Source organism: Streptomyces sp. AF1A (assembly GCF_047340315.1).
Classification (GTDB): Bacteria; Actinomycetota; Actinomycetes; order Streptomycetales; family Streptomycetaceae; genus Streptomyces.
On the sequence record NZ_JBLEBI010000023.1, the window covers coordinates 1 to 55,254 of the forward strand.

General features: G+C 72.3%; 52 protein-coding genes and 1 pseudogene (1 of these 53 only partly in view). 38 read left to right on the top strand and 15 right to left on the bottom strand.

Annotated features, from left to right (window positions below; genetic code table 11):
* The 6 genes from ACLU3S_RS10410 to ACLU3S_RS10435 form a co-directional block, all read left to right on the top strand.
* Nucleotides 1-509, top strand: a 509-nt coding sequence (locus ACLU3S_RS10410) for a nitroreductase family protein (protein WP_413951469.1), incomplete at its 5' end; no start/stop codon positions are given.
* Nucleotides 510-597: 88 nt separating this feature from the next.
* Nucleotides 598-3,384: a lantibiotic dehydratase gene (locus tag ACLU3S_RS10415; RefSeq protein ID WP_413951470.1), complete on the top strand. Its 2,787-nt coding sequence runs from the start codon at nt 598-600 to the stop codon at nt 3,382-3,384.
* Entirely contained in the window at nt 3,381-4,568 is a 1,188-nt protein-coding gene (locus ACLU3S_RS10420; protein WP_413951471.1) for a lantibiotic dehydratase C-terminal domain-containing protein, read from the top strand. The genes ACLU3S_RS10415 and ACLU3S_RS10420 overlap by 4 nt, the downstream gene beginning before the upstream one ends.
* A 1,367-nt stretch (nt 4,569-5,935) precedes the next feature.
* Nucleotides 5,936-6,892 (top strand): ABC transporter ATP-binding protein, encoded by a 957-nt coding sequence (locus tag ACLU3S_RS10425; protein ID WP_413951527.1) that lies wholly within the window; start codon nt 5,936-5,938, stop codon nt 6,890-6,892.
* Nucleotides 6,889-7,641 carry an ABC transporter permease gene (locus tag ACLU3S_RS10430; protein ID WP_413951472.1) on the top strand — a complete coding sequence of 251 codons (753 nt, stop codon included), beginning with the start codon at nt 6,889-6,891 and terminating at the stop codon, nt 7,639-7,641. Before ACLU3S_RS10425 ends, ACLU3S_RS10430 begins: the two co-directional genes overlap by 4 nt.
* Nucleotides 7,638-9,602: a TOMM precursor leader peptide-binding protein gene (locus tag ACLU3S_RS10435; RefSeq protein WP_413951473.1), complete on the top strand. Its 1,965-nt coding sequence runs from the start codon at nt 7,638-7,640 to the stop codon at nt 9,600-9,602. The genes ACLU3S_RS10430 and ACLU3S_RS10435 overlap by 4 nt, the downstream gene beginning before the upstream one ends.
* A 74-nt stretch (nt 9,603-9,676) precedes the next feature.
* Here the strand turns inward: ACLU3S_RS10435 and ACLU3S_RS10440 are convergent, their stop codons facing one another.
* Nucleotides 9,677-9,850: a thiazolylpeptide-type bacteriocin gene (locus ACLU3S_RS10440; RefSeq protein ID WP_413951474.1), complete on the bottom strand. Its 174-nt coding sequence runs from the start codon at nt 9,848-9,850 to the stop codon at nt 9,677-9,679.
* A 217-nt stretch (nt 9,851-10,067) separates the two neighbouring features.
* Here ACLU3S_RS10440 and ACLU3S_RS10445 point away from each other — a divergent pair, with 217 nt between their 5' ends.
* The 3 genes from ACLU3S_RS10445 (at nt 10,068) to ACLU3S_RS10455 (ending at nt 13,494) form a co-directional block, all read left to right on the top strand.
* Nucleotides 10,068-11,420: an amidohydrolase gene (locus ACLU3S_RS10445; RefSeq protein WP_413951475.1), complete on the top strand. Its 1,353-nt coding sequence runs from the start codon at nt 10,068-10,070 to the stop codon at nt 11,418-11,420.
* A 347-nt stretch (nt 11,421-11,767) separates the two neighbouring features.
* Nucleotides 11,768-12,829: an LLM class flavin-dependent oxidoreductase gene (locus tag ACLU3S_RS10450; RefSeq protein ID WP_413951476.1), complete on the top strand. Its 1,062-nt coding sequence runs from the start codon at nt 11,768-11,770 to the stop codon at nt 12,827-12,829.
* Nucleotides 12,826-13,494: an NAD(P)H-dependent oxidoreductase gene (locus ACLU3S_RS10455; protein ID WP_413951477.1), complete on the top strand. Its 669-nt coding sequence runs from the start codon at nt 12,826-12,828 to the stop codon at nt 13,492-13,494. Before ACLU3S_RS10450 ends, ACLU3S_RS10455 begins: the two co-directional genes overlap by 4 nt.
* Before the next feature lie 51 nt (nt 13,495-13,545).
* Here ACLU3S_RS10455 and ACLU3S_RS10460 read toward each other — a convergent pair whose 3' ends face one another.
* Nucleotides 13,546-14,010 (bottom strand): MarR family winged helix-turn-helix transcriptional regulator, encoded by a 465-nt coding sequence (locus ACLU3S_RS10460; RefSeq protein WP_413951478.1) that lies wholly within the window; start codon nt 14,008-14,010, stop codon nt 13,546-13,548.
* Nucleotides 14,011-14,174: 164 nt separating this feature from the next.
* Here ACLU3S_RS10460 and ACLU3S_RS10465 point away from each other — a divergent pair, with 164 nt between their 5' ends.
* The 4 genes from ACLU3S_RS10465 to ACLU3S_RS10480 all read left to right on the top strand — a co-directional run bounded on the left by ACLU3S_RS10465 (nt 14,175) and on the right by ACLU3S_RS10480 (nt 18,149).
* Nucleotides 14,175-14,531: a PadR family transcriptional regulator gene (locus ACLU3S_RS10465; RefSeq protein ID WP_413951479.1), complete on the top strand. Its 357-nt coding sequence runs from the start codon at nt 14,175-14,177 to the stop codon at nt 14,529-14,531.
* Nucleotides 14,532-14,571: 40 nt separating this feature from the next.
* The gene (locus tag ACLU3S_RS10470) at nt 14,572-15,135 is read left to right on the top strand and encodes an HAAS signaling domain-containing protein (RefSeq protein WP_413951480.1); all 564 of its coding nucleotides are present in this window, start codon (nt 14,572-14,574) and stop codon (nt 15,133-15,135) included.
* Between the two features lie 441 nt (nt 15,136-15,576).
* Complete coding sequence (locus ACLU3S_RS10475; protein WP_413951481.1) at nt 15,577-16,377, top strand: aminoglycoside phosphotransferase family protein; 801 nt, start codon at nt 15,577-15,579, stop codon at nt 16,375-16,377.
* Nucleotides 16,378-17,387: 1,010 nt separating this feature from the next.
* A complete protein-coding gene (locus ACLU3S_RS10480) occupies nt 17,388-18,149 on the top strand; it encodes a G1 family glutamic endopeptidase (protein WP_413951482.1) in 762 nt (253 codons plus the stop codon).
* A gap of 373 nt (nt 18,150-18,522) precedes the next feature.
* Here ACLU3S_RS10480 and ACLU3S_RS10485 read toward each other — a convergent pair whose 3' ends face one another.
* The 3 genes and pseudogenes from ACLU3S_RS10485 to ACLU3S_RS10495 all read right to left on the bottom strand — a co-directional run bounded on the left by ACLU3S_RS10485 (nt 18,523) and on the right by ACLU3S_RS10495 (nt 20,154).
* A complete protein-coding gene (locus ACLU3S_RS10485; protein WP_413951528.1) occupies nt 18,523-19,002 on the bottom strand; it encodes an HIT family protein in 480 nt (159 codons plus the stop codon).
* Nucleotides 19,003-19,159: 157 nt separating this feature from the next.
* A pseudogene (locus tag ACLU3S_RS10490) lies at nt 19,160-19,267 on the bottom strand (IS5/IS1182 family transposase); the annotation flags it as partial.
* Nucleotides 19,268-19,314: 47 nt separating this feature from the next.
* On the bottom strand, nt 19,315-20,154 hold the full coding sequence (locus ACLU3S_RS10495; RefSeq protein ID WP_413951483.1) for a patatin-like phospholipase family protein: 840 nt from the start codon (nt 20,152-20,154) through the stop codon (nt 19,315-19,317).
* Between the two features lie 139 nt (nt 20,155-20,293).
* Between ACLU3S_RS10495 and ACLU3S_RS10500 the strand changes: the two genes are divergently transcribed.
* The gene (locus tag ACLU3S_RS10500) at nt 20,294-20,950 is read left to right on the top strand and encodes a TetR/AcrR family transcriptional regulator (protein WP_413951529.1); all 657 of its coding nucleotides are present in this window, start codon (nt 20,294-20,296) and stop codon (nt 20,948-20,950) included.
* A 241-nt stretch (nt 20,951-21,191) separates the two neighbouring features.
* Nucleotides 21,192-21,839 (top strand): NUDIX hydrolase, encoded by a 648-nt coding sequence (locus ACLU3S_RS10505; RefSeq protein WP_413951484.1) that lies wholly within the window; start codon nt 21,192-21,194, stop codon nt 21,837-21,839.
* Between the two features lie 206 nt (nt 21,840-22,045).
* Here the strand turns inward: ACLU3S_RS10505 and ACLU3S_RS10510 are convergent, their stop codons facing one another.
* From ACLU3S_RS10510 to ACLU3S_RS10520, 3 genes are all read right to left on the bottom strand, one after another.
* Complete coding sequence (locus ACLU3S_RS10510) at nt 22,046-22,759, bottom strand: acyl-CoA thioester hydrolase/BAAT C-terminal domain-containing protein (RefSeq protein ID WP_413951485.1); 714 nt, start codon at nt 22,757-22,759, stop codon at nt 22,046-22,048.
* A 275-nt stretch (nt 22,760-23,034) separates the two neighbouring features.
* Nucleotides 23,035-23,511 carry a GNAT family N-acetyltransferase gene (locus ACLU3S_RS10515; protein WP_413951486.1) on the bottom strand — a complete coding sequence of 159 codons (477 nt, stop codon included), beginning with the start codon at nt 23,509-23,511 and terminating at the stop codon, nt 23,035-23,037.
* Nucleotides 23,512-23,694: 183 nt separating this feature from the next.
* The gene (locus tag ACLU3S_RS10520) at nt 23,695-24,225 is read right to left on the bottom strand and encodes a GNAT family N-acetyltransferase (RefSeq protein WP_413951487.1); all 531 of its coding nucleotides are present in this window, start codon (nt 24,223-24,225) and stop codon (nt 23,695-23,697) included.
* Nucleotides 24,226-24,594: 369 nt separating this feature from the next.
* On the opposite strand from ACLU3S_RS10520, the gene ACLU3S_RS10525 reads away from it, so the two are divergent.
* The 3 genes from ACLU3S_RS10525 (at nt 24,595) to ACLU3S_RS10535 (ending at nt 28,704) form a co-directional block, all read left to right on the top strand.
* A complete protein-coding gene (locus ACLU3S_RS10525; RefSeq protein WP_413951488.1) occupies nt 24,595-27,282 on the top strand; it encodes a GNAT family N-acetyltransferase in 2,688 nt (895 codons plus the stop codon).
* 268 nt (nt 27,283-27,550) lie between these two features.
* Entirely contained in the window at nt 27,551-28,009 is a 459-nt protein-coding gene (locus tag ACLU3S_RS10530; RefSeq protein WP_413951489.1) for a Crp/Fnr family transcriptional regulator, read from the top strand.
* Between the two features lie 41 nt (nt 28,010-28,050).
* Nucleotides 28,051-28,704 carry a CBS domain-containing protein gene (locus ACLU3S_RS10535; protein WP_413951490.1) on the top strand — a complete coding sequence of 218 codons (654 nt, stop codon included), beginning with the start codon at nt 28,051-28,053 and terminating at the stop codon, nt 28,702-28,704.
* A 213-nt stretch (nt 28,705-28,917) separates the two neighbouring features.
* Here the strand turns inward: ACLU3S_RS10535 and ACLU3S_RS10540 are convergent, their stop codons facing one another.
* Entirely contained in the window at nt 28,918-29,616 is a 699-nt protein-coding gene (locus ACLU3S_RS10540; protein WP_413951491.1) for a CBS domain-containing protein, read from the bottom strand.
* A 496-nt stretch (nt 29,617-30,112) separates the two neighbouring features.
* Between ACLU3S_RS10540 and ppdK the strand changes: the two genes are divergently transcribed.
* The 4 genes from ppdK (at nt 30,113) to ACLU3S_RS10560 (ending at nt 35,484) form a co-directional block, all read left to right on the top strand.
* Complete coding sequence (gene ppdK / locus ACLU3S_RS10545) at nt 30,113-32,800, top strand: pyruvate, phosphate dikinase (RefSeq protein ID WP_413951492.1); 2,688 nt, start codon at nt 30,113-30,115, stop codon at nt 32,798-32,800.
* Nucleotides 32,801-32,856: 56 nt separating this feature from the next.
* On the top strand, nt 32,857-33,315 hold the full coding sequence (locus ACLU3S_RS10550) for a pyridoxamine 5'-phosphate oxidase family protein (RefSeq protein WP_413951493.1): 459 nt from the start codon (nt 32,857-32,859) through the stop codon (nt 33,313-33,315).
* A gap of 237 nt (nt 33,316-33,552) precedes the next feature.
* Nucleotides 33,553-34,125 (top strand): hypothetical protein, encoded by a 573-nt coding sequence (locus tag ACLU3S_RS10555; protein WP_413951494.1) that lies wholly within the window; start codon nt 33,553-33,555, stop codon nt 34,123-34,125.
* 159 nt (nt 34,126-34,284) lie between these two features.
* Nucleotides 34,285-35,484 (top strand): site-2 protease family protein, encoded by a 1,200-nt coding sequence (locus ACLU3S_RS10560; RefSeq protein ID WP_413951495.1) that lies wholly within the window; start codon nt 34,285-34,287, stop codon nt 35,482-35,484.
* A gap of 132 nt (nt 35,485-35,616) precedes the next feature.
* Here ACLU3S_RS10560 and ACLU3S_RS10565 read toward each other — a convergent pair whose 3' ends face one another.
* Nucleotides 35,617-36,525 carry a universal stress protein gene (locus ACLU3S_RS10565; protein ID WP_413951496.1) on the bottom strand — a complete coding sequence of 303 codons (909 nt, stop codon included), beginning with the start codon at nt 36,523-36,525 and terminating at the stop codon, nt 35,617-35,619.
* Between the two features lie 22 nt (nt 36,526-36,547).
* Nucleotides 36,548-37,453, bottom strand: coding sequence for a universal stress protein (locus ACLU3S_RS10570; RefSeq protein ID WP_413951497.1), 906 nt, complete (start codon nt 37,451-37,453; stop codon nt 36,548-36,550).
* A gap of 217 nt (nt 37,454-37,670) precedes the next feature.
* Here ACLU3S_RS10570 and ACLU3S_RS10575 point away from each other — a divergent pair, with 217 nt between their 5' ends.
* Nucleotides 37,671-38,327, top strand: coding sequence for a CBS domain-containing protein (locus ACLU3S_RS10575; protein WP_413951498.1), 657 nt, complete (start codon nt 37,671-37,673; stop codon nt 38,325-38,327).
* A 273-nt stretch (nt 38,328-38,600) separates the two neighbouring features.
* Here the strand turns inward: ACLU3S_RS10575 and ACLU3S_RS10580 are convergent, their stop codons facing one another.
* Nucleotides 38,601-39,479, bottom strand: a complete 879-nt coding sequence (locus ACLU3S_RS10580) for a CBS domain-containing protein (protein WP_413951499.1) — start codon at nt 39,477-39,479, stop codon at nt 38,601-38,603.
* Nucleotides 39,480-39,646: 167 nt separating this feature from the next.
* On the opposite strand from ACLU3S_RS10580, the gene ACLU3S_RS10585 reads away from it, so the two are divergent.
* The 9 genes from ACLU3S_RS10585 to ACLU3S_RS10625 are packed head-to-tail and all read left to right on the top strand — an operon-like array spanning nt 39,647 to nt 47,368.
* Nucleotides 39,647-40,078, top strand: coding sequence for a hypothetical protein (locus ACLU3S_RS10585; RefSeq protein WP_413951500.1), 432 nt, complete (start codon nt 39,647-39,649; stop codon nt 40,076-40,078).
* A 23-nt stretch (nt 40,079-40,101) separates the two neighbouring features.
* On the top strand, nt 40,102-41,004 hold the full coding sequence (locus tag ACLU3S_RS10590; protein ID WP_413951501.1) for a hypothetical protein: 903 nt from the start codon (nt 40,102-40,104) through the stop codon (nt 41,002-41,004).
* Entirely contained in the window at nt 40,991-42,433 is a 1,443-nt protein-coding gene (locus ACLU3S_RS10595; RefSeq protein ID WP_413951502.1) for a V-type ATPase 116kDa subunit family protein, read from the top strand. The genes ACLU3S_RS10590 and ACLU3S_RS10595 overlap by 14 nt, the downstream gene beginning before the upstream one ends.
* Nucleotides 42,418-42,828 carry an ATP synthase subunit C gene (locus ACLU3S_RS10600; RefSeq protein WP_413951503.1) on the top strand — a complete coding sequence of 137 codons (411 nt, stop codon included), beginning with the start codon at nt 42,418-42,420 and terminating at the stop codon, nt 42,826-42,828. Before ACLU3S_RS10595 ends, ACLU3S_RS10600 begins: the two co-directional genes overlap by 16 nt.
* Entirely contained in the window at nt 42,825-43,058 is a 234-nt protein-coding gene (locus ACLU3S_RS10605; RefSeq protein ID WP_413951504.1) for a V-type ATP synthase subunit F, read from the top strand. Before ACLU3S_RS10600 ends, ACLU3S_RS10605 begins: the two co-directional genes overlap by 4 nt.
* On the top strand, nt 43,055-43,564 hold the full coding sequence (locus ACLU3S_RS10610) for a hypothetical protein (RefSeq protein ID WP_413951505.1): 510 nt from the start codon (nt 43,055-43,057) through the stop codon (nt 43,562-43,564). Before ACLU3S_RS10605 ends, ACLU3S_RS10610 begins: the two co-directional genes overlap by 4 nt.
* The gene (locus ACLU3S_RS10615; RefSeq protein WP_413951506.1) at nt 43,561-45,360 is read left to right on the top strand and encodes a V-type ATP synthase subunit A; all 1,800 of its coding nucleotides are present in this window, start codon (nt 43,561-43,563) and stop codon (nt 45,358-45,360) included. Before ACLU3S_RS10610 ends, ACLU3S_RS10615 begins: the two co-directional genes overlap by 4 nt.
* Entirely contained in the window at nt 45,357-46,751 is a 1,395-nt protein-coding gene (locus tag ACLU3S_RS10620) for a V-type ATP synthase subunit B (RefSeq protein ID WP_413951507.1), read from the top strand. Before ACLU3S_RS10615 ends, ACLU3S_RS10620 begins: the two co-directional genes overlap by 4 nt.
* Nucleotides 46,748-47,368, top strand: coding sequence for a V-type ATP synthase subunit D (locus tag ACLU3S_RS10625; RefSeq protein WP_413951508.1), 621 nt, complete (start codon nt 46,748-46,750; stop codon nt 47,366-47,368). Before ACLU3S_RS10620 ends, ACLU3S_RS10625 begins: the two co-directional genes overlap by 4 nt.
* Before the next feature lie 64 nt (nt 47,369-47,432).
* On the opposite strand, the gene ACLU3S_RS10630 is transcribed toward ACLU3S_RS10625, so the two are convergent.
* Nucleotides 47,433-47,855, bottom strand: a complete 423-nt coding sequence (locus ACLU3S_RS10630) for an Hsp20/alpha crystallin family protein (protein WP_413951509.1) — start codon at nt 47,853-47,855, stop codon at nt 47,433-47,435.
* 377 nt (nt 47,856-48,232) lie between these two features.
* On the opposite strand from ACLU3S_RS10630, the gene ACLU3S_RS10635 reads away from it, so the two are divergent.
* The 6 genes from ACLU3S_RS10635 to ACLU3S_RS10660 all read left to right on the top strand — a co-directional run bounded on the left by ACLU3S_RS10635 (nt 48,233) and on the right by ACLU3S_RS10660 (nt 54,154).
* Entirely contained in the window at nt 48,233-48,493 is a 261-nt protein-coding gene (locus tag ACLU3S_RS10635) for a DUF1918 domain-containing protein (RefSeq protein ID WP_413951510.1), read from the top strand.
* Entirely contained in the window at nt 48,490-49,368 is an 879-nt protein-coding gene (locus ACLU3S_RS10640; RefSeq protein WP_413951511.1) for a universal stress protein, read from the top strand. Before ACLU3S_RS10635 ends, ACLU3S_RS10640 begins: the two co-directional genes overlap by 4 nt.
* Nucleotides 49,369-49,547: 179 nt before the next feature.
* Nucleotides 49,548-50,006: a cyclic nucleotide-binding/CBS domain-containing protein gene (locus ACLU3S_RS10645; RefSeq protein ID WP_413951512.1), complete on the top strand. Its 459-nt coding sequence runs from the start codon at nt 49,548-49,550 to the stop codon at nt 50,004-50,006.
* Complete coding sequence (locus ACLU3S_RS10650) at nt 49,996-52,842, top strand: cation-translocating P-type ATPase (RefSeq protein ID WP_413951513.1); 2,847 nt, start codon at nt 49,996-49,998, stop codon at nt 52,840-52,842. Before ACLU3S_RS10645 ends, ACLU3S_RS10650 begins: the two co-directional genes overlap by 11 nt.
* Complete coding sequence (locus tag ACLU3S_RS10655; protein ID WP_413951514.1) at nt 52,842-53,501, top strand: potassium channel family protein; 660 nt, start codon at nt 52,842-52,844, stop codon at nt 53,499-53,501. The genes ACLU3S_RS10650 and ACLU3S_RS10655 overlap by 1 nt, the downstream gene beginning before the upstream one ends.
* A complete protein-coding gene (locus tag ACLU3S_RS10660; RefSeq protein WP_413951515.1) occupies nt 53,498-54,154 on the top strand; it encodes a potassium channel family protein in 657 nt (218 codons plus the stop codon). The genes ACLU3S_RS10655 and ACLU3S_RS10660 overlap by 4 nt, the downstream gene beginning before the upstream one ends.
* Nucleotides 54,155-54,183: 29 nt before the next feature.
* Here ACLU3S_RS10660 and ACLU3S_RS10665 read toward each other — a convergent pair whose 3' ends face one another.
* A complete protein-coding gene (locus tag ACLU3S_RS10665; RefSeq protein WP_413951516.1) occupies nt 54,184-54,627 on the bottom strand; it encodes a universal stress protein in 444 nt (147 codons plus the stop codon).
* 258 nt (nt 54,628-54,885) lie between these two features.
* Nucleotides 54,886-55,254: the 3' portion of a universal stress protein gene (locus tag ACLU3S_RS10670; RefSeq protein ID WP_413951517.1), read on the bottom strand. Its footprint extends 507 nt past the window's final position; the window shows 369 of its 876 coding nt (coding positions 508-876); its start codon lies off the right edge, out of view — the gene reads right to left on this strand; the stop codon is at nt 54,886-54,888.

Below are 55,254 nucleotides of genomic sequence, written 5' to 3' on the forward strand. Positions count from 1 at the left end.
TGCGGGCCGCCGTGGCCGCGGGCACGCTGGACAGCGACGCCGAGTCGCCCGGCGGTGCGCCGCTGACCCGGCTGTGCGTCTTCGTCAACCACGTCCGTCAGGTGCCCGCCGGCCTGTACGAGTACGACCGGGACACCGGCGATCTGGTGCTGATGAAGGCCGGTGACCACGGTGCCTTCCTCCAGGAGAACTACTTCCTCGCCAACTACAACGTGGAGCAGGCCGCGGCCGTCCTGGTGCCCGTGGCCCGTACCCACGCCGTGCTGGACGCCGTCGGCGACCGCGGCTACCGCCTGGTCAACGCCGTGGTCGGGGCCGCCGCCCAGGCCGTCTACACCGCCGCCGCCGCGGCCGGCACCGCCTGCGGGGTCGCCCTCGGCTTCGACAGCGTCTCCTTCGAGGAGGAACTCGGGCTGGCCGAGCGGGGCGAGATCCCGCTGCTGATCATGATGATCGGCCACGAACGCCCCCGCCCCGCCGACTACCGCTACGACATCGTCGCGCCGTGACGCCATGGCCCCGTCCCGCCCCGTGGCCGCCGGGTCACCCGGCGGCCCGCCGGCGCACGGCAGCACACCGACACGAAAGGGGGAGGGCATGAGCCCCACCGCCACCAGCCCGGCCCAGGACACCCCCACCCAGGAGTCCACGGCCCTGCACAGCCGGTTCCTGCTGCGCGTCGCGGGTCTGCCGGCATCCACCGCCGTCGCCCTGCGCGCCCCCGAGGCGGCCGACTGGGCCGCCCGGACCGCGGCCGAGGAGGACCGGCTCCGCGACCTCGGCGCCGCGCTGAGCGACCCGCTGTCCACCGTGGTCGGCGCCACCGCGGACCCCGCGCTGCGCCGCCGGCTGCTCGCGCTGCGCCGCAGCGTCTTCAACAACCGCCTGCCGGGCGACCTCGACGGGGCCCGGGCCCTGGCCGCCGGTATCGGCGGCAGCACCGGAGCCGACCTCGCGGCCTGGCTCGACGCCCGGGCCCGCTGGGCCGCACTGCTCGCGCAGGGTGACACCGTGCTGGCCACCGGGTTCGCCCGCACCCGCACCGCCCTGCGGGAACTCGCCCTGGACGACCGGCTGCGGCGGGGTCTGCTGCTCGCGTCGCCGACCCTGGAGGAGCGGCTCGACGCGTTCGCCGCCGACCCGGCGCCCGTACCCGGCAAACGGGCCCGCAAGATCGAGCGCTCACTGCTCTCCTACGTGTACCGCACCGCCTGCAAGACCAGCCCCTTCAGCACCCTCACCGGGGTCGCCCTCGGCGCGTTCGAGGCGGCCGGAGCGGACGGCTCACCGGCCGCCACCCACGTCGGCGACGACTGGATCGGGCACTGCCGGCTCAACGTCGTCGTCCTCGCCCGGCTCGCCGAACTGGTCGCCGCCGACCCGCGGCGCCGCGCCGATCTGCCGGTGGGCCTGGCCTCCGGATGGAAGCTGGACGACGACCGGGTCCGCTACGTCCAGCGGGCCGTCTCCACGGGCGACGACAGCGCGCCGGTGAGTTTCGACACCGCCCAGGACCGGCTCGTGTTCCTCCGCCGCCAGGGCACCCTGGACCAGATGCTCGCCCTGCTGCGGGACCACGAAGGCACTCTCCGCCACGGCGAGCTGGCCCGCTGGCTGGCCGATGCGACCGGCGCCGACGCCGAGACGGCCGGACACTATCTGGCCGCCCTGCTCGACCTCGGGATGCTCCAACTGCCCACCCTGGCCACCGGTGTGCACGACGGGGACCCGCTGCGCGCCTTCCAGCGCTCCCTGCGCGCGCTCGAACGGCCCTGGGCCGACGAGCTCGCCACGCGCCTGGACGGCACGGCCGACATTCTCGCCCGGTATCCGGAGGCTGACGTGCCCGGCCGCCGCGCGCTGCTCACCACGCTCCGCGCCGACCTGAGCGCTCTGCAGGCCGAACTCGGCGCCGAACGGCCCGTCCTGCCGCAAACCCTGGTGTACGAGGACGTGTCCGCGGGCACCGCCACCGCCGACCTCGCCGAGTGGACCGCGCTCGCCGCCGCCCCGCTCCGCTCCATCGAGCGAATGCTGCCCGCCTTCGACGTGGCACTGCCCCAGCGGCTCACCCTGAAGGGCTTCTTCCTCGCCCGCTTCGGACGCGGCGGGCGGTGCGAGGACCTGCTGCGGCTGGTCCACGACTTCCACGAGGACATCTTCCGGCAGTACCTCCAGTTCACCGCGGCCAAGGACGACCGCCTCCCGGACGGCAGCCACGCCCCGGAGGAGAACTGGCTCGGCATGCCGGAGATCACCGCCATCGACCGGGCGCGCGCGGCACTCACCGCCCGGATGCGCGCGATCTGGGCCGAACTGCCGCCGGATGCCGATGAGTTGGTCCTCGACGACGACGCCGTGAACGAGGTGGCCGAGGCGCTGGGCGCTGCCGCGCCCGCCTTCCAGCCGCACGCCCACTTCCTCCAGCTGGCCCGCCGGAAGAGGGACCCGCTGGTCGTGCTCAACGACTCCTTCGGCGGCCTGTGCTTCCCCTTCACCCGTTTCACGCACTGCTTCGACGGCGCGGACGGCACGGGTGGCACGAGCGGCCCCCGCCTTTCCGGCGCGCTGCGCGTGAAGTTGCGCGGTCTGCTGCCGCCCGGGGCGGTCTTCGCCGAAGTCACCGCCGGTGCCGCCACGACCAACCTGAATCTGCACGGCCGCCTCACCGACTACGAGATCGTCTGCCCGGGTGAGCACAGCACGGCCCCCGAGGAGGCCCGGCTGCACCTGGACGACCTCTACGCCGTGCACGATGCGGACAGCGACCGGCTGGTGCTGCGCTCTCGCCGCCTGGACCGCGAGATCGTCCCGCTCTACCTGGGCTATCTCGTCCCCATGGTGCTGCCCCAGATCCCCCGCACCCTGCTGCTGTTCTCGCCGACCGCCCGGTCCGTGCCGGACGTCTGGCGCGGGGTGCCGACGGGGCCCGAGGACGGGGGCGTCACCCGGCGGCCCCGGGTCCGCCACCACGCCCTGGTGCTGCGGCGGCGCTCCTGGACAGCGGCCGACGGCAGCCTCCCGGTGCGCGCACCCGGGGCCTCCGACGCCGACTGGTACCTCACCTGGCACCGCTGGCGCACCCGGCACGGCATGCCCGCACGGGTCTTCGCCACCGTCCACGAGGAGAGCGCCGACGGCGCAGGCGGCGGCTGGTTGGGCGGCTCCAAGCCGCAGTACGTGGACTTCGAGAGCCCGCTGTCCCTCATCGCGCTCGAATCCCTGCTGCCCGGCGGGCCCGCCCGCACGGTGTTCGAGGAGATGCTCCCCGAGGAGTGCGACCTCCACGTCACCTCACCACGCGGACGTCATGTCGCCGAACTCGCCGTAGAGTTGCTGCCCGGCCCGGCCGCCGGCCCGTCCGAAGGGGACCGCATCCGATGACCGCACCCACCGCATTCCCCGGCGCCCCGGACACGGATGCCGGTGACGCACCCGGCGGCTGGCTGGCCGTGCACGTCTTCTACGCGGCCAGTCCCCGCCCGCTGCTGCTGCAGTGCGTGAAACCGCTCGTGGACGAGCTCACCGAAGAGGGCCTGCTCGCCGGGTACTTCTTCATCAACTACTGGCTGGAGGGCCCGCATGTGCGGCTGCGGCTGCGGCCCCGGCGGGCCGCCGACGCGGGCCTCGTCCGGGAGCGGACGCACGCCGCCCTCGCCGCCTTCCTGCGCGAACGCCCCGCGCTGTACGAGGTGAAGGCCGGCTTCCTCGCCGAGCTGTACGAGACCCTGTTCACGCTGGAGTACACCGAGGAGCAGCGCGCCGAGTTCACCGGCCCGGACGGGCGGATGCTGCTGCGCCCCAACAACACCTTCGAGGACCGGCCCTACGAGCCCGAGTACGGCAAGTACGGCGGGCCCGCCGGTGTCGCGCTCGCCGAATGGCACTTCCAGCACTCCAGCGACCTGGTCATCGAAGCCGCGCGCAGCATGAACCTGCACCTGCGGACCGTGCTGCTCGGGCTCTCCGCCCAGCTGATGATGGTCATGTCCGGGACCTTCCACCGGGACGACGAGACCCTGCTCGCCTTCCTCGACCGCTATCACGCCTTCTGGAACAAGGCGTTCAGCGGGACGAACTACACCGCGGACCAGGGTTACGACCGCGCCTACTCCACGATGGGTGCGAGCCTGCCCGGGCGTTTCCGGCACATCCGGGACGCGGTGGCCCGGGCCGAGCCGGAGCGGCTCCCGGTGTTCCTGCGGGGCTGGGCCGCCCACTGCGCGGACCTGCGCGACCGCGCCGAGGCGCTGGCGGTAGGCGGCGAGCTGACGTTCCGCGCCTGGGACGACAGTCGCGACATCTACCCCACCGACCCCGGCCACGCCCTGTCCATGCTGCTCTCGCCGTATATGCACATGACCAACAACCGGCTGGGCATGACCATCCGCGACGAGGCGTTCCTCTCCTACGTCCTGGCCCGCGCCCTGCGCGACGGGGCGGCGGGAGACGCGGTTCCGGACAAGGACGGAGGTACGGCGGAAGGCGGCCGAGCGACGGAAGACGCGGCAGCGGCGAAGGACGCGGGTACGGCGGGAGGCGGCGGGGCGCCGGGAGACGAGCGGTGAGCGCGGAGGCGTTTCTCTCCGCCCGGCCGCGGATCCGGGGCGACGTCGTCCTCGGTCCCAGCCTGGTGCGCGGCACCACCCGCATTCACCTGTTGAAGGACGCGCGCACCGGGCGGCGCCTGGAGGTCGGTCCCAAGGAGCACTTCATCATCGTCCGCCTCGACGGCAGTCGCAGCCTCGGTGAGATCGGCGACGAGTACGCCGGTGCGTTCGGCGCCCGGCTCGGCGAGGCGCAGTGGGGGCAGATGCTCCGGCTGCTGCACGCCCGCGCCCTCCTCGACGGTGCCCCCGCACCCACCGCCGTACCGTCCGCGCCGCCCGCCACGGACGCGGCCGGTCACCGGCCGAACGGCATCCTCGCCGGGCGGACCCGGCTGGTGGCCGACGCGCCCGCGCTGATGGACCGGCTGCACCGGGCCACCGCTCCCGCCCGGCGGCCCGCCGTGCTGACCGTGCTCGTCGCGCTCGCCGTCGCGCTGCTCGCCGCCGTCGCCGCTCAGTCGGGCACGCTGTGGCGGCAGACCGAACAGACGGCCCGGCAGCCCGTGGTCCTGCTCGCCGTCGGCTGCCTCCTGTGGTGCAGTCTCGCCCTCCACGAGCTGGCCCACGGCCTGTTCGCACGCGTCTGGGGCGGCCGGGTCACCGAGATCGGGCTGCGCTGGGTGCTCGGCGCCACCTACCTCTACTGCACGGTGGAGGACGTCCAGTTCCTCGGCAGCCGCGGCCGCAAGGTCGCCACCGCCTGCGCCGGGGTCTTCGCCAACCTGCTGTTCCTGGTGCCCTTCTATCCCCTGTGGGCGCTGCTCCCCGCACACGCCCAGGCCCGCCCGGCGCTCGGCGCGCTGCTCCTCCTCGGGACGGGCTGCGGCCTGGCCAACCTGCTTCCGCTGCCGCCCCTCGACGGCTACCGGGCCCTCGGCCACGCTCTCGGCGTCGTCCAACTCGCCACCGCCAGCCGCGACTTCACGAAGCGCGCCGCCGGCGCCCTGGTCCGCCGCGGCCCCGGGCTGGCCGGGTACCCGCCGCGGCTGCGGCTCCTGTACGGCGGCTTCGCCCTGCTGACCGCCGTGCAGAGTGCCGCACTCCTCGCCCTGTGCGGGGCCGTGCTGCACACCGTACTGCCGGACACCCTGGGGACACTCGCCTGGTGGCTGCCTCCCGCCGTGCTCGCCGCCGTACTGCTGCTGTGGGCCCTGGGCGCGGCCGGCCGCGCCCGGCGCGCCGGACCCGCCGCGACCGGTTCCACAGGGAAGGGCCCCGGCCCCGCCGCACCCCCCACTCCTCCGCCCGGGCACCCCGCCCCGGCGCGGGGCACCGGACGGCCCCCGGGCGTCCCGGCCCCACGGAACCAACCGAGGAAAGACGAGATGAGCGCACCCGACAGCAAGACCGAGACGGTCCAGGGCAAGACCGCCGCCGAGACGGTCGTCGCCCTGGACGGCGTCACCAAGCGGTACGGGGAGGTGACGGCCCTGGACGGTGTCTGCCTCGACGTACGCAAGGGCGAGTTCTTCGGCATCCTCGGGCCCAACGGCGCGGGCAAGACCACGCTGGTGGAGATCGTCGAGGGCATGCGCGAGGCCGACTCCGGCAGCGTGACCGTCTTCGGGCAGAGCCCCTGGCCGCGCGACACGGCGCTGCTGGCCCGGATCGGCGTGCAGACACAGGCGTCGGCGTTCTTCGCCCGCCTCACCGCAGGCGAGCACCTGCGCACGGTCGCCGCGCTCTACGGCATGGACCCGGCCACCGCTGCCACCGCGCTGGAACGGGTCGGGCTCACCGAGAAGGAGAACGCCCGCGTCGACCACCTCTCCGGCGGGCAGCGCCAGCGCCTCGCCATCGCCACCGCGCTGCTCCACGAACCCGAGCTGATCTTCCTGGACGAACCGACGGCCGCTCTCGACCCGGAGGCCCGGCGCGAACTGTGGCACGTCCTGCGCTCGTTGCGCGCGGAAGGCCGCACGATCATCTGCACCACCCACTACCTGGAGGAGGCCGAGGCGCTCTGCGACCGGGTGGCGATCATCGCCGGCGGCCGTCTCGTCGCCCTCGACACGCCCCGCAGCCTCATCCGCTCCCTCGCCGCCCCCACCCGGCTGCTGGTCCCCGCCGCCCGGCTCTCCGCCGACGCGGCGCTCGCCCTGGACGGCGTGGACCGGGCCACCGTCGAGGGTGACGACCTGGTCCTCGAGACGACCGTCCCCAACCGCGTCCTCACCGTCCTCGGCGACCTCGTGGACATCGACACGGTCACCGTCCGCACCCCCACCCTCGAAGACGCCTACCTGACGCTGACCGGCACCGGATCGGAGCACCACCGTTGAGCGCCTACGCCGCACTGACCCGGGCCACCTACGTCGCGAGCGTGCGCGACAAGACGACCCTCTTCTTCACGTTCGCCTTCCCGCTCGCCTTCCTGATCCTCTTCGGCCTCATCTTCCAGGGCCAGCAGGTGAAGGGCGGGCTGTCGTCCATCAACTACATCGCGCCGGGCGTGCTCTCCTGGGGCGTGGGCAACGCGGCCGTGTTCTCCGTCGGCTTCGCCCTGATGCAGTGGCGCAGAGACGACCTGCTCCGCCTCATCTGGCGCACCCCCACCCCGCTGCGCGTCCTGCTCGCCTCCCGCTGGACCGTGGCACTGGCCGTCGCCCTCGCGCAGACGGTGCTGTTCACCGCCGTCGCCCTGCTGCCGTTCTTCGGCCTGCGGCTGAACGGACCCTGGTGGGCGGCGATCCCGCTGCTGGTGCTGGGCGTCACGGCGTTCCTCGCCATGGGCCTGGTCGTCGGCAGTGTGGCTGACACCCCGGAGGCGGTCGCGGCCATCGCCAACATCGTGATGGTGCCCATGGCGTTCCTGTCGGGTTCGTTCTTTCCCGACGACCTCATGCCCGGCTGGCTGCGCACCGTCGCCAGGGTCCTGCCGCTGCACTACCTCAACGACGGGCTCACCGACGCCATGGGCGGGCGCGGAGACCTCGGCGACATCGCCGTGGACTGCCTGGGACTCGTCGTGTTCACCGTGATCTTCGGGCTGATCGCGATCCGGATCTTCCGCTGGAGCAATCGGACATGACCACCGCCACCGCACCCGCACCCGTCGCGCCGGCCCTGGAGGCCGCGCGCGCGGACCTCCAGGCCCGCCTGGCGGTCCGCGCCGCGGCGGCCGGACTGCCCGCGCCCTCCGTCTCCCGCATCGGCGACACCAACGTCCTCGGCGAGACACCCGGCCGGCCCGCTCCCGTTCCCCCGAGCACGGCCGCCGTCCATGTCACCGCCCAGGCCGTGCTGCTCGGCCCCTGGGGCGGTGCACCCGGTACGGACCCTGCCTGCGGCACCTGTCTGGCCATGCGCCGGCAACGGCTGCGCACCCGTACCGAACGCGAGGCACTGGAGACCGGAACGGAGACCACCGCCGCCGGACGGTGGCCCGTCCTGCCGGACCACGTGGTGGACGCGGTGTGGTCCCTGCACCGTCTGATCGCGACCGGCACGGCCCGGCACACCTTCGAGGGCGCCGACGCCGCACTCCCCCGGGTCACCGAACTCGACCTGGAGACGCTGCGGGTGCGCACCTTCCCGCTGGTGCCGGAGCCGATGTGCCCGCACTGCCGTCCGCTCACCGAGGAGGCCGAGCGGCGGGCCGCCGCCGACGCGGCCCCGCCGCCGCTCGCCCCCTGTCCCAAGCCGCACCCGGACGCCTACCGGCTGCGCCGCCCCGCCGACCACCCGCTGCCGGTGAAGGGCCTGGCCAACCCGGTGTGCGGGGTGCTCGGCGGCGGCACCTGGATCGACGTCACCTCGCCCACGACCGCGCCGGTCGCCGGGAGCGTCTTCATGCGGGGCTACGCCGGGCTCACCGACGTCACCTGGAGCGGCCAGGCCAACTCCTTCACGGGCAGCCGCGACCTGGCGTTCCTGGAAGGACTGGAACGGTACGCGGGCACCCACCGCCGCCACCGGGCCCCGGTCGTCACCGCCTCCCTCGACGAGCTGGGCGACCGTGCCGTCGACCCACGCGTGTGCGGACTCTACGCGCCCCGCACCTACGCCGAGGACCCGATGGTCGAGCCCTTCGACCCGGCCCGGCCCCTGCCCTGGGTCACCGGCTGGTCGCTGCGCGACGCGCGCGAGGTGCTCGTACCGGCCCGGCTCGTCTACTACAGCGCCGGCACCCGCGAGGACAACTTCGTCTTCGAGTGCTCCAACGGCTGTGCCACCGGCGGGACCTGGCAGGAGGCCGTGTTCTTCGGGCTGCTGGAGCTCATCGAGCGGGACGCCTTCCTGCTCGGCTGGTACGGCTCTCTGCCGCTGCCGGAGATCGACCTGGCGTCGGTGTCCGGCCCGAAGGTACGGGCGATGGTGGCGCGGGCCGCTCTGCAGGGCTACGACGTCCATGTCTTCGACAACCGGGTGGACCTTCCGGTGCCCGTCGTCACCGGCCTGGCGGTCCGCCGTGACGAGGGCCCCGGCACACTGGCGTTCGCGGCCGGCGCGTCCTTCGACCCGGAGACGGCCGTCGAGTCCGCCGTCTCCGAAATCCTCACCTACATCCCGCACCTGCCCCGTCAGGTCGCCGAACGTCCCGCCGAACTCGCCGCCATGGCCGAGGACTTCGACCTGGTCCGGCGGCTGCCGGACCACGCGGCGCTGTTCGGGCTGCCCGCGATGCGCAGGCACGCCGCGGGCTATCTCGCCCCGCCCCGGACGGGCTCCCTGGCCGAGCTGTTCGCCGGGTGGGAGGAGCGCCGGCCGCGCACCGGGGACCTCCGCGACGACCTGCTGCTCCTTCGCGACCTGCTCAGCGGCGTCGGCTGCGACGTGATCGCCGTCGACCAGACCACGCCGGAGCAGCGCCGGATCGGACTGCGGACGGTGGCCACGCTCGCCCCCGGGCTGCTGCCGATCGACTTCGGCTGGCTGCGGCAGCGTGCACTCCACATGCCGCGCCTGCGGACCGCGCCGCACCGCGCCGGCCTTGTTCCGGCGCCGCTCGGAGAGGAGGACCTGCGGCGGGTGCCGCACCCGTTCCCGTGACCGTGCGGGGCCGTACATGCCGCCGGCCCCCGGCGCGGGTGCGCATCGGGGGCCGGCGACCGCGACGACGGGCGTCAGGCGGTGCAGGAGGTGGTGCTGGTGGTGCTGGAGCAGGTGCTGGTGGAGGAGCAGCTCGTGGACGATCCGAGCATGACCTCGCTGGCGTCCGAGTAGTCGGTGATCTCGAAGGTCTCCGACTCGAGGTCGAGGATCTCCTGAGCGAGGGAGGCGAGGGCGTTGTCAGCCATGGCGATCTCTCCTTCCGGGTCCGCAGACGGGCTGCCGGCCGGGGCGGTCCCGGCCGGTGGTGCGCTGAACCTGCCGGAGGCCAGGGCCTCGGCCTCATCTTTCTACGCGGCACCGGCGTCAACGCCCTTGCGGACCGCTGTCACTTGGCTGGCACCACCGGGTGCGCGCCGCCCCCCCCTGTCCTGCCGCACGACCGAGACCCCAGGAGTTCTGCCCGTGCCCCTCGACCACGACAGCAGCGGCGTCACCGCGGACACCGACCGGTCCTGCCGGGGCCGTACCGCGCCGGGCCGCCCCCTGCCCGGTCTGGACGCCCTGCTGCGCCCCGCCGCCGGGTTGTACCTCGACCTTCACCGGCATCCCGAACTCTCCGGCTCCGAACGCCGTACCGCCGCCCGGTTCGCCGACTGGCTTCAAACGGACGGCTTCCGCGTCCTGCGCGGCATCGGCGGCCACGGCGTCGCCGCCGAACTGCGCAACGGCGACGGCCCGGCCGTCCTCCTGCGGGCCGAACTCGACGCCCTGCCCGTGGCCGAGGACACCGGCGTCCCTTACGCGAGCACCACGACCGCTCCCGGGCCGGACGGACGGCCCGTCCCCGTGATGCACGCCTGCGGCCACGACGCGCACCTGACCTGCGTGGCGGCCGCCGCCCGCTGGCTGGCGGCCCGGCGGGACGGCTGGCGCGGCACCCTTGTCGTCGTCGGCCAGCCCGCCGAGGAGACGCTCAGCGGTGCCCGGGCCATGCTGGAGGACGGCCTGTACGACCGGATCACCCCGCCCGACGTGGCCCTGGCGCAGCACACCGCGCCCTTCCCCGCGGGCATGGTCGCGCACGCCGACGGCCCCGTCCTGGCCGGCAGTGCGACCCTGGAGGTGGTCTTCGAGGGCGACGGCGGCCACGCGGCCACCCCGCATCTCGCCGCCGACCCGCTGCTCGCCGCGGCAGGCGTGGTGACGCGGCTGCCCGCCGTCGCGGCCCGCGAGACCCACCCCGCCGAACGACTGGTCGTCACCGCGTCCTCGCTGCGGACCGGGGACGGGGGGCAGGCCGGAAACGTGATCGCCTCACGGGCCGTGCTGCGCGTCACCGTCCGCGCCTTCTCCGACGCGGCCCTGGACCGCGCCGCCTCGGCCGTGGAGCGTGTGGCCCGCGCCGAGGCGGCCTGCGCGGCCCTGCCGCCGCGGGTCACCGTCACCGTGTCGTCGCGTTCCGGGGTCACGCACTCCGACCAGGACGTCACGGCCCAGGTGCGCTCGGCCCACGTGGCGGCGTTCGGTGCGCCTCGCGTCACCGGCTGGCCCGCCACCTCGGCCACCGAGGACTTCCCGCTCCTCACCGGCGCGGGCGCCCACCTCCACGGACGCCCTGGCATCCGCGGTGGCTACTGGATGCTGGGTGCTGTCGGACCCGCCCAGTGGGCGGCCGCCCCCGGCACCGCGGCGGACGAGAAGTTCCGCGGCCTGCCGGGCAACCACTCGCCGCGCTACCTGCCCAGCGTCCGCCTCACCCTGGAGACCGGCACCACCGCACTGGTGACGGCGGCCTTGGCCCTGCTCGCCGGCTGACGGTGCGGCACCCGTCCGGCAAAGCGGCGCATCCGCTCGCAACGTGCCGAGGACAGTGACGGAGAGCCGGCCGGGGTCACCCGGCTCTCCGGGTCGACGGCAGCGCTGTGGCCAGGCCGTCGGCCGGGGCCGGTCCGAGCACGGTGGTCGGCGCGACCGCATGGGCGGTCCGTGCCGGAGAGCGTGAGACCGGCGGGGCGGGCGGCGCCGGGGAGGGTCGCGGCCAGGCCGGACCGGCACCGATCCATGTCCGACCCGAGCGAAATATCTGCGTGTGCAGACAGTTTAATATGGCGATGACTGCCGTGGGCGTAGGGCGTCGGCGGCGCGAGTGAGAAGGGAACGGCATGCCGTTCGAGATCGGCATCATGACGTTCGGGGAGATCACCGAAGACCCGGCGAGCGGGACCCTCCCGTCGCCGCGGCAGCGTGCCCGCGAAGTCATCGAGCAGGCGCGGGTCGCCGACCAGGTCGGACTCGATGTGTTCGGTGTCGGTGAGCACCACCGCTCCGACTTCGTCGGATCGGCGCCGGCCATCCTGCTGGCCGCGGCCGCGGAGAAGACCGAGAACATCAAGCTGACCAGCTCCGTCACCGTGCTCAGTTCGGAGGACCCGGTTCGTGTCTGGGAGCAGTTCGCCACGATCGACCTGCTGTCCGCCGGCCGTGCCGAGATCATCGCCGGGCGCGGCTCCTACACCGAGTCCTTCCCGTTGTTCGGATACGACCTGAAGGACTACGCGGACCTGTTCCGGGAGAAGCTCGACCTGCTGCTGAAGATCCGCGAGCAGAATCCGCTGACCTGGCGGGGCCGCTTCCGCGCTCCGCTGTTCGACGCCGACATCGCGCCCCGTGCCGACGGAGAGACCATCCCGATCTGGGTCGGGGTCGGAGGATCGGCCGCGTCGGCCGTCACCACCGGCCGCCTCGGCCTGCCCATGGCCCTGGCCCTGCTGCTGGGGCCGATGACCATCCACGAGCAGACGGTCGAGCTCTACCGGGCGGCCGCGGCGCAGACCGGGCACGACGCGGACGCGCTGCCGGTCAGCATCAACGTGCACGGCTTTGTCGGGCGGACCAGCCAGGGCGCCCGGGACACCATGTACCCCTACTTCGCCAAGGGCATGATGGACAACAACCATCAGCGCGGCGAAGGCTTCCGGATCCCCTGGGCCGCGTTCGACGCGCAGTCCTCCCCGGCGGCCGGGCTGCTGGTCGGCAGCCCCCAGGAGGTGATCGACAAGCTCCTCACCTACCACGAGCTGTACGGCCTCAACCGCGCCATCATCCAGTTGGGCTTCGGCGGAGTGCCGCAGAAGGAGCACCTCGAAGCCATCGAACTCCTGGGCACCGAGGTCGCGCCCGTCGTACGACGCGAGGTCGCCGCACGGCAAGGAGCGAAGGCATGAACACCCTGTCCCACGCCCACACCGCCTCCGGCACCGGCGCCGTGTCCGACACGGAGGCGGCCGGGCCCACCCTGCGAGTCGTGGTCGTCAACGGCAGCCCGAGCCGGCCCTCCAAGACCATGGGACTCGTCAGCGTGATCCTCGACACGCTCGGAAGGATGCTTGCCATCCAGACGTCCCAGATCGACGTCTACCACCTGGGGCCGCAGTTCACCGCCACCATCGAACGCGACCAAGCCCCGGCAGACGTGGAAGCCAAGCTTCGCCTGGCCGAGGAAGCGGACCTCCTCATCGCGGCCGTACCGGTGTACCGCGGCTCCTATCCAGGCATCTTCAAGCACTTCTTCGACCTCGTCGAACAGTACGCACTCGCCAACAAGCCCGTCCTCCTCGCCGCAACGGGCGGAGGCGACCACCACGCGCTCGTCCTGGAACACGCCCTGCGCCCGCTGTTCGCCTTCTTCCAGGCGCTGACCATCCCCGTCGCCTTCTACGCCTCCGCCGGAGACTTCGACGGCACGACACTCCTCAACCCCCGCGTCTACGGACGCATCGAGATCGGGCTCAACGACGTGGCAGACCTTCTCAGGGCACGCGCGGCATCGGCGTCGTCGCTGACGACGCCGCCGAGCGGCCGGGCGAGTGGTGGGGGCGAACTTCGGTGACCGGAGACCCGGTGTCAACGCTGACCGTCAGCTTTCGACCCTGAACAGGGGCTACGCGGAAGTCTCCTCACCCTCGTTGTCCGGAGCGAGGCGTGCCCAGACCTCGGCGAGGTTGCGCAGGTGCTCGTCATCGAGCCGGTCGAGGAAGAGCCTGCGCAGGTCGCTGTAGTGCTGGCGCCACGCCTTGCGCAGAAGATTCCGGCCCTCCCGGGTCAGAACGGCCTCGAAACCGCGGCCGTCGCCGGGCGCTCGCCGCCTCTCGATCAGACCGCGTTGCTCGAGACGGTCGGCGAGCCGCGTGAACCCTCCGGTGGACATCAGGCGCCGCTGTGCCAGTTCCGACATCCGCATGCCCTTCCGTCCAGCCTCGCCCAGCAGTGCCAGCACGCTGTACTCGGCCATGCTGACGTTCAGCGGAGCGATGCCGGCCTCGATCTCACGCCAGAGCCGGTCATGAGTGACCAGGAAGCCGTTCCAGGCCTGGTACTCGAGTTCTCGCAGTCTCTCGGTCGCCATGAGCAGCACGCTATCGGTAGGACCTCTCCGGACCCAATCACGTACATGCCTGCGCAGGCATCCTGACGACAGAGTGGGGCAATCCGGGTCAGCTTGATACCCCCGTCCGGGGCGACCCCGGGCGGGACTGGACGTACATCACCTTGCCATGTACCTTGCCTTACATGGTACCCGATGTGGCACGTAAGGAGGATGGCTCAGGGAAGGCAGAAAGCCAGCTCCGCAAAGGAGTGCTGGAGTACTGCGTCCTGGGACTTCTGCGCAGTGGCGCTCGCTACGGCGTAGAGCTGCTGGAAGAGTTGGGCACGGTGAACGTGATGGCCACCAGCCAGGGGACGATCTATCCCCTGCTGGCCCGGTTGCGCCGGGACGGCTTGGTGGACACCACCTGGCAGGAATCCCCCAGTGGGCCACCGCGCCGCTACTACATGCTGACCCCTCAGGGAGAGGCGGCGCTGGCGGAGTTCACCGCGATCTGGCCGCACTTCCGCGACGCCGTGGACCGCTTCATCACCGATTGAAACGACCGGACTTTCCACCGCCTTCACCTGGAGACGCACCATGAAGACCGTCGAACACCCGCTTGCGGTGGCCTACCTGGAGGCTGTGGCACGCGAGGCCGCGGCCCTGGCGCCCAAGCACCGCGAGGAGCTTCTCGCCGACCTCAGAGAACACATCGAGGTGGCCCTCGCCGAGCAGCCCGACCACAACGCGTCGGAGGTGGAAGCCGTCCTGGAGCGCCTGGGCGACCCCCGCACCATCGTGGCCAGCGCCGGCGAAGGCGAGAGCACGGCACCGCCGGTCAGCAAGTGGCACAGCCTTGCCCCGTTGGTTCTGCTGCCGGCGGCCGGGCTTCTGGGGGACGTCAACCTCGTCCTGGGCGCCCTCGCCCTGATCGCGGGCGCCGTACTCCTGTGGGCGGCACCTCACTGGCGCAGCCGCGACAAGGCCATCGGCACCGCGGCCGCGCTCCCGGTTCCCGTCGCGCTCGTCGGCACAGCCTTCACCGCATCGTCAACGGGGCTGCTCGACCCGGGGTTGCTCGCTCTCATCGCCCCCAGCGTGCTGATCCCTGCGGCCGCATCGGCATACCTCTTCCGGGCAGGGCGCGACACGTCGTCATGAAGACGAGCCGCCTGTTGTGTGCAACATCAGTGACCGCATGGCTCCGGGGACACGGCAGGAGCCCCATGTGCGTGCCCGGGGTGGACAGAGCCGGCAACGGGCGGTGCTCGAGGTTCGTCCGGCCCGGTTGCGGACGGGTGAGCCAGGCCTCGGCCGAGGCATCTTGAACGGGTGAGGGCCTTGCGGTTGGGGGTACGGTACGCCCCACCGGACGGGCCGGTGGGGACGTACTCCTGCGCGCTGCGCAACCTCCTTACCGAGCCGGGAAATCACCGCGGGCCGCAGCCCTGAACGCGCGCCGAACAGGCGGCCGCTCCCCCGTTCCCGCCACGCGGGTGGTGCGACGGGAGCCTGTCACCGGGGATGAGCCTTGAGTACCTGTTCGCGCCGAGTTTGCGGGGCCGGCCGCCGCGGGGCCGATGCGGCGATAGCGTGATCGTCATGACGGCTGAGGGTGAGGCGCTGGTCGGCGGGATGATGAACGCGGGAGCGGTCTTCCGCCGCGGTGCGCTGGTTGAGCGCCCCGCACCGCGCACCGCGCGCGCCCTGCATGCCTATCTCCTCGCGCTGAAGGAGTACGGCTTCGACGGGGCGCCGGCTCCTGTCGGTCTCACCGCGGATGGCCGTGAGCAGCTGACCTTCATCCCCGGCGACGTGGCTCTGCCGCCGTTTCCGGACTGGGCGATGACGAAGACTGCCCTTGAGTCGGTGGGGAGCCTGCTGCGGCGCCTTCATGAGAGCAGCGCGTCCGTCGCGGTCGACGCCGATGCCGAGTGGCCCCGCGACCTGGCCGACCCGGCAGGGGGAACGATGCTGTGCCACAACGACGTGTGCCCGGACAACGTCGTCTTCCGCGACGGCCGTGCCGCCGCCGTGATCGACTTCGACCTGGCGGCCCCGGGCCGCCCCCTCTGGGACGTCGCCATGACCGCCCGCTACTGGGTGCCCATGCTCGACCCCGGATCCGCGGCCGGCCTGTACCCCGCCGGGCTGGATGCACCCGCGCGGCTGCGGATCCTTGCCGACAGCTACGACCTCTCCACGGGGGACCGCGCCGAGTTGCCCGGCGTCCTCGAGCAGGCGACACAGGTCTGCCGGGCCTTCGTCACCCGCCGCGTGGCCGACGGTGACCCCGTCTATCTCCAGGCGCTGGCCGAGCGTGGTGGATGGGGACGCTGGGACCGCGTGCAGACATGGCTGGCGGACCACCGCAAAACGTTCACGGCTGCCCTCTTGAGCTGACCGGGCCGGACGCCCGGGAACAACCTCACAGGACGTTCTTGGCGCCGTGTACGTCTTCGGTCGCCAGGAACCGGCAGGAGTCGGTGCCGGTCTGGATCGGCGTGAGCCGGGGGGAGTGATCCGGCCAGCGACGGCCGCCCACAGCCGGGCTCGTTGAAGACCGGGTCCCACTCGCTGGACGGGGAGTCGCGGCCCGCCACAGCCCTGCACTCCCCGGCCCGGTGAAGATCTGCAACAGCAGTGGCCGGTCTCGCACGGGAAGGCGGTGCAGGCAAGGTGCGAGCCGCCGGTGAACACATGCTCGAGCGGACGTACCGCGACAGATTTGGGTCCTACGGATCATCACGCCCGGCTCGATCGAACCGCGGCTGTCTGCCGCCGTCTTCGACAAGTGGTCGTTGAGCCGCTGCGACGCCGGCACCGGAAGTCCGATTTGTCAGCTCTTTATGTCCCTAAATGCCGGTTCTTGGGGACGGTCACAACACACTGAATCACGATAACTGGCTCAAATCACCCTCGTGTCCTGCCGCAACGGGGTGACGAAGTGACGTGGTGACGACCATCACAAAGCACTTGCCATTGCCTTCAGCGGGATGAAATATCCCAGCAAGTTCGCCGGGCTGGAGCCCGCGACGCCGCCCGACACCGCCCGTCGAATGCCGACAGCGTCACCGGTCCTCTGGACGAACGGCTACGGCCGCGCGACGAGCCAACCGGCTCCTCGGCAACACCGCCCCTGCGGCGCGTTCGTGTCACGGGAGGGCACCGGCATGGCGCCTCCCGGGCGGCACTGCCACCGCCAGTCCCCATAGACGTCCGTACGGACGGCCCCTCCCCCGACTCCAGTTCCCCATCACGCAAGGAGACCGGTCATCGTTATGCGAATAGGCAGCGCAGCTACACGGCGCACGTCAGCCGCATTCGCGGCTGCAGGGCTGGTTCTCACCGCGGCAGCTCTTTCCCCGGCGGCTGATGCAGCCGCCGCGATCCCGACTGTGCGGTTCGACCCCATGGCCCGCTATCAGGCGAGCGACTCGAACTGGGGCGGCTACGTGACCCAGGGCAGATTCACCAAAGTCACCGGCTCGTGGACCGAGCCCCACGTCGTCTGCCGTTCCCGCCAGGACATGTTCGCCCCCTGGGTCGGGCTGGACGGCTGGGGCTCACGCACGGTCGAGCAGGCCGGGGTGCAGACCGACTGCTCCAGCGGTTCGCCGGTGAGGACCGCTTGGTACGAAATGTATCCGGCCTCCCCGGTGTACTGGCGGGATCCGGTCTCCGAGGGCGACAGTATGACCGCGTCGGTCACCTCCGACGGCGCGGGCGGCTACTCGCTGACCCTGACGGACCACACCAAGGGCTGGACCGAGCAGGTTCATAAGACGCTTCCGGCACAGAACGTCAGCGCGGAGGCCGTCATCGAGTCACCCGACCAGGCCTATCCCGAGATCGACAGCGTGCGTTTCACCCAGGTCACCGTGGACGGACAGTCCATGGATGCCATGGCGCCGCAGGCGCTGAGCAGTGGCGGCTACGCGCCGGGGCCGCTCCACAACGGTTCGTTCACCATACAGCCGGGCAACCCGACTCCCCAGGCGGGCAACACAACCCCGCAACCAGGCAATACAACCCCCCAACCAGGCCACCCCTACCCCCAGCCGGGCCACCTCTACCCCCAGCCAGGCAACCGGTACCCCCAGCCGGGCCACCTGTACCCGCATCCGGGCGGCCGTTATCCGCACCCAGGCGGCCTGTACGCACCTCGGTACTGACCTCGCGCGCGTCGATCCGCCCGCTGCCCCGGGACACCGGTCCTGGGGCTGCGGGCATCTCATAAGGCAGGTACTCCGTTCGGCGGTATTGCGGTGACGCATGCAGCGGTGGGGTGTTGAACATGCATGAGCGGAAGTCGCAGACGCAAGCGGTCGGGGTCTCGAGCGTTCGAGCAGGTGCAAGCGCAGTTGGTTCGTGCGGCTGCCGCGATGGCCGTGAAGAGGAAGACGCCGCGGCCTGGTACGGAAGAAACGGTTCATCCGGTGGTTGCCGAACCGGATGACGGGCGTGGTGAGGCGGCGCCACCCGGTCCCCGCTGAGATCACCCGCCCGTCTTCCCGCCACCCCGGCGGCATGCGGGTCACGCAACCCTCAGGTCACTGTCCGCAGTTGGTCCAGTTCGCTGCTGATCGCATCCCGCAGTACGTCATGCCGCGGACCGAGCCTGAACTGCTCGTCACTCCAGCGCTCACGCGGATAGAGCCACACCGGCTTGCCCGCCACGTCGGCCGGCTCCCACGCGAACCGCGGCCAGACATGCGCATGCAAGAACGGGTCCGTGTTCCCCAGGATCTCCAGATTGACCCGGCGGAAGGCCGAATCCAGTCGCCGGCAGGCCCGCTCGACCGCTTCGCCGAGCTGGTCCATGTCGGACAGGAACGACAGGCGCTTCTCCCTCGGCAGGTCCGACAGCCGCTGCACCTCCGGCTCGTCCGCGAGCAGCACCGAGTAGCCGGGCAGGAACTGCACGTCCCCGATCACCGCGAACCCCGCCGTCAGCCGTCGCAGCACCGTCGGGTTCTCCCCCCTCAGCGCACTCCCGATCCGATCCCGCCGCCACCCACCGCTCATGGCCAACACCTGCATTCTCGTGATCAAGGACTGCTCTTCGATACCCATCCTCGATACCCATCCTCCTCACACAGTTCAGCACCCGAGCAAGCGGGGCGCGAGCCCCGGCCGCCGTCAAAGATCCCCATCCGGCAGGAGTGTGCGTTTCCCATTCTTGGTCCGAGCCGGCCGGATGCAGGCTGAGGACGGTCTGGACGAGGCTCGTGATTCCGGTGGTCGAGCATCGGTTGACTGCCTGCTGACCCGTGGAAGGGCTGTCCCAACGGAGACAGCCCTTCGAGTCGGCGATGATCTGCACGTATTGACCGCAGGTCATCCCTGCCAGGCGTCGGCCACCGAAGATGCCAGTGCACTGGCCTGGGCGTGGCCCGCGCGGGCGGCAGCCGGTCGGCGCGTGTCATCCGCCATGTTGCGGCCCATGATGCGGCGCGCAGCGCGGTCCGGGGACAGCAGGGTGACGCGCGTCCCCTCGGCGAGCAGTTCCGCGGCCTGCTGCGAGGCGCTCGGATGCGGCCCGACCGCGCGGGGGATCGGCACGACCGCGAGCACCCGGCGGTAACCGCGTGCGAGCTGGAGGTTGGCAGTCGAACGACTGCCACCATCCATCCAGCGCCGGCCCGCTACGGTGACCGGCGGCCATACGACGGGTACGGCGCAGCTCGCCGCGACCGCTTCGAGGAGTGTCACTCCCGAGTGTGAGTCGAACACCTCGAGTTGTCCGGTCTGCGCGTCGACCGCGGTGATCCGCAGCTCCCGCTCGGGCCAGTCACGGACCTCGCCCAGAAGTGCGCCGACCGTGTCGAAGACATCCGACTCCGGGCCGGTCCGGGCGCCTAGCGCTGCCCGGGCAAGGCGTTCGATGGACCGCTGGGGATCGCGGGAGCCGAGCGCCGCCCAGAGAAAGTGCGCCGTCTGGCGCGCCGTCACCGGCAGGCGGACCGCGTCTGCTCCGGACAGCTGGCGCTCGTAGAAATCTGCAGCCGGGACACCGGCCAGGAGCCGGGATCCGAAGACGGCACCGGCGGAGGTGCCGATCACGACGTCGGCGCTGCGGAGATCGATCCCAGCCTCGGTGAGCCCGGCGAGCACCCCCGTCAACCAGGCTCCACCCACCGGTCCGCCGCCCCCGAGCACGAGTGCGGTGTCGGACACGCTTCCCCCTCCCCGTGAACGACCACGGTCGTCCCGTCCCCATGAGCAAAACGGGGACTGGTCCCCGGTTGCCCGATCGACGATAGCATGAATACCGGGGAGCACTCCCCGGTATGAGGGGCGGGAAGAGGGAGACATGATGGGCGACCGTCCGCCGGTAGGACGCCGCGATGCGCTGCGCAATCGGAAGCTGCTGACGGACAAGGCCCGCGAGGTCTTCGCCGAACAGGGCTTGGACGCCCCGCTTGATGAAATCGCCCGGCGGGCGGGCGTGGGCAACGCCACCCTCTATCGCCACTTCCCGACGCGAGCGGCGCTCGTCGATGAGGTCTTCCGGGATGCGCTCAGCGAGACCACAGCGGCGGGCAATCGGGCACGAACCGCCGAAGACCCCTGGACGGGACTGACGGACTACCTGCACACAGTGTTCGCGGGCCTGGCCGCAGACCGCGGCACCAACGATCTCATGACCACGAACCTGGAAGGCGTCACTTCCCTGGAGGCGATCCACGCCCACAACCGCACAACCATCCACGAGCTACTGCGACGTGGTCAGGAGCAGGGCACCATTCGCACAGACCTCACCACCGAGGACCTGCTCTTCGCCCTGGCAGCGCTGGGCCGGGCTGTTCCTGCGCTCACCACGGTCTCCCGGGATGCCTGGCTCCGCCCGCTCGCCCTACTCCTCGACGGCCTTCGCGCCCGCCCGGCCGCGCCCCCGCTGCCCGCGCCGGCCCTCACTTCCGCCCAGCTCGGCAAGGTGCTGCTCAATCTGGGTCCGCACAGGCAGCGTTGAGCGGTTCCTGGCTCATACCGTTGTCCTGGTAGACCACCCTTCACCAGGAACTCCTCGCCTCGACACCGCGATCAGGACGGACGTCCACGGCGCTGTCGAGTTCCGCCGGCCCGGCCTCGGCGGTGGTCGTGTCGGACAACCTCAACGTCCGTCAGGCAACCTCAACGTCCGTGGCCCTGAAGCCCGTCGTCGCTGCCGGCCGTCAGGCACGGTTGTCAGTGGCTTCTGCCAGGATTCGAAGATGATGTCACCGAACGATCAGCCGCGAGCTCACCTTCTTGAACTGCTCAGCGCCATCGAACCGTGGGACGACCTGGAACGGACCCACCTGGAGTCCGCCGCACAGTGGATCGCCAGTGGAGCTCCGATCCACCGGGTGCGCAAGCCGGATGTTCCGGCGATGCACCTGGTGAGCTACTTCGTCGTCCGCGACGACACGCGCGGGCAGGTGCTGCTTGTCGCGCACCGCAAGGCGGGCCTGTGGCTGCCGGCCGGAGGGCACGTCGAGCCGGGTGAGGACCCGTGGGCCTCGGTGATCCGCGAATGCAGTGAGGAGTTGGGTATCGAGGCGGTGGCATCACCGATCACTGGCGAGCATCCCCTCTTCCTCACGGTCACCCGTACCCGGGGGCAGGGCTCGCACACCGACGTCTCGATGTGGTACCTCCTCCATGCCGACGCCCACAGCATCACCTCCTACGACGAGGGCGAGTTCAGCGCAATCCGGTGGCTGACCGACGAGCAGGTGCTCGCTGAACCGGCCGAGCTGCTCGATCCCCACATGCACCGCTTCACACGCAAGATGCAGCACGCCCGGACCGCGAGGCCTCACGGTCAACGTCCTCCGAGTGTGCGCAGCGCCGCGCAATCACGCGGCGGGGACCGATAGGCCGGCCGGTACACCCGAACCCTCACCCCGGTCACCCCCTCACCGCCACCTTGAAAGAGCCACCCCCGCAAACCGCGTATGACCCGCCGGTACTCACTGCACCACGCGCAAGAACCCCGACACGGCGAGCACCAATGTGGACAGGCGCTGCGGGGTGAAGTAAGAAATGACCGCTCACCAGCGGACGCGATCAACACGATAGAAGGTCAGCCGTCGCTACGAAGCACGTGGAGAATGTGGGGCCAGGCAGCCGCCCCCAACAGGGCGTCGGCTTCAGGCGTGCCTCCGTACAAAAATCGCGGGGACGCCGATGCGGGGCTCTCACCCGGAAGCCGCGGGCGGTGGCCGGCGTCGTGACGAGCGATCAGACGCACGGTGGCTCCGGCTGAGCGTCGGCGCCTGGCCAATTGCTCGGCAAAGGGAAGGGACGGCCACATCGAGTCATCACCGCCGGCGACAAGTAGGACATCCGCCCGGGCCCTGTCCACAGGAATATCCGCTGAGGCAAGGAGGTGGGCGAAGGTCCGCTCGCTGCGTTCGTACCATCCACGGATGGCAACCGGCCCACTGCCCGGCTCCGCGGGAGTCCAGGAGTCATCCATCGCCACAAACGGCAGCGCCTGCCCTCGCCAGGTCCAGGACGATCGATGCCCGACGTCCGGGCGGCGGCGCAGTTGAAGGTCGAAGAAGGCCCGCACGGTCGCCCGTACCGCAGCCACCGCCCGGTCGGCGGGGATCGTGCCGATCTGCAGTGTCCCGCGCACCGGCTCGGGGACCTGCGGCGCGATGGCCACGATGTCGGTGAAGGAGTTGTGGTCGGCGTCCGCGAGCCGCAGACAGCGGTGCCAATCGCTCAGGTGCGCCCAAAACGGCGGCCAGGACCTGTCTTCGTACAGCCCGTCATGGACCGCTGTGTCCATCAGCAGGGCCGGTCGAGACCGTGCTCGACCACTGGCCCGTACAGCGAGCCGTCCAGATCGATGCCGGCCCGCACCCGGTGGTCCAGGTACATCAAGGACGCCGACGCGGCGCCGCCTCGGGAGTGACCGAAGGTGCCGACTCGCGTGAGGTCCAGAGTCCCGCGCAGCCCGCGCGGGAGCGGGCGCCCGCCGGCGTCGGGGTTGACGCCTTGCTCCAGCAGGGTCAGCTGGTCGAGGACGAACGTTTCAACCAGGCGGCGCGGGCTGATGGCTGGTCAGTCGAGCTTGTAGATCAGCTCGGTGACCGTGGCCCGACGCCCGTCGGCGAACGATTCCTCGCTGCCGATCCGCACGAACCCGTTGCGTTCCAAGACTCGCACCGAGCCGACATTGTCCTCAACGACCCGGGCGCGTATCGGTCGCACCGCGACCTCCTTGAGCAGCTGCGCGACGGCCGCGGTCGCCACTCCCCGCCCCCACAGGTCCCGGCGGATCCAGTACGTCAGCTCGATGTCCCCCTCGATCGCGAACACCGCCACGCTGCCCACCAACTCCCCGTCGACCTCCACGCCCCGGTTGGTGATCTCCGGGTCCGCCAGAATTCTCCGGTGTTTGGTCAGGTACGCCTCGCGGTCCTTGGTCTCATCCGTGACGAAAGCGGCAAGGTGGCGGGCTTCCTCGTCGAGTTGCATCTCGAACAGCCGCGGCAGGTCCTCCTCACGCAAGGGGCGAAGCGACGGCAGTCCGGGCACGCCTATCGACACCGCGTTTCCTCCGCACATGTCAGGGATCGTCGAACCTTGGAGACCGCGATCGTACAGTTCTGCGATGCCCAGTACGGGGGATTCCCGGAATTCGAAGCCTGCTGGAACCGTCCGAACGGGAAACTCCCCTGCGGAACGGCAAACGTAGCCGGCCAAGCACCGGCCCGGGCATCACGGCCTCAGCAGTCCGCCCACCCACCAGTCGTGCGGCTTGCCGTCGTTGGCGATGCCGCGATTGCGCAGTGTCCCTTCGACAGTGAAGCCGAGTTTCTCGGCGACGGCACGCGAGCCGGTGTTCCCGACCATGGCCCACCACTCGATGCGGTGCACGTCGAGCGTGGCCCAGCCCCAGTCGCACAGGACCCGAGCGGCCTCCACCGAGTACCCGCGTGCGCGCTGCTCCTTGACGGCCCAGTAACCGAGCTCCCAGACGCCGCGGCTGATGCGGGTCAGGCAGTAGGAGCCGACCAGGGCGCCGGTGTCCTTGCGGAACGCGCCGAGGGTGTAGTCCCTGTCCTCGGCCCACTGAGCGGGCAACTTCTCGCAGACGAGCGCTTCCGCGTCCACGCGCCGGTACGGCGCCGGCACCGGGGTGTAGAACTGGATGTCCTCGTCCTGGCAGGCTTCGTACACCGCATCCACGTCGGCACGAGTGAAGGCCCGCAACACCAGACGGTCGGTCTCAAGAGTCACCGGATCCATCGCGGCAGTATGACCACCATCGGCATCCGGCGGCCAACGAATATCCCGACCCCTCACGATGCTCCGGACCGATCAGCCAACGGTCGTCGTGACACCCCAGGTCAACGACCTCCGAGACGGAGCTGCCCACCGGGTCCCGTCAGCCGGTGCCAGGGTCCGGGTGACGTCGTCGACGTTGGCGGCGGTGGTGATGACCATGGTCCGGGGCGCTCTCGCCTCGCTCGGCGCAACCGCACTGCCGACGGCGCCTCACCGGCGGTGTGAGCACGCCGAGGGCCGTTCGGCCCACCCGGTGCCCGGTCAGCCCCTGTGCAGCCGGCACGCGCCGCCGGACGCTGGACGCGGGACCGCCCGGAGGGAGGGCTCGTGATGACCAGCATCCAGGACGCCCCGGTGCATGCCCTGCTGGCCGACGGGACCACGGTCCGCATACGGCGGGCGGGTCCGGCGGACCGGGAGGCGGTGCGGCGGCTGTACGAGGAGATGTCCCCGCAGAACCTGCGGTTGCGGTTCTTCTCCGTCAGCCCCTCCTCCGCCCGGCAGGCCGCCGAGCGGGTGGCCAGCGGCGAACGCCCCGGATACCGCGCGCTGGCCGCGGAATGCGGTGGACGGCTTGTCGGGCTCGCCGAGTACGAGGTCCTGCCGGACGGCGACACGGCGGAGATCGCGGTGGCCGTGGCCGAGGGCTGGCATCACCGCGGTGTGGCCACCCTCCTGCTGGAGCATCTCGCGGACGCCGCGCGTACGGCGGGCGTCACCCGGTTCAGCGCCGATGCCCTGGCCGAGAATCACGATGTACTGAAGGTCTTTCATGATCTCGGGTTGCGCGTCACCCGCCGCTTCGACGGACCGGAGGTGCACTGCGCGGTCGAACTCACCGAGGACGAGACCTACCTGAACGCGGTCGAGGCCCGCGGCCGGGTCGCCGACGTCACCAGCCTGCAGCCGTTGCTGCGGCCCCGGGCGGTCGCCGTGATCGGCGCCGGCCGCAGGCCGGGATCGGTCGGGCGCGCCGTCCTGCGGAACATTCAGAACGGTTCCTACGCCGGCCGGCTGTTCGCCGTGCATCCCGAGGCCGCCGCGATCGCCGGGGTACATGCCTACCGGCGCGTCGCCGACCTGCCGCAGGTGCCGGACCTGGCCGTGATCGCCGTACCGGCCGCAGCCGTCCCCGATGTGGCCGAAGAGTGCGGGAGGGCCGGCGTGCGCGCCCTGCTTGTGCTGTCCGCGGGCCTGGACGCGCATGAGAGCAGTGCGCTGATGCAGGCGTGCCGACGCCACGGCATGCGGCTGGCCGGCCCGAACTGCCTGGGTCTGGCGAACACCGAGGACGACGTCCACCTGGACGCCACCTTCGCCGCCCGGCACCCCGGACCCGGCACCGCCGGGGTCGCCGTGCAGTCCGGCGGTGTCGGCATCGCGCTGCTGGACGGGATGGCCCGGCTCGGCATCGGAGTGTCGACCTTTGTCTCGCTCGGCGACAAGTACGACGTCAGCGGCAACGACATGCTCCAGTGGTGGGAGAGCGACGGGCGCACCGACCTGGCGCTGCTGCATCTGGAGTCGTTCGGCAATCCGCGCGCCTTCTCGCGCACGGCCCGCCGGGTGGCCAGGGCCATGCCGGTGCTGACCGTGGACGTCGGCCGGTCCGACGCCGGGCGGCGGGCCGCCGCGTCGCACACCGCGGCTGCGGCCACCCCGACCATGACGCGCCAGGCCCTGTTCACGCAGGCCGGCGTCACCGCCACCCGCACGATCGGTGAACTGCTCGACACCGCCGCTCTGTTGCACGCCCAGCCGCTCCCCCACGGTACGAAGGTCGCCGTCGTCAGCAACGCGGGCGGGGTCGGCGTCCTGGCCGCCGACGCGTGCGTGGACGCGGGACTGGCGGTCCCGCCCCTCGCCGCCGACGCGGTGGCCGAACTTCTCGCCCTGCTGCCCGACGGCGCCGCCGCGACCAACCCCGTGGACGTCACGGCGACCGCCGGCGAGGAACAACTGCAGGCATGCGTCAGCCTTCTGGCCCGGCGCGGCGCTCACGACGCAGTCCTGGTGAGCTTGGTCCCCACGGCGGTCGCCACGGCCACCGGAGAGGACCTGGTTCGCGCGCTGACCTCGGCCCCCGGACCGCTCGACCGCCCGGTCGTGGCGGTGCTGCCCGCGCAGGCGGCCCGCGTCGAGTTGCTGCCGACCGCGGGCAGCGGCACCCTGCCCGCGTACTCCGACGCCGAGGACGCCGCCCGCGCCCTGGCCCACGCCGCGGCGCGCGCCGACTGGCTCGCCCGGCAGCCGGGCACCGTGCCCCGGATGCCGGACGTGGAGACCGCACGCGCGAAGGGCCTGGTCACCGCCTACCTCGAGTCCCATCCGGAGGGCGGCTGGCTCGACCCTCGGACCACGGCAGCGCTGCTGGGCTGCTACGGAATTCCACAGATCCCGTGGGCGTGGGCGCGGGACGAGGCGGAGGCGGTTGCCGCAGCCGAGCGGCTCCGGGGTCCTGACGGGGGCGTGGTCATGAAGGCGTACTGGCCGGGTCTGGTGCACAAGAGCGAGCAGCGTGCCCTCTACCTCGACCTGCGCAACGCCTCCCAGGTCAGGGCCGCCCATCGGGATCTCGTCGCGCGGTTCGGCGACCGGATGACCGGTGTGGTCGTCCAGCCGCTCGCCGAGCGTGGCACCGAGCTGTTCGCCGGTGTCGTCCAGGACGAGGTCTTCGGTCCGCTGGTGGTGTTCGGCCTCGGCGGTACCGCGACCGAACTGCTCGCCGACCATGCCGCCCGGCTCGCGCCGCTGACCGACGTGGACGTGCACGACCTTCTCACCTCCCCGCGCTGCTCTCCCCTGCTGTTCGGCTATGCCGGCAGCCCTGCCGCGGATCTCGGCGCCCTGGAGCGGCTCCTGCACCGCCTCTCCCGGATGGCCACGGACCTTCCGCAGCTCGCCGAGGCCGACCTCAACCCCGTACTGGCAGGACCCCACGGCGTCACCACCCTCGACGCCCGGGTACGACTGGTCCCGCGCCGTCCCTACGACCCGTACCTGCGCCGACTGCGCTGACTGCGCCGACGCTGTCACGCCCGTCGAAAGGGAGGACGGCCGCGAAGCCCACGAACGTCGGCGACGTCATGAGCGGCGATGCGGTAACCGACCGGTACGGCACCCTCACCTGATGACCGGGCGGCCGACTTCCACCTCCCAGGCACCAAACCGGCGTCTCCCGGGCGGTATGAGCCGAAGGGCCCACCTCCGGGTCCGGGCGGCCCGTGGTGCCGGCTCCCGGGGTCGCGCACGCTGGGATCGACACTCCACGAAGGGAGCCGGTGCGATGACCTCCGCAACCACCATGAACACGGCGCTCGAGCCCGTGCACCGCGAACGGCTGATGCGCCTCGCCCGCGAGGTTTCCTTCGAAGCCGGAACGCGCCTGTTCGAGGAGGGCCGGCACGCCGACCGCTTCTGGATCGTACGCACCGGAACCGTCGCCCTCGATCTGCATGTGCCCGGTCGCCGGCCGGCCGTCGTCGAATCACTCGGACATGGCGAACTGGTCGGCTGGTCCTGGCACTTCCCCCCGTACTTCTGGCACCTGGGCGCCGAGGCCATGACGCCGGTTCGGGCCTGGGAGTTCGACGCCGAGACGGTGCGCGGGATGTGCGCCGCGGACGCCGCGTTCGGACGGGCCGTGGCGGTGTGGGTGGGACGTGTGGTCGCCCAGCGGCTACACGCCACCCGGGTCCGGCTGCTCGACCTGTACGCCCCTTACGGCAGTGGTGACCTGTTGTGAGCGCCGCCGCCCGGTCCGGCGAACCACCTGGGGAGGAAGGCATGAAGAGCAGCCCGCACCGGGTCCGTGACGTGATGACGCATGGTGTCGTCGCGGTGGGCCGCGACGCCCGGTTCAAGGACATCGTCGAACGCCTGGAGGAGTGGAAGGTCAGTGCCCTTCCCGTGCTGGAGGCCGACGGGCGGGTGATCGGTGTGGTCTCCGAGGCCGACCTGCTGCCGAAGGAGGAGTTCCGGGACAGCGACCCGGACCGCTTCACCCAGTTGCGTCGGCTGTCCGACCTGGCCAAGGCGGGGGCGGTGTCCGCCGAGGAGGTGATGAGCACCCCGGCCGTCACCGTCCACGGCGACGCCACGCTCGCCGAGGCGGCTCGGATCATGGCCGTGCGGCATGTCAAACGGCTGCCCGTGGTGAGCGCCGAGGGCATCCTCGAAGGCGTGGTCAGCCGGGGGGACCTGCTGAAGGTGTTCCTGCGTCCCGACAACGACCTGGCGGACGAGATCCGGCGTGACATCGTCGACGTGCTCTTCCCGGCCCCGGTCGAGCCCGTACATGTGATCGTCAAGGACGGCGTCGCGACCCTCACGGGGCGCGTCGGGGACCCCGAACGGATTCCGCTGGCCGCGCGCCTGGTCCGTGGTGTGGAAGGTGTTGTGGGCGTGGACTGCCGGCTTGCGGTCGCCGACACCGGGTGACGCCGGCGGGAAGAGGGAGGAGGGCACGTCAGCGCCCCGGCCTCGGGACGGCGCACGAGCTGAGCAGACGATCCGGCCGGTACGGTCCGTCTGCACCGACGGCGAGCCTGCCCCGCAGGGGACACGGGCCCCGCAGGGGACACGGGAGGGGTCGCAGGAAAATCCTCGTCCGGCCGAGGCCGGCCGTCTGCTCGCGATGCCAGTCGGCCTCCGTCAGGCAGGTGCCGACCGTTGCGGGTCCGGCAGGTCCGGGTCGAGGTCCGGATGGCGAGGGCGGCCGCTGAGCGCGCAGTGCACGTCCACCACGCCCGCGACGGCTCGCGCGAGGCGGGCGGCGAGCGGGATCAGGGCGGTGTCGCGAACGTGGCCGGTGAGGGTCACGACGCCGTCGCGCACCTCGGTCCGGATCGCTTCAGCGTCGCCGAAGAGCCGTTCGACGACCTCGCGGCGGACGTCCTCGGCGATGGCCGGATCGTCCCGCAGGAAGACCTTCAGCAGGTCGGACCGGCTGACGATGCCCAGCAGGGTGCCGTCCGCGGCTACCACCGGCAGTCGCTTGACCCTTCTGCGCGCCATGGCTCGCGCGGCGCAGGCGAGGGTGGCGTCGGGCGTCACAGCGACAGCCGGGGCGGTCATCAGCTCGCCGGCGGTCACCGCGTCCGCCTTGCGGACCTCGGCGAGGTGCTGCGCCCGTCCGTACCGGACTACCTCGCCCTCGCTGTACTCCTGCTTGGGCAGCAGATCGGCCTCGGAGACGACGCCGACGACGTGGCCGCCGTCGTCCAGCACCGGGAGGGCGCTGACGTGCCACTCCTGCATGGTTCGCACGATGTCCTTGAAGGCCGCCCCCGTACGCAGGGCGACGACCCTGCGGGTCATCACGTCGTTCACGACGGTGGGAGTGCCGGGCATGGCGTCCTCCAGGGGCTGGGTGCCTTCTGCGACATCTTCAGGCTGCGCCGGCGGGCGGGCGAGGGACAGGGGCCGAGTGGCCCGTCCCCTGGCCCACCTGCCCGAGTCGCCGGCCCACGCCGCATGGCGGGCTCCGCCTCCACTCCTGGGGAGGGCCGCCATACCGTGTGCCGGGCAGGGGCACCCGCCGGCGCAGTGTGGCGCCGCCTCCGTCGGGGCTCCGCCAGGGCCGACCCCATGTTCCCGCGTGCCCGCTCCGCGATCCGTTTCCGGGTCCCGGCGTGGTCGCTGCCGGACAACCGGCCTCCGTCGGCACATGCTGCGAGGCCGCACCCCTGGTGAGGGCCGTCTCCCGGCATCCCGGCACCGGAACGGGTCGCCCTCTCAGGACTCTGGGCCGGTCGGCCCACCTCGCGGGACGGAGGGCACCTGCCCCTGCGCGCGGCTCCCCTACAGGCTGGGACATACCGCGAGCTCGGAGCCGAGGAGTGGCGACATGGTCCGCTATGTGTACGACTTCCAGGACGGTGGCCGTGACCTCGCCGGTCTGCTCGGCGGCAAGGGCGCGAACCTGGCCGAGATGACCCGGCTGGGGCTGCCGGTACCGCCGGGGTTCATCGTCTCCACCGAGGCCTGCCGCGCGTTTCTGGCCACGGGCGAGGAACCGGACGGCATGTCCGCGGAGGTCTCCCGGCATCTGTCAGCGCTGGAGACGGGCGCCGGGCGGCTGCTCGGGCAGGGGGACGACCCGCTTCTGGTGTCCGTCCGCTCCGGGGCGCGCTTCTCGATGCCCGGCATGATGGAGACGGTTCTCGACATCGGGCTCAACGACGACTCCGTGCTCGGCCTGGCCAAGGTGTCCGGCAGCGAGCGCTTCGCCTGGGACTGCTACCGCCGGCTCATCCAGATGTTCGGCAGCACGGTGTACGGAGTCGATCCGGCCCTGTTCGAGGAGGCCATGACGCTGCTCAAGGACGCCCGCCAGGCCCCCGACGACCTCCATCTCGACGCGAGCGACCTCGCATGGCTGGTGGACACGTTCAAGAGGCTGATCCGGGACGAGACCGGCCGCGACTTCCCCCAGTCCCCCGCCCAGCAGCTCCAGCAGGCGATCCTCGCCGTGTTCCGCTCCTGGAACGCCGAACGCGCCGTGCTGTATCGGCGGCGCGAGCACATCCCCGACGACCTGGGAACGGCGGTCACCGTGCAGCGCATGGTGTTCGGCAACCTCGGCCCCGACTCGGGCAGCGGCGTCGCCTTCACCCGTGACCCGGCCACCGGACGCCCCGGCCTGTACGGCGACTACCTGCCGAACGCCCAGGGCGAGGACGTCGTGTCGGGCGGGCGGGACGCCGTACCGTTGGCCGAGCTGGAACGGCTGGACCCGCGCTCGTACCGGCAGCTGCGTGATCACGCGCAGACGTTGGAGCGGCATTACCGCGACCTGTGCGACATCGAGTTCACCATCGAGCGCGGAACGCTGTGGATGCTGCAGACCCGGGTGGGCAAGCGCACTGCCGAGGCCGCCTTCGCCATCGCCACCGAACTGGTGCAGGAAGGTCTCATCAGCTCCGACGAGGGCCTGGCGCGGGTCAGCGGAGAGGGCCTGGCCCGGCTGATGTTCCCGCGTTTCGACACCACCGCCACCGGTGAGACGCTTGCCCGTGGTGTCCCGGCCTCGCCGGGCGCCGCGGTGGGCGCGGCCGTGTTCGACTCCGCGGAGGCCGTACGACGTGCCACGGCCGGCGAGAAGGTGGTGCTCGTCCGTGAAGAGACGACGCCCGACGATCTGCCCGGGATGGTGGCCGCGCAGGCGGTGCTGACCGGCCGTGGGGGCAAGACCAGCCACGCGGCCGTCGTCGCCCGGGGCATGGGCAAGGTGTGCGTGTGCGGGGCGCAGGACATCACCGTGAACGCGGCCGCACGGCGTTTCACCGCCCGGGACGGCAGCGTCGTCGAAGAGGGCACCGTCCTCTCGGTCGACGGTTCCACCGGCGAGGTGTACCTCGGGGCGGTCCCCCTGGTCGCGTCGGCGACCATGCGCTACCTGGAGCGCGGTGAGCAGGCCGACAGCGTGGTCTCCGCGGTCGCCCGGGCGCTGGACCACGCCGACTCGGTACGGCGGCTGGAGGTGCGCGCCAACGCCGACACGCCCGAAGACGCCGCCCGTGCACGGAAGTTCGGAGCCCAGGGCATTGGGCTGTGCCGCACCGAGCACATGTTCCTCGGTGAGCGGCGCAAGATGGTCGAGGAGATGATCCTCGCTCGTACGGATGCCGACCGCGACCGGGCACTGGGGGCGCTGCTGCCCCTCCAGCGGCAGGACTTCACGGGCATTCTGGAGGCGATGGACGGCTTGCCGGTCACCATCCGCCTGCTCGACCCGCCGCTGCACGAGTTCCTGCCCGACCGCACCGACCTGGCCGTCCGCATCGCCGCCGCCGAGGCCAGGGGGCAACAGCCGGACGCGCATCACGTGGAGTTGCTGGCAGCGGTGAACCGGATGCACGAGGAGAACCCGATGCTCGGCCTGCGTGGCGTGCGGCTCGGTCTGGTGGTTCCGGGCCTGGTTGCCATGCAGGTCCGGGCGATCGCCGAAGCGGTCGTCGAGCGTACCCGAGCGGGCGGATCTCCCCACGCGGAGATCATGGTGCCGCTCGTCGGCGCCGTCGACGAACTGCGGCTCGCCCGCGAGGAGGTGGTCCGCGTCCTGACCGAGGTCGGTGAGGAGAGCGGCACCCCGGTCCACTGTCCCGTCGGCACGATGATCGAACTGCCCCGAGCGGCGCTCACGGCCGGCCGGATCGCCGAGGAGGCTGAGTTCTTCTCCTTCGGAACCAACGACCTCACCCAGACCACATGGGGCTTCTCCAGGGACGACGTGGAGGCCGCGTTCTTCTCTGCCTACCTGGACAAGGGCGTCTTCGCGGCCTCGCCCTTCGAGACGCTCGACCGCGACGGGGTGGGCCGGCTGGTCCGGATGGCCGTCGAGGAGGGGCGTGCGGCCCGACCCGGCCTGGTGACCGGCGTCTGCGGAGAGCACGGGGGCGACCCGGAGTCGATCCACTTCTTCCACGCGGCCGGCCTGGACTACGTCTCCTGCTCGCCGTTCCGGGTCCCGGTGGCCCGGCTCGAGGCGGGCAGGGCAGCGCTGGTGGACACGGACACCAGTGACAGCAGATGACGGGACCCCGGCCCCTCATCGGCACGGACACGACGGGCAGCGGAAGGAAGCGCGTCATGGCATCCAGTGAGATGCGCGCACATCGACGCATCAACCTCGACCACGCCGAGGCGATGCGGTTGCTGGGCAGCGTGTCGCTGGGACGGATCGTCTTCACCCGGCAGGCCCTTCCCACCGTCCGCCCGGTCAACCACGTCCTGGACGACGGCGACATCGTCATCCGTACCCACGAGGGTGCCGCGCTGACGTCTCATGCGCAGCTGGGCGACGGCGCCGGCGTCGTCGTCGCGTACGAGGCCGACGTCATCGATCCGGACACCCACCTCGGCTGGAGCGTGGTCGTCACGGGCTATGCCCAGCTGGTGACCGACCCTGCCGAACTGGGGCGTATCCGTGGGCTGCTGCAGCCCTGGGCACCGCTGGAAGCTGTGGACCAGGCGGTCCGCATCCGCCCCGAGCTGGTCACGGGTGTCCTCCTCACCGAGGCGGGTGGCGCGGGGAGGACAACGGGGTGAGGGGGAAGGTGTGGGTGACCAACTGCCCGGTCGGCGGCCGGCCGCCCGCGGCCGTCCGCGGCAGGGCCAGGGCTTCCGTCTTCCGGAGCGTCCTCGGGAGCCGGATGGGGACCAATGGGCCCTGCCCGCGGATGATCCGGGTCCGCGCGGCCTGCCGCCGAGCCCTGTCGGCCCCTGTGGGCACAGCCCCACCGGAGTCACCGTCGAAGGGACAGCACGACCAGGAGGGGTTCCGAGATGAGCACCATGAAGCGGCTGTGGCGCTGGCGGAGCAACCCGCTGCGGCGGCACGAGGACGTCGTCGAGGCCTGGGTGGTCCTGACGGTCTGGGTGGTGGTCGCCGTTGCCGGCGCCTTCGCCGGACTGGTGACGGCCCGCAGCGCCGAGCACGAGTTCGCACAGCAGCGAGCCCATAGGCACACCGTTCGAGCCGTCCTGGCCGCCGACGCACCGCACGGCATCAGCGGGGCCTGGTCGACCGACGGCCGTGTCCAGGGGTCGGTGCGGTGGACGGCTCCCGACGGCACCCCTCGTACCGGGCGGACTCTGGTCGACGGGGGCCTCAAGGCCGGGGCCCCGGTGACCGTCTGGCTCGACGACCGGGGCCGGCTCACACTCTCGCCGCCGACGGGCCGTGTCGAAGGGCACGTCGAAGCCGCCCTCTTCGGTGTCTCGGCAGTCCTCGCCGTCGCGGCTCCGGTCCTCGGCGCGGGCGCCTTCGCGCGAGCACGGCTCGACCGGCGTCGCATGGCCCGATGGGACCGGGAGTGGGATCTGGTGGGCCCGCAGTGGGGCCCGAGGACGGGCTGAACCGTATCCCGGCAGCCGCACACCCCCATCGCACCGCCCGAGCGGGCACGGCGGCCTTCGGCGGGCACGGCAGGCTTCAGTGGGGCAGGCGGGCTTCAGTGGGTACGGCGGGCTTCAGTGGGTACGGCGGTGGGCACGCGGGAGGATGAGGCGAGGTTCATGAACGAGACGCTGTCCCTCGGTCGGATCGCCGGCGTGCGGGTCGGCGTGAACTGGAGCGTCCTGGTCATCGTCGTCCTGGTGACGGTCGCTCTGGCGCGCGGCGAGTTCCCCGCCGCCCATCCGGGCCACTCCGCCGTGCAGTACTGGGCTCTGGCCCTGCTGACCGCGGTCGTCTTCCTCGCCTCGCTGCTGGCGCACGAGCTGGCCCACGCTCTCGTCGCCCGCCGCAACGGCGTGCGGGTCGACGGGATCACCCTGTGGATGCTGGGCGGCGCCGCGCGTCTGCACAGCGAAGCCGCGACCCCGGCCGCGGAGCTGCGCATCGCCGGCGTGGGTCCGCTCACCAGTCTGCTGGTCGGCGGTGTGCTCGCGGGCGTTGCCGCCGGGCTGGACGCGCTGCACGCGTCCGGGCTCGTGGTCGAGGGAGTCATCTGGCTGTCGGCGATCAACATCCTGCTGGCCGTCTTCAACGCGCTGCCCGCCGCCCCGCTCGACGGGGGGCGGCTGTTGCGTGCGTATCTGTGGCATCGCACCGGCGACCGGCTGCGGGCCACCCGCGGCGCCTCCGCGGCGGGCCGGGCGCTGGGCTGGTTCATGGTGCTGACCGGCTTCGCCACCGTGGTGTTCGGGCACAGTCTGTCCGGCCTGTGGCCCGCGCTGATCGGCTGGTTCCTGGTCAGCGCGGCGACCGCCGAGGTCCGGCAGGCCGAGATGCGCAACGCGCTGGGCGGCGTCCCGGTCAGCCGCGTCATGACCCCGAACCCGGTCACGGTTCGGGACACGGCGACACTCGCCGACTTCCTGGCCGAGGGTCCCTTCGGCCGCTACCGCCACTCGGCCTTCCCCGTGCTGGCGGCCGACGGCTCGGTGGTCGGTCTGCTCACGGTGCGGCGCGTCGAGACGACGCCGGCCCAGGCGCGTCCCGGCACGACGGTCGGCGAGGTGATGCGTCCTGTCGACGACATCGTGACCGCCGCGCCCGACGAGCCGGTGCTCGACCTCCTGCCCCGGCTGCAGTCGAGCCCGGTACGCCGTGCGGTGGTCCTGGACGAGGGACGCCTCGTCGGCATCATCACGCTCGCCGACATCACGCGGGCGCTGGCGTGGCCGACCGGGCCCACGCAGGCCCGCCCGCGCAGTACCGGCCCACACGTCCCACACGTGACGAAGAAGGCGTCGTGGAAGAAGGCGTCCTGACGGACGACCTCAGCGACCGAGGGACGATCGAGGTCCGCCGCCCGAGGGCTGTGCTGTCGAGGTCGCCGTGCGCCCGCTTCAAGCCAGGCCCGTCGGTCGTCCCGGATGGTGCCGTGACGGCCGCCCGGCCGGTCACTCCGGCTCCGGTACCACGGCCACCGGGCAGGCCGCGTGATGCAGCACCCCGTGGGCGACGCGGCCCAGTTGCAGCCCGAAGCGACCCGGGCGGCGGCGGGCCCCGACGACCAGCAGATCGGCTTCGCGGGACACCGCCAGCAGGGCGTCGCGGGCGAAGCCCTCGATCGTACGGCGGTGCACCCGCAGGCCGGCCGGGATGTCCCGCAGCGCCTCCTCCACCGTTTCGGCGGCTTGCCGCTCGTGCAGGTGGGCCGGTGCTCCGGTGATCAGCGGGTGCGCGCGGGGCTCGTGCAGGGGACGGCGCCAGGCCCGCACAGCCTCCAGCGGGACCCCGCGCAGCAGGGCCTCCTGGACCGCGAACCGTACGGCGGCCGAGTGCGTCGGCTTCTCGCCCACCCCCAGGACGATGCGACCGTGTCTGCCCGAGCGGGCTTGATTGTCATGGCTTCCGCGCAGCACGATCACCGGGCAGTGCGCGCGCCCGGCCACCGTGACACTCACGGAGCCGAGGAGCGTCTCGGTCACACCGCTGCGGCCACGACAGCCCAGGACCATCGCGGCGGCGCCGCAACTCTCCCGCATCAGGCCGTACTCCGGTTCCTCGGGCAGGATGTCGGTCGTGATCTTCACGCCGGGCTGCCGGATGCGGGCACGCACCTCGGCCGTCTCGACGATGTCCTGGGCCCTCACCTCCTCCGCCGGCTTGCCGAGGTCGTGGGCGAGGGAAGCGCCCTCGTAGCGCTCCCAGAGCGAGGCGTAGACCAGCCGGAGTGAAGCTCCGCGCAGGGCTGCCTCGTCGGCGGCCCACTCCACGGCCCTCAGGCTCGGCTCCGAGCCGTCGACGCCGACGACGATCGGGAGGTCCGCGGGGGCGCCGTGGACCTGTGCGGCCGCTGCATTCATGGGCTTTCCTCCTCGGGGCGGCTCAGCTGTGCGCGACGACCGCGACGGGGGCGGTGATGTGGTGTATGGCCGCATGCGTGACATGGCCGATGTGGGCACCGAAGAAGCCGGTGCGGATGCGCCGGCCGACGACCACCAGGGAGGCGTCACGGGACTCGTCGGCGAGGACCTGCGGTGTGCTTCCGCACCGGCTCACCTCGATGACCTCGACGTCCGGGAACTTCTGGCGCCAGGGGCGCAGCACCTTGCTCAGCAAGGAGGCCTGTCCGCGCTGGAGCGTGTCGTAGAGTTCGGCGTCACCGGGGAAGCGGTAGAAGGACGTGGGCGGTTCGGGCCAGGCGTGGACGGCCCGTAGTGCGGCCTTCCGCCGAGCGGCCGCGTCGAAGGCGAATTCCAGCAGCGTGTCGTCCGGTCGATCGATGTCGAGGCCCAGCACGACGGGACGGAACGGCGCCGCAGCGGACGGCACGCCCGCCGGGTCCAGCCTGTGCTCGTCGACGGCCAGCTCCTGCGCCCGAACGAGCACCACGGGGCGCTCGGCGCGGGCGACGACACCCAGGCTCACCGAGCCGACCATGAACCCGTGCAGTCCAGTGAGCGCCCGCGAGCCCAGCACCAGCAGTTCGGCGAAGCCCGCCGCCTCGCACAGGACATCGGCCACGGTCCCCGTCAGCTGCTCGGTGATCACTTCGATGCCCGGGTGACGAAGCCGAATGCCGTCCGCCATCTCGTGCGTCAACTGCTGGGCCCAGCGCTGGTAACGCTCGAGGTCCAGCAGCGGGGTCCGGGCCGCGTACCGGGGCGTCGGCTCCTGGACATGCACGATCTTCAGGGGCAGATTGCGCAGCAGCGCTTCGCGAGCCGCCCACTCGGCTGCGGCCCGGCCTTCGGGCGTGTCGTCGAGACCGACGGTGACGGTGCGGGACATGGCGTCCACCTCCCGGTGCGAGGGTTCCCTCATCAGCGTGGCGCCGGCTCGCCGGCCGCATCAGGGGCCACACGTCCCGTCCGGGGACCGACCGACCCTCCGCGATGCGGTGGCCGGACGGGCCGTGCAGAGGCCGGGCGGCCCCTGGCCCGCCGCCGCCCTTCCGGCACACCCTGGAGGGAAGCCCGACACCCATCGAGGCCCTTGTGGAGTCATCATGTACGGCACCCCGCACATCGTCAGCGACGTCATGACCCAGACGGTCGCCGCCGTCGGCCGACGGGCCCCCTTCAAGGAAATCGTGCACATGATGCAGGACTGGCAGGTCAGCGCCCTGCCCGTGATCGAGGGTGAGGGCCGGGTGGTCGGCGTCGTCTCCGAAGCCGACCTGCTGCCCAAGGAGGAGCTCCGCGACGACCCCGACGCGGGCCCTCTGCAACGGCATCAACCCGGTGTCGAGGCCAAGGCCGCCGCCCTCACCGCCGGAGATTTGATGTCCTCCCCCGCCGTCACGGTACGGGCCGCCGCCACACTCGCCGAGGCCGCGCGCATCATGGCGCGGGAAGGGGTCAAGAGGCTGCCGGTGGTGGACGAAGCCGGGCTGCTGGCGGGCGTCGTCAGCCGGGCCGACCTGCTCAAGGTCTTCCTCCGCGACGACGAGGACATCGCCGAGGAGGTACGGCGCGACATCGCCTCGTACCTCTTCCCGCCGCCGTCGTCGAGCGTCCAGGTGGAGGTGCACGACGGTGTGGTGACGCTCACCGGGCGGGTCCGCGACACCGCCGTGGTGCCCGTCGCGGCACGGCTGGTCAGGGCCGTGGAAGGGGTGGTGGACGTGGGATTCGACTTCGCGCCTGACAGCCGCACGCAGTAGCCGGCGCGGATACCGTTGCCGGGCGGCTGGCGCCGGACGGTCCCTGGCGCGTCCTGCGCCGTCGGGCGACGATCGAGGTCTGGGACGTCCGGCAGTGTGGCCGGCGAGGCGGACGCCGCCGGACGCACTCTCGCCCGCGCCCGCACGTGCCCGTGGTCGCATTCTCGCGCCGATCGGCCGAGGTTGACCCCACAACCCACGTGACCAGCACGAAGTCGGCCCGCACAGCTCTCCGAGAACGGAGGATCGTCCTTCGGGCTGAGGGCGTCCGGGTCAGTCGGCGGTGAGCAGGTTCTTCACCTCGACCACGTCGGTCATCCCTTCAATCTCCGCCACCAGCCGGGCCACCGTCGCCGAGGGCATCCGCCCGGTCAGCTCCACGATGCCGTCGTGCACGGCCACCTGGACGTTTTCCCGCTCACCCGGTGGACAGCACGCGGCGATCATTGCCTCGACGTCCGTCCGGATGCCGGAGTCGTCCCTGATGAGCGACTGCAGCAGCGCATCACGGCGCACCACCCCCACCAGGCGGCCGTCGCGGTCGGTGACGGGCATCCGCTTCAGCCGTGACAGCGCGGCCAGCCAGGCCGCCTCGGCAACGGTCGCGCCCGGGAGGACCGTGATCGCCGGACTTGTCATGAGGTCGGCCGCCCGGTCGCCACGGGCCTTGCTGTGGATCCGGCGCTCACGCAGCCTGCCGATACGGCCGGGCCGGTGACCGGATGCCTCGAAGGCGACCTTGGCCAACAGGTCGGACTCCGAGACGACGCCGACCACATGGTCCTCGGCATCCACCACCGGGAGCGCGCCAGCGTGCTCGCGCGCCAGCGCGCGGGCGATGTCGCGGTACGGCAGGTCCTCGCGCAGGGAGGCCGCAGGCACGTCCATCACGTCCCGCACCAGGGGCAGTGCCGGTCCCGGCGGGAAGGCGGGCTGTGGCCTGAGCGACGGAGGCGCGGGCCGGGCCGTGTCGCTCGGTGGAGTTGTCGGCGCCTGCGCTGCTGTGCCCGCATGCCTGGCCGCGGCGGTGACCACAGCACCCAGGTAGCGAAGCAGCGTGTCCTGCCGTGCTGTTTCGCCGGGACTCCAGGAGCCCGAGGGCACATCCCGCCGGGCTTCGGCCTCCGCGGAGAAGTTCTCGTGCTCGTTCACGGCGGCCTCCTGGCTCCGTCGAGTTGCCTACCGTCCCAGTCTTTCGACCATGCTGCCCGTGCCAAGAGCCGAACGGCCCTGGCGGGACGGCGTGACGGCCCTATCCGGTGCGGGCCGCGACGGTAACGGTGAGACTGAAGGAGCAACCGACTGGCAGGAGGCCACCGATGAGCTTGCGGGACTTCCTGGAACGGTTCCGTCCGGCGGGCACACCGGGAGCGTCGGCCACCGGTGTGCCCGCCGATCGTACGGCGGAGCGCGCCGCGGAACTGGAGCCCGCCCTCGCCCGGCTGGCAGACGTTCAGCAGGCGGCGGCGCTGATCCGGGCCGCCGCTGAGCAGGAGGCCGAGGCCCTGCGGCAGAACGCCGCGCGCGAGGCGGCACACCTGGTGGATGCCGCGCGGGAACGTGCTCCCGAGGTTCGCCGACAGGCCTCGGAACCCCTCCTGCAAGAGGCACGGCAGGAGACGGAGGCCCTCCGCGCTGCCGGAGACCGAACTGCCTCGGTGATCCGCGGGCGGGCCCGGGAGCGCATGCCTCACCTGGTGGATCTCGCCGTAGCCGACGCCCTGCGCCTGACCGCCGGGGAACCGCCATGAGTGCCGGCTGGGTTGCAGGAGCGGTGCGCGCAAAGGCCCTCGTCGGCCGATGTCCGGGCGCCGACGGGGCACGGCAGATCGCGCGTGGTCCCACGCTCGACGACGCTCTGCAACGCCTGGCGACCACGCCCTACGCACGGCACACGCGGACGGCGGCGGACCTGCGCCATGCCCAGCGGGCGGTGTCCGCCACCCTGCTGTGGCACCTGCGGGTACTGGCCGGCTGGCTGCCCAGGAGCGGCGCACGCCTGCTGGTTCCGCTCGCCGCCGGGTTCGAGATCGCCAACGTGGCCTCCCGGCTGCCCGCTGCCGGCGTTCGGCACGCGCAGGCCGCGCAGCCCTATCGGCTCGGCGCGCTGGAGACCGCCTGGCGGCATCTGGAGCCCGCCCGCACACCGGCCGAAACGCGGGCGGCGCTCGCCGCCTCCCCTTGGGGGGACCCCGGCGGCGACACGCCGTGGGCGCTGATCACCGGCATGCGGATGGCCGCCGCGCGGCGCACCGCCCTCGCCGTACAGCCGGCGCGCCGCTGGGCCCGGGGACGCGCTGCCCTGCTGGCGGCACGCGAGCTCTTCGTACACCACCGCTCGCTTCCGGAGCCCGTACTGCACGACGCGGCGCGGCTGCTCGGGAGGCGCGCGACGGCCGCCGCCACGTACCAGGAGTTCTGCGAGCGCCTGCCGTCGTCGGCGGCGTGGGCCCTGCACGACATCGGCGAGCCGGGTGAGCTGTGGCGGGCCGAGGCCCGCTGGTGGCGGACAGTGGACGCCGACGGCGCGGCGCTGGTGCGTGAGGGCCGGTATGGGCCCCGGGTGGTCGTCGGTGCGGTGGCGCGGCTGTCCGTGGACGCCTGGCGGGTGCGGGCGGCGCTGGAGTCGGCGGCGCGCGGGGGCCGGCCGGGGGACGTGTTCGATGCCGTGGTCTGAGGCACTGACTCCGGTCCGGATGCGCCGTGTGGCGGTCGTCGTGCCGCAGGCGGCCCTGCGGGACGCTTTGGTGCGGATCGCCGAGGAGGGCTGCGTGGAGCTGGACCGCGCCGAGGAGGCGGCTCCGGGGGCGGCGGCCGTGCGGCTGCAGCGGTTGCGGGGGCGGGGCGCGGCAGCCGGCCGCCAAGGCTCCTCGACAGCAGTCCTGTCCCCCGCCTCGCCCGATCTCGACCTGCTCGAAAGCCGTGGGAACCTTGCGCTGTTGGCCGGCGAGGCCCAGTTGGAGGAGCGCGCGCAGGGCGCGGTACGACAAGGAGAGGTGGCCGCCCTGGCCGGGTGGTGCCCGGCCGCCGAGGTGCCCCGTGTCGCGGGACGCCTGGCCGCTGCGGGAGGCGCGCTCCTGCCGCTGCCGTCCCCGCGTGGAACCGATCCGCCGACGCTGCTGCGAACGGGCCGGACCGCCTCCTTCACCCCGCTGGTGACGACGTACGGGACCCCTGCCTACGCGGACCTCGATCCGTCGTGGCCCGCGGGCCTCGCCTATGTCGCGATGTTCGGGATCATGTTCGGCGACGTGGGGCACGGGGCGCTGCTGGTGCTCGGCGCGGTCGCGGTGCGCTCGGGGTGGCCGCCCCGGTTGGCCCCGCTGCGCAGGATGTGGCCGTTCCTCGCGGGTGCGGGCGTCGCCTCCATGGTGGCGGGGGCCGCCTACGGCGAGTTCTTCGGGCCGACGGGGCTGCTTCCGGTGCTGTGGCTCAGCCCGCTGGAAACGCCTGCCCGTCTACTCGTCGCCGCCGTGCTGTTCGGTGCTGTGGTGCTCGCCCTGGCACACGCCGCCGGGGCGGTGAACCGGGTGCGTGAGGGCGGCTGGGGCGCGGGGCTGTACGGGGCGTCCGGCTGTGCCGGGCTGCTGTTCTACCTGGGTCTCGCGCTGGCCGCGGCGGGCCTTGTCCTGCATCGGCCGGCTTCGGCCGTCGCGGGAGCCACTCTTGCCGTCGCCGGGCTGGCGCTGGTGGCGATCGGCCTGCTCCGGACCACTGCCGGCGGCGGGGCGGGACTCGCCGAGACGGTGGTGCGGCTGTTCGACGTCGTCGTGCGGACGGGCACCAACACGCTGTCGTTCGCCCGGCTGGCCGCCTTCGGCCTCACGCATGCCGCCCTCGCGGACCTTGTGTGGCGCGGTACCACCGGCCTGGCCGGCCGTGGTGCCGCCGGGGTCGTGGGCGCCGCCCTGCTGTTCGTCGTGGGCACGGCCGTCTCCTTCGCCCTGGAAGCGCTGGTGGCCGGTGTGCAGGCGCTGCGGCTGGAGTTCTACGAACTCTTCTCCCGGCTCTTCGAGAGGGAGGGCCGACCGTTCCGTCCCTGGCACGTTCCCCCGGCGGAGCCTGCCGATCCCGCTACGAAGGTGATCCCATGCTCACCTGGCTGATCGTCCTGCCGGTCTTCGCCGCGGTGCTCGGGGCCGTCCGGCTGCTGTGCCGGCGCCGGACCAGACACGCCTTTCGCTGGCTTTTGGCCACCAACCTCGCCCTGCTGGGCGGCGCCCTCGTCGTCCTCGGCACGGCGTTGGCGGGTCCGGCGCAAGCCTCGGCACCGGCCGCATCCGGTGGGATCAACGGATCCGCGCTGATCGGGGCGGCCGTCGCGGTGGCCGGCGCGTCCATAGGAGCCGCGATCGCCGTCGCCTACACGGGTGCCGCGGCGCTGGCCGCGCTGAGCGAGCGACCGGAGATGTTCGGCCGGGCCATGGTGATCGTCGGTCTGGCGGAGGGCATCGCGGTGTACGGGCTGGTGGTGGCCATCCTGCTGATCGGAAAGGCATGACGATGGCTACCGTGGCCGCCATCGGCGCGAGGACCAGCGTGTCCGGTCTGGCGCTGGCGGGGGTCGACGTGCTCGCCGCGGAGAATCCGGACGCCGTCCGCCGGGCCTGGCGGATGTTGCCCCGCACGGTCGGCCTCGTGATCCTCACGGCCGAGGCCGCCGAAGCGCTGGGCGGTGCGGTGACGGCGCCGGGCCCGTCCCGGCCGCTGACGGTGGTGATCCCCGGATGACCGCGCCGGTGGACGCCCTGGCCCCCGTCCGCGCAGAGCTGCTGCGCGCGGCGCGAGCCTCGGCCGACGCGGTCATGGACCGGGCGCGCGCCGACGCGAACGAAACCCTGCGCTCAGCCCGCGCCACGGCCGAGGCCGTGCTCACACGGGCCCGGGACCTCGGGAGGGCCGACGGTGCCGCCGCCGCGGCTCGGGAACGGGTGCGAGCGCTCCAGGACTCCTGGGCAGGGGAACTCGCGGCCCGCGCCGAGGTCCATGCGGCCCTGAGGGCCGCGGTGCGGGCGGGTGTGCGAGAGGAGTTCGCCAAGGACCCGTCTCTGCGGTCGCGCTGCGCGGCTGCGGCACGGGAAGTGCTGGGTCCGCGGGCGAGGGTCACCGCGGCCTCGACGGGCGGGGTGACGGCCGAGGTACCCGGCCGCCGGGTCGACCTGTCGGCGGACGCCCTCGCCGAGCGTGCCCTGGACCGGCTGGGGGTCCGGGCCGAGACGTTGTGGGAGCCGGCATGACCACCTGCGGCACCCCTTCGCCGTACTCGTCGGACAGGCGCACGCTTGCGCGGATCACGCCCGGCACTGCGCCGGAGGGCGCGGACGGCGCGCGGGTCCTCCGGGTCGCCGGCCCTCTCGTGGAGATCACCTGCCCACCCACGGTGGCCATGCACGACCTGGTCCTGCTGGGCGCCGCCCGGCTGCCGGGCGAGGTGGTCGCCATCCACGGCGACACGGCCGGCGTCGAGGCGTACGAGTACACCGGCGGGCTGGCCCCCGGGCACCCTGCAAAGCCCCAGGGCCGTCCCCTGTCGGTGCGGCTGGCACCGGATCTGCTCGGCGGCGTGTTCGACGGGCTGCTGCGTCCTCTGGCCGGCATCGGCGACTTTCTCACGGCAGGCGGACCGATGACGGGTGAACCGGATCGTCGCGCCTGGTCGTTCGCACCGCGAGTGGCCGAGGGAGAGCCGGTCGCCGCAGGTGACGTCCTCGGGGAGATCGACGCGGGCGTGCCGCTGCGGCTCCTGGTTCCCCCGGCCCTGTCGGGTGAGGTGACGTGGATCGCGGCGGCGGGTGATCACCCTTCGGACGCCGTGCTGGCCGAGGTGGGCGGCCAGGAGGTGCGTATGGAGCAGTCCTGGCCGGTGCGCAGACCGCGACCGGTCGCCCGGCGGTTGCCGGCGGACGTGCCCCTGACCACCGGGCAGCGGGCCGTCGACCTGCTCTTCCCCGTGGCACGGGGCAGCACGGTCGCCGTGCCCGGCGGATTCGGCACGGGCAAGACCATGCTGCTGCAGCAGATCGCCAAGTGGTGCGACGCCGACGTCATCGTCTACGTCGGCTGCGGCGAGCGCGGCAACGAGATGGCCGACGTCATCGAGGAGCTGGCGGAGCTGACCGATCCGCGGACCGGGGGCCGTCTGGCCGAACGGACCGTGACGATCGCGAACACCTCCAACATGCCGATGATGGCCCGCGAGGCCTGCGTGCACACGGGCGCGACGGTCGCCGAGTACTTCCGCGACATGGGCCTCGACGTCGTGCTGATCGCCGACTCGACCTCCCGATGGGCGGAGTCGCTGCGCGAGTTCGCCTCCCGCATGGGCGAACTCCCCGCCGAGGAGGGCTATCCGGCGGGGCTCGCCTCGCAACTGGCCGCGTTCTACGAGCGGGCCGCCGCCGTGCGCACCCTCGGCGGCGCGAGCGGCTCGGTCACGGTGATCGGCGCGGTGTCTCCACCGGGCGGTGACCGCACCGAGCCCGTCACCGCGCACACCGAGCGCTTCGTGCGCTGCCTGTGGAGCCTGGACCGCGATCTCGCCTACGCCCGTCACTATCCGGCCATCTCCTGGTCGGAGTCCTTCTCCCGGGACGCCGCCACGCTGGCCGCCGCCCATGCGCAGGCCGGTGACACCCAGTGGTCCGAGCGGCGTGGACGGGTGGCACGGCAGTTGGCCGAGGCCGACCGGCTGGCCGATCTCGTCGAACTGGTCGGCATCACGGCGCTGCCGCCCCGGGAACGGATCAGCGTGCTCGCCGGACGGCTGCTGCGCGAGGCCACGGTCCAGCAGAACGCGCTGTCCCCTGCGGACGCCTACAGCGCCCCGGCGAAGACGGCGGCCCTGGTGGAGGCCGTACTGACGGTCATCGACCGGTGCCTGGAACTGGTGGACTCCGGCATCCCCGCAGATGCCGTCGAAGCGGTCGACTTCACCCCGCTGCTGCGGGCGCGCGAGACGGCGGGCCCCGCCGAGACCGCTCCGGTCGCCGCCGCCCGCGACACCGTGCTGGCCCGGCTCGAGGAGGCAGCATGAGCGGCGTCGCGCCCGTCGAGTACACGGGAGTGCGGGACCTGCGCGGTCCGCTCCTGTTCGTCCAGGGAGTGAGCGGGGTCGGCTGGGACGAGTTCGCCACGATCGTCCTCGATTCCGGTGAACGACGGCACGGCCTGGTGCTGGAAGTGGATCGCGACGTCGCGGTGGTACAGGTCCTGGAGGACACGGCCGGCATGAACCGCACCGGAACGCGCGTCGCCTTCTCGGGGGCACCGCTGCGGATACCGGTCGGCGCCGGGTGGCTGGGACGGACGTGCAGCGGCCGGGGCGAACCGGCCGATGGCGGGCCACCGGTGCTGGGCGGGTCGTATGCGGAGGTCGGCGGTGCGCCGATCAACCCGGTGCGCCGGGAATCACCGACCGAGGCGGTCCTCACCGGTGTGGGCGCCGTGGACGTGCTCACCACGCTGGTACGGGGCCAGAAGCTGCCGGTGTTCTCGGCGGCCGGGCTGCCGCACATGGAGCTGGCGGTGCAGATCGCGGCTCAGGCGACGTGCGGAGGTGAGCCGTTCGCCGTCGTGTTCGCCGGCATGGGTCTCACTCATGCCGACACCGCGTACGTCCGCGAGGGGCTGGCGGCTCGCTCGGCCGCGAGGGAACTCGCCCTGTTCCTCAACACCGCCGACGATCCGGTGATCGAACGGCTGCTCACCCCACGACTGGCCCTGACCGTCGCCGAGCACCTGGCGTTCACCGAGGGCCGTCACGTCCTGGTCGTCATGACGGACATGACGGCGTACGCGGAGGCGCTGCGCGAGGTGTCCGCCGCGCGGGGCGAGACTCCGGCTCGCCGGGCCTATCCCGGCTATCTCTACAGCGACCTCGCCTCCCTCTACGAACGCTGCGGCCGCATCAGGGGCCGGCCGGGTTCGGTGACCGTCCTGCCCGTTCTCACCATGCCCGCGGGCGACATCACCCACCCCGTCCCGGACCTCACCGGCTATATCACCGAAGGGCAGATCGTGCTGTCCGGCGAGGTGCGGGCGGCAGGCACGTATCCGCCCGTCGATCCGCTGGCCTCGCTGTCGCGCCTGATGCGCAAGGGAACCGGAGCGGGACGCACCCGAAGGGACCATCCGGCCGTCGCGGCGCAGTTGATCGCCGCGCTGGCCCGGTCCCGGCAGGTGCGGGAGCTGGCCGACCTGATCGGACGGTCGGCGCTCAGCCCGACCGATCTGCGCCATCTGGACCTGGAGGACGCCTTCCGGCGCCGCTTCCTCGCGCAGGGCACCGACGAGGGCCGGTCGCTGGACGACGCCCTGGACCGGGCATGGGAAGTGCTGCTGACCCTGCCGCGCAGCCAGCTCGGCATGCTTCCGGCCGACCTGCTCGACGCCCACGCTCCACCGCAGGAGGAGGAGCCGGGATGAGTCCGCGGGCGCGCCGGGTCCCGGCTGGACGCGCCGGGCGCCTGCGGCTGCGCCGCAGTCTCGCCACGGCCGTTCGCGGTGCGGACCTCCTGGAGCGCAAGCTCCGGCTCCTGCTGGACCGGGAGCACCGGGCACGGCAGGCGGCCGAGGAAGCGGGCCGGGTGTGGCGGCACAGGCTGGCCGAGGCGGAAACGTGGCTGGTGCGCGGCGTGCTGCTCGGCGGTGAAAGCGCGCTGGCCGAGGCAGTGCCGGCGGAGCGGGCGCGCGTCGACGTCCAGTGGGGCGCGCTGATGGGCGTGTACCACCCGGCAGCGGTCGGCTGGACGGACCCCGTCCGCTCCCCGTGGGAACGGACACCGTCCAACACCGCTCTCGCCCACGCCGAGACGGCCTATCGTGCCGCGGCCCGTGCCGCCGCGGAACTCGCCGCCCACCAGGCAGCCGCCGAGCTCTTGGCCGCCGAGGCCGTACGGACTCGGCAGCGGGTCCGCGCCCTGCGCCGGCACTGGATCCCCCGGCTCCTGGACGAACTGGCCGCGGCAGACCTTGCGTTGGAGGAGGCGGAGCACGAAGAAGCGGTACGGCGTCGTCGGGCTGCCGGCCACGGCGGCCCTTGAGCTCTTCGTGCGACCGCCCGCCGATGGCGGGCCCGGGGACCCGCCATCCGCCGCGAGTCCGGCATCACTTCCCGTGCCGGACTTTCACGTGCTTCGCCTCCGTCTTCTCGGCGCCCAGACCCACGCTGACGGTCAGCATGCCGTCGGCGTAGTAGGCCTCGACGTCGTCCTCGTCGGCGCCCGGCGGCAACGTGACGCTGCGGCTCATGGCGCCGTACCGGATCTCGCTGTGGTTCTTCGTGACGTCCTTCTCGGTGCGTTCGGCCTGCACCGTGAGGATGCCGTCGCTGATGGAGACGTCGATGTCGTCGGGGGACACGCCCGGCAGCTCCGCCCGCATCACATAGCGGCCGTCCTCCGTGTAGTCCTCGACCCGGATCGCGTACCGCTCACCCATCATGGGCATCGCGAAATGGGCCGGAAGGTTCTCGAACCAGTCCGACACCTCCGGGAACGCGAACCTCTGCTTGCGTGGCAACATCGTCATCGGCCGTACCTCCTCACTGTTGCGTGGCCTGCCGACACCTCCAGTCCAGGGCGCACGGGCCCGTTCCGCTGAGGCCGAACAGTCCATGTCTTGGGACCTGAGGTCCCTCGTCCGAGGCTCTTGCACGGCTCGCCGCCTCGGTGCGCGCCGACATCGAGGCCCGGCTGCGTCCACAGGGGCGTGTCGCGGTCTCGGACACGGCGGTCTCCCGCCCCGTCCCCCTCTCGGCGCGCACGCGCCGACCGGTCCCCGTGCACGCGGAGGGTCCACAGGGCCGCCGCCGGGACCAATGGCCCCTGGCAGGGCGGGAGTGCCCGAGCCTTCCATGGAATCGGCGGCATTTCCTCCGCGTCGGCGCAGGGAGGAGGGGAGGAGCGATGTCCGCTCCAGCACCACCGAAGAAGAACGATCAGACCGCTGTGTCGTCCACCGGTTCCGGGACGACGGAGTTCTCGACGCGCGCCCGCGTCGGCGACGAGATCGTCGTACGGGGGATCACGGCGCGAGTCGGCCCACGGGACGGCGAGATCGTCGGCCTCCCTCACCCGGACGGCAGCCCGCCGTACGGCGTGCGCCGGGCCGTACTTCCCGGGTCCCGACGCCCACATCCGCCATCCGGTGACCGGAGTCGGCCGTGACCCGGCCCGCTGAGCGCCGACCGATCGTGGTGGGCCTCGATCCTGACCCCGGCCACCGGATGGCGCTGGCCTGGGCTGTCGACGAGGCCGATCGTCGGCGGTTGCCGTTGCGCCTGGTCCACGTCGAGGGCGTGCCCACCGGAGGCTACCGCGGGTCGGCGGTCCCACCGTCGTGGGAGGCGTGGAACGAGGCGCTGCACAAAGCCGGTCAGCAGGTGCTGGAGGAGGCCGCGGCCTTCGCCGCGGCCCGGTGTCCACGGCTCGAGGTCGACGCTCTGCTCGCGGAGGGCGACCCGGTGTGGGTGCTGCGCGAGCAGAGTCGGGGCGCCGCCGCCGTGGTGCTGGGGTCACGGCACCTGAACCGCAAGCAGAAGGTGTTCGGCCGGCACGGGGTGGCCCTGCCGCTGATGGCGCACACGCGCTGTCCCGTGGTGGTCGTCCCCGAGCCGGAGCACATCACCCAGGATCCCGCATACTTCGTCGTCGGGGTCGACGGCAGCGAACATTCGGCCACCGCGGTCGACGTGGCGTTCGAGGAGGCTGCCCTGCGCGGCGCGGAGCTGCGGGCCCTGCTGGTCTGGGAGCCCGCAGCGCCCCGGGTCTTCGACGAGTACGAGCCGCAGCAGGAGTGCCGCCGCCTGCTCTCCGAGATCGTGGCCGGCCGCCGGGCCCGCTTCCCCGAGGTCGACCTGCGTCACGAAGTGGTCCTCGGGCATCCCGTCGAAGTTCTCACCGACGCCTCGGCGCATGCGCTGGGTCTCGTGGTGGGAACCCGAGGCCGTGGGGGCTTTACCGGCATGTTGCTGGGCTCGGTCAGCCAAGGCGTGCTGCGTCACGCCGCCTGCCCTGTCATCGCCGTCCCGACACCGGAATGACACCAGGTCCTGGCACGAGAGGAAGCCCCGGTGACCGCAGAACCTCGGCGTACGTCGATGGTGATCCGGTTCGGCCACGGCCCCAAAGGCTCCGCGAGCCCACGGCGGGCGGTCGCCGATCCGCTCGACGCCCTCTGAACCGCCCGACCGGACAACGTGGGACAGCAAGGAGTGGTGACATGAAGGTCTCCGAGGTGATGACCGCTCCCCCGGTGTGCGTGGAGCCGCATGTTCCGCTGGCCGAGGTGACCCGGCGGATGGCCGAGTGCGCGGTCGGGTCCGTCCTCGTGGTCAAGGACGGAGCACTGCACGGCATAGTCACCGACCGCGACCTCGCCGTACGCGGCATGGGCGGTGGCCTGACGCCGAAGGCCAGGGTGGACGCCGTCATGTCGCCCGGCGTCGTCACGGTCGCGGCCACCGCCGACCTGGAGGTGGCCTACCGCACGTTCAACCGCACGGGGGTCCGCCGGCTCCCGGTTCTCGACGCAGGCCGGGTGGTGGGCGTGCTGACGATCGACGACCTGTTCCTCGACGTCCTCCGGCGGCTCGCCGACCTGCTGGGACCGGTCTCCTGGAGCGTCCTGCAGGAGCCGCCCGGCCCTCCCGCCAAGGCCGGAACCCCGCATGAGCCCTGAATCGGCCGGGCAGGGCACGGCTGCTCTCGGTGGGGGCGGCCCACCGGCGGGCATCACGACGACGGCGCCGCCCCCAGGCCGCCGAGACGCCTGCGGCTCGTCCGGCGCCGTGCTGCCGGTGCCGGACGTCCTGCGCGTCCTGCAGAGTTCCCCGCGCGGTCTCACACCGGCCGAGGCGGCCGCACGGCGGGAGCGGTACGGCCCCAACGAGCTGCCCGGCGTGGGCCACGGCCAGGTGTGGCGCCGGCTCGTCACGCAGTTCACCGACCTCTTCGCGGTGGTCCTGCTCGTCTCCTCCGCGATCACGTTTCTCGCGTACTGGCTGGGGCAGCCCCGGAATCCGGCCACCCTCCAACTGGCCCTGGCGATCCTCGGCGTGGTGCTGCTGAACGCCGGCATCGGCTTCGCCCAGGAGTACTCCGCCGAACGCACGGCCGAATCTCTGCAGGCGATGGTGCCGCACACCTGCCGCGTCCTGCGCGACGGAGAGCGGCGAGAGCTGTCCGCGCGGGATCTGGTGCCGGGCGACGTCGTGATCCTGGAGGCCGGGGACGCGGTGCCCGCCGACTGCCGGCTGGTCGAGGCGCACGAAGCCGCCGTCAACAACGCCGCGCTCACCGGCGAGAGCGATCCGGTCGCCCGCGTCGCCGAACACGTGCCTCCGGGGCCGCCGCTGCAGGCCCGCAACTGCGTGTTCATGGGCACCGACCTGGTCGCGGGCACGGGCAAGGCCGTCGTGTTCGCCACGGGCACGGCCACCGAGTTCGGGCGGATCTTCCGGCTCGCCGCGGCCGCGCCCAGACAGCAGACCCCGCTGCAACGGCAGGTCGCCCTCATGGCCCGCAGGGTCGCGGGCGTCGCGCTCGCGACGGGCGCCGTGCTGTTCGCGGTGCGGGTGCCCAGCGGACAGCCGTTCGTCGACACGTTCGTCTTCTCGCTCGGTGTGATGGTCGCCCTGGTGCCGGAGGGGCTGCCGGCCACGCTTTCCGTCTCGCTGGCGATCGGTGTGCGCCGCATGGCCCGTCGGCACGCGCTGGTCAAGCAGTTGCTCGCGGTGGAGGCGCTGGGTTCGACGAGCGTGATCTGCACCGACAAGACCGGCACCCTCACCCAGGCCGAGATGACCGTCGTCCAGGTGTGGGCGGACGGTGTGTCGCACCCCGTGTCCGGAGTGGGGTACGCACCGGTCGGGGAGATCGCCGACGCGGGGCCCGTACGGGAGTTGCTGCGGGCGGCGGCTCTGTGCAGCAACGCCCGGCTGGTGCCGCCGGCCGGGCGGGCCCCGTGGCGCGTGCTCGGAGACACCACCGAGGGGGCCCTGCTGGTGGCCGCCCGGAAAGCCGGCCTGGATCCGGCGCGGGAAGAGGCCGTTACGCCCCGGGTGGCGGAGCATCCCTTCGACTCCGCGCGCAAGCTCATGAGCACCGTGCACCGCAGCAGCGACGGCAGCTGCTTCGCGTATGTCAAGGGCGCACCGCTCGAACTGCTCGCCCGCTGCGACGCCATCGACCGCGGCGGTACCGAGACGCCGCTGTCCGATGCGGCCCGCGCCCAAGTGGCGGCGGCCGCGGACGGCATGGCCGGACAGGGCCTGCGCGTCCTGGCGGTCGCCCGGCGGCGGGTCGCCGGTCCACGGGCGCCGCTCGAGGACGTCGAATCGAAGCTGACGCTGCTGGGGCTCGCCGGGATGTACGACCCGCCCAGGCCCGAGGTGCGCGAGGCGGTGGACGCGTGCCGGCGGGCCGGGATCCGCATCGTCATGGTCACCGGAGACCATCCCCTCACCGCGGAGGCCGTCGCCCGCCGCGTCGGCATCGTGCGCGGTCCGGCCCCCACCGTGGCGACGGGCACCCGGCTGGACGCGCTGGACGACGACGGCCTGGACGCCCTGCTGGCGGGCTCGGGCGAACTGCTGCTGTGCCGGGTCAGTCCCGAGCACAAGATGCGGGTGGTCACCGCGTTGCAGCGGCGCGGCGAGGTCGTCGCCGTCACCGGCGACGGCGCCAACGACGCCCCGGCCCTCAAGCACGCCGACATCGGCGTCGCCATGGGTGCCTCCGGCACCGACGTCGCCCGCGAGGCCGCCGTGATGGTGCTGCTCGACGACTCCTTCGCCTCCATCGCCACCGCCGTCGGGCTGGGGCGCTCGGTCTACCGCAACATCCGGAAGTTCCTGATCTACCTCTTCAGCCACAACATCGCCGAACTCGTGCCGATCCTCGCGGCGACCTTCGCCGGATTCCCGCTGGTGCCGATCACGGCCGTGCAGATCCTCGCCATCGACCTCGGCTCGGACGTGCTGCCCGCGCTCGCCCTCGGTGCCGAACCGATGGAACCAGACGTCATGAACAGCCCGCCGCGACCCCGCCGGGAGCGGCTCTTCTCGCCGTCCGTCATGGGCCGCATCCTCTTCCTCGGCGGCATCCAGGCCCTTGGCGTGTGCGCCGTCTTCTTCTGGCACATCCAGGCCTCCGGCATCCCCTACGCCGAATTCACCAGGAGCGATCCCGTCTACCGGCAGGCGATCACCCTGGTCCAGGCCGGCATCGTCGTCAGCCAGTTCTTCAACGCCCTGGCCGTGCGCACCGACCGGCAGAGTGTCTTCCGGGTCGGCCTGTTGACCAATCCGTGGCTGCTGGCCGCAGGCTGCTCGGGCATCGGGCTGGTGGCCGCCATCAGCTACGCGCCACCGCTCCAGGCCATCTTCCACACCGCGCCGCTGGCTCCCGCCGACTGGGCGGTTCTGACCGCGTTCGGAGCGCTGCTCCTGGCCGCCGAGGAACTCAGGAAATACGCGCAGCGGCGCCGGCGGACACTCCCGAAGGGAGGAAGGTGATGAGAGTGATCATCGCGGGTTGCGGCCGGATCGGAGCCACCCTGGCCACGCAGCTCGTCGCCGAGGGCCACGACGTACGGCTCGTCGACCGGCAGCCGAAGGCGCAGAAGAAGCTGTCACCGGGCTTCCCCGGCGCCTTCCACGTGGGCAACGGCTTCAGCCGTGCCGTGCTGGAGACGGCCGGCATCCTCCACGCGGACGCCTTCGTCGCGGTCACGTCCGGGGACAACAGCAACATCGTCAGCGCGCGCACCGCGAAGGAGACGTACCGGGTTCCGATCGTCCTGGCCCGCATCCACGATCCGCGCCGCGCCGACATCTACCGGGAACTGGGCATCCCGACGATCTCCAGCGTCCGCTGGGCCGTGGGCCGGATCCACCAGATGCTGCTGCACCGCCACCTCACCCCCGAGCTCAGCTTCGGCAACGGCGAGACGCTCCTCGTCCGCTCCCAACTGCCGTCCTACCTCACCGGACGGCAGGTCACCGAGTTCGACGTCGACGGCGAGATCCGCGTCGTGGAGATCACCCGCGCCGGTCGCTCGCTGCTCCCCGCCCACGGTGTCCTGGCCGAGCCCGATGACCTGGTCACCTTCAGCGTTGCCGCCACGGCGCTGGGCCGGCTGAGCGGCTTTCTCGACAAGGAGCTGGGAACGTGAGGGTCCTGATCGCGGGTGCGGGCCGGCTCGGCACCCAGATCGCCCAGGTGCTGTCCGCGGCTCGCAACGAGGTCACGCTCGTCGAGTACGACGACGACCGTGTGGCCGAACTCGGCGACCTGCCGCACGTGCGCGTCGTGGCCGGGGACGCCTGCGAGCCGGCGCTTCTCGAACACGCGGGCGCCCTCGCCTGCGACCTGGTCATCGCCGTCACCGGCCGCGACGAGGACAACCTCGTCATCAGCCTGCTCGCCAAGCGGCAGTTCGGCGTGGGGCGCGTGGCCGCGCGCGTCAACGAGGAGGAGAACGCCTGGCTCTTCGACCAGCGGTGGGGCGTGGACGCGGCCGTGCCGGCGGCCACCCCCCTGATCTCCCTCATCGAGGAGGCCACCGGCGCCACGGACACGGTGGCGCTGCTGCGGCTGAGCAAGGCGGGGGTCGAGGTCATCGAGACCGCGATCACGGAGGAGTCCCGGGGGGCGGGACACCAGCTGGGTGAGATCCAACTGCCCGCCGGCACCGTGGTCGCCACCGTCGTACGCGACGGCCGTCCCATGGTCCCGGGCCCGGAGGTGCGGCTGCTTCCCGGCGACGAACTCCTGCTTGTGTCGCACGAGGCGACCGAGCAGGAGATTCACGCGGCATTCCAGTGAGCCGGCCCCGGGCGGTCCCGGCCCTCGGGTCACTGCTTCCGGGGGCGCACGATCACGACCGGACAGCTCGCGTGCTGCGACACGTGCTGACTGACGGAGCCGAGCAGGGCACGTGCGAAACCGCCCCTGCCCCGGCTGCCCACCACCAGGACCTCGGCCCCTTCGGCCGCCCGCAACAGGACGTCGGCCGCGTTGCCGTGCACCACACGGGTGCGCACCGAGCCCGCGGCCTCCGCGCCGAGCACCTCGGTCAGCTCCTGGCCCATCTTCTGCCGGGTCTCCTCCTCGTCCATCTGCATGTCGACCGCGGGCCCGGACCAGCCGTACAGGCCCGGCAGCTCCCACACGGCGACGGCCTCGACGGTGCCCCCGATCCGGTCGGCGTAGCGCACGGCCCAGCGCAGCGCCTCGTACGAGGACTGCGACCCGTCGACGCCGACCACCACCCGCGGCTCCGCGGCATCCGTGTCCATGCGTCGCACCTCTCCTTCGGAGTCCGTGCCCATCGCACCGGGCCACCTTGTTCTCCACGCTGAGGGCCCCGTCGCCGGACCGCCACCGATGGGCATCCGGTGGCATGAAACCGTGTGCCGCGGTGGTCACCGCGATGGTGCCCGACGGCACGGTGCGGCGCGTCGAGACCATCGGGGTGCCGAGCCGGTTCGGCTGACAGCGCGGTGCGGACGGTGCCACGCCGTGCGGGGTGGACCGCGGCCGGTCTCGCCGCGCCCTCACTGCCGTACGGGTACGAGCGCGACAGGGCACTGGGCGTGGTGGAGGAGGGTGTGGCTCACGCGGCCGAGCTGGAGACCGAGGTGTCCTCTCCTGCGCCGTGCTCCGACGATCACGAGATCCGCGGCCGCGGAGCGGTGCACGAGGATCTTGCCGGCCGGTCCCTCGAGGGCCGCCGGACGTGTGCGGACATGCGGGTGGTCGGCGCTCGCCGTCCTGAGAAGAGCCTCGATCACGGCCGACGCGCCTTCCTCGTACGTGTCCGCCGGTCCGCCGGGCTGCAGCCGGTCGCCGCTCCTGTCGTAGGCGGGCCTGCGCCAGGTCCGCACGACGTCCAGGACGCACCCGCGCACCTCCGCCTCGCGGAA

What these genes read in the sequence shown, in the direction of transcription:
- ACLU3S_RS10525 (WP_413951488.1), top strand. Translation starts at nt 24,595, where the DNA reads ATGACCAGCATCCAGGACGCCCCGGTGCATGCCCTGCTGGCCGACGGG.
- ACLU3S_RS10550 (WP_413951493.1), top strand. Translation starts at nt 32,857, where the DNA reads ATGGCATCCAGTGAGATGCGCGCACATCGACGCATCAACCTCGACCAC.
- ACLU3S_RS10565 (WP_413951496.1), bottom strand. Translation starts at nt 36,525, where the DNA reads ATGAATGCAGCGGCCGCACAGGTCCACGGCGCCCCCGCGGACCTCCCG.
- ACLU3S_RS10460 (WP_413951478.1), bottom strand. Translation starts at nt 14,010, where the DNA reads ATGGCGACCGAGAGACTGCGAGAACTCGAGTACCAGGCCTGGAACGGC.
- ACLU3S_RS10425 (WP_413951527.1), top strand. Translation starts at nt 5,936, where the DNA reads ATGAGCGCACCCGACAGCAAGACCGAGACGGTCCAGGGCAAGACCGCC.
- ACLU3S_RS10560 (WP_413951495.1), top strand. Translation starts at nt 34,285, where the DNA reads ATGAACGAGACGCTGTCCCTCGGTCGGATCGCCGGCGTGCGGGTCGGC.
- ACLU3S_RS10645 (WP_413951512.1), top strand. Translation starts at nt 49,548, where the DNA reads ATGAAGGTCTCCGAGGTGATGACCGCTCCCCCGGTGTGCGTGGAGCCG.
- ACLU3S_RS10455 (WP_413951477.1), top strand. Translation starts at nt 12,826, where the DNA reads ATGAACACCCTGTCCCACGCCCACACCGCCTCCGGCACCGGCGCCGTG.
- ACLU3S_RS10440 (WP_413951474.1), bottom strand. Translation starts at nt 9,850, where the DNA reads ATGGCTGACAACGCCCTCGCCTCCCTCGCTCAGGAGATCCTCGACCTC.
- ACLU3S_RS10480 (WP_413951482.1), top strand. Translation starts at nt 17,388, where the DNA reads ATGGCCCGCTATCAGGCGAGCGACTCGAACTGGGGCGGCTACGTGACC.
- ACLU3S_RS10585 (WP_413951500.1), top strand. Translation starts at nt 39,647, where the DNA reads ATGAGCTTGCGGGACTTCCTGGAACGGTTCCGTCCGGCGGGCACACCG.
- ACLU3S_RS10655 (WP_413951514.1), top strand. Translation starts at nt 52,842, where the DNA reads ATGAGAGTGATCATCGCGGGTTGCGGCCGGATCGGAGCCACCCTGGCC.
- ACLU3S_RS10650 (WP_413951513.1), top strand. Translation starts at nt 49,996, where the DNA reads ATGAGCCCTGAATCGGCCGGGCAGGGCACGGCTGCTCTCGGTGGGGGC.
- ACLU3S_RS10510 (WP_413951485.1), bottom strand. Translation starts at nt 22,759, where the DNA reads ATGGACACAGCGGTCCATGACGGGCTGTACGAAGACAGGTCCTGGCCG.
- ACLU3S_RS10615 (WP_413951506.1), top strand. Translation starts at nt 43,561, where the DNA reads ATGACCACCTGCGGCACCCCTTCGCCGTACTCGTCGGACAGGCGCACG.
- ACLU3S_RS10485 (WP_413951528.1), bottom strand. Translation starts at nt 19,002, where the DNA reads ATGAGCGGTGGGTGGCGGCGGGATCGGATCGGGAGTGCGCTGAGGGGG.
- ACLU3S_RS10570 (WP_413951497.1), bottom strand. Translation starts at nt 37,453, where the DNA reads ATGTCCCGCACCGTCACCGTCGGTCTCGACGACACGCCCGAAGGCCGG.
- ACLU3S_RS10635 (WP_413951510.1), top strand. Translation starts at nt 48,233, where the DNA reads ATGTCCGCTCCAGCACCACCGAAGAAGAACGATCAGACCGCTGTGTCG.
- ACLU3S_RS10605 (WP_413951504.1), top strand. Translation starts at nt 42,825, where the DNA reads ATGACGATGGCTACCGTGGCCGCCATCGGCGCGAGGACCAGCGTGTCC.
- ACLU3S_RS10420 (WP_413951471.1), top strand. Translation starts at nt 3,381, where the DNA reads ATGACCGCACCCACCGCATTCCCCGGCGCCCCGGACACGGATGCCGGT.
- ACLU3S_RS10610 (WP_413951505.1), top strand. Translation starts at nt 43,055, where the DNA reads ATGACCGCGCCGGTGGACGCCCTGGCCCCCGTCCGCGCAGAGCTGCTG.
- ACLU3S_RS10630 (WP_413951509.1), bottom strand. Translation starts at nt 47,855, where the DNA reads ATGACGATGTTGCCACGCAAGCAGAGGTTCGCGTTCCCGGAGGTGTCG.
- ACLU3S_RS10470 (WP_413951480.1), top strand. Translation starts at nt 14,572, where the DNA reads ATGAAGACCGTCGAACACCCGCTTGCGGTGGCCTACCTGGAGGCTGTG.
- ACLU3S_RS10505 (WP_413951484.1), top strand. Translation starts at nt 21,192, where the DNA reads ATGATGTCACCGAACGATCAGCCGCGAGCTCACCTTCTTGAACTGCTC.
- ACLU3S_RS10465 (WP_413951479.1), top strand. Translation starts at nt 14,175, where the DNA reads ATGGTACCCGATGTGGCACGTAAGGAGGATGGCTCAGGGAAGGCAGAA.
- ACLU3S_RS10530 (WP_413951489.1), top strand. Translation starts at nt 27,551, where the DNA reads ATGACCTCCGCAACCACCATGAACACGGCGCTCGAGCCCGTGCACCGC.
- ACLU3S_RS10500 (WP_413951529.1), top strand. Translation starts at nt 20,294, where the DNA reads ATGGGCGACCGTCCGCCGGTAGGACGCCGCGATGCGCTGCGCAATCGG.
- ACLU3S_RS10575 (WP_413951498.1), top strand. Translation starts at nt 37,671, where the DNA reads ATGTACGGCACCCCGCACATCGTCAGCGACGTCATGACCCAGACGGTC.
- ACLU3S_RS10555 (WP_413951494.1), top strand. Translation starts at nt 33,553, where the DNA reads ATGAGCACCATGAAGCGGCTGTGGCGCTGGCGGAGCAACCCGCTGCGG.
- ACLU3S_RS10520 (WP_413951487.1), bottom strand. Translation starts at nt 24,225, where the DNA reads ATGGATCCGGTGACTCTTGAGACCGACCGTCTGGTGTTGCGGGCCTTC.
- ACLU3S_RS10415 (WP_413951470.1), top strand. Translation starts at nt 598, where the DNA reads ATGAGCCCCACCGCCACCAGCCCGGCCCAGGACACCCCCACCCAGGAG.
- ACLU3S_RS10595 (WP_413951502.1), top strand. Translation starts at nt 40,991, where the DNA reads ATGCCGTGGTCTGAGGCACTGACTCCGGTCCGGATGCGCCGTGTGGCG.
- ppdK (WP_413951492.1), top strand. Translation starts at nt 30,113, where the DNA reads ATGGTCCGCTATGTGTACGACTTCCAGGACGGTGGCCGTGACCTCGCC.
- ACLU3S_RS10600 (WP_413951503.1), top strand. Translation starts at nt 42,418, where the DNA reads ATGCTCACCTGGCTGATCGTCCTGCCGGTCTTCGCCGCGGTGCTCGGG.
- ACLU3S_RS10435 (WP_413951473.1), top strand. Translation starts at nt 7,638, where the DNA reads ATGACCACCGCCACCGCACCCGCACCCGTCGCGCCGGCCCTGGAGGCC.
- ACLU3S_RS10535 (WP_413951490.1), top strand. Translation starts at nt 28,051, where the DNA reads ATGAAGAGCAGCCCGCACCGGGTCCGTGACGTGATGACGCATGGTGTC.
- ACLU3S_RS10475 (WP_413951481.1), top strand. Translation starts at nt 15,577, where the DNA reads ATGACGGCTGAGGGTGAGGCGCTGGTCGGCGGGATGATGAACGCGGGA.
- ACLU3S_RS10625 (WP_413951508.1), top strand. Translation starts at nt 46,748, where the DNA reads ATGAGTCCGCGGGCGCGCCGGGTCCCGGCTGGACGCGCCGGGCGCCTG.
- ACLU3S_RS10540 (WP_413951491.1), bottom strand. Translation starts at nt 29,616, where the DNA reads ATGCCCGGCACTCCCACCGTCGTGAACGACGTGATGACCCGCAGGGTC.
- ACLU3S_RS10620 (WP_413951507.1), top strand. Translation starts at nt 45,357, where the DNA reads ATGAGCGGCGTCGCGCCCGTCGAGTACACGGGAGTGCGGGACCTGCGC.
- ACLU3S_RS10450 (WP_413951476.1), top strand. Translation starts at nt 11,768, where the DNA reads ATGCCGTTCGAGATCGGCATCATGACGTTCGGGGAGATCACCGAAGAC.
- ACLU3S_RS10665 (WP_413951516.1), bottom strand. Translation starts at nt 54,627, where the DNA reads ATGGACACGGATGCCGCGGAGCCGCGGGTGGTGGTCGGCGTCGACGGG.